This is a genomic window from Staphylococcus sp. SA22 (genome assembly GCF_054165785.1).
In genome coordinates, this window is sequence record NZ_JBSZQY010000003.1 from 57672 (window position 1) to 115342 (window position 57671).

56 protein-coding genes and 1 pseudogene (2 of these 57 cut by a window edge) are annotated in these 57671 nt (G+C 32.1%); 14 read left to right on the top strand and 43 right to left on the bottom strand.

Going from position 1 to position 57671, the window contains the following annotated elements; all coding sequences use genetic code 11:
* Positions 1 to 1007 carry the 5' portion of an ABC transporter permease gene (locus ACXQH5_RS04130; protein WP_000477937.1) on the bottom strand. Its footprint begins 43 nt before the window's first position, so 1007 of the gene's 1050 nt are visible here — the first part of the coding sequence; its start codon is at positions 1005 to 1007; its stop codon lies beyond the left edge, outside the window.
* A 248-nt stretch (positions 1008 to 1255) separates the two neighbouring features.
* Positions 1256 to 2146 (bottom strand): 5'-nucleotidase, lipoprotein e(P4) family, encoded by an 891-nt coding sequence (locus tag ACXQH5_RS04135; protein WP_001033891.1) that lies wholly within the window; start codon positions 2144 to 2146, stop codon positions 1256 to 1258.
* Between the two features lie 583 nt (positions 2147 to 2729).
* On the opposite strand from ACXQH5_RS04135, the gene brnQ2 reads away from it, so the two are divergent.
* Positions 2730 to 4040, top strand: a complete 1311-nt coding sequence (gene brnQ2, locus ACXQH5_RS04140; protein WP_000745093.1) for a branched-chain amino acid transport system II carrier protein BrnQ2 — start codon at positions 2730 to 2732, stop codon at positions 4038 to 4040.
* A gap of 234 nt (positions 4041 to 4274) precedes the next feature.
* Positions 4275 to 5099 carry a formate/nitrite transporter family protein gene (locus ACXQH5_RS04145; RefSeq protein WP_000659770.1) on the top strand — a complete coding sequence of 275 codons (825 nt, stop codon included), beginning with the start codon at positions 4275 to 4277 and terminating at the stop codon, positions 5097 to 5099.
* 249 nt (positions 5100 to 5348) lie between these two features.
* On the opposite strand, the gene ACXQH5_RS04150 is transcribed toward ACXQH5_RS04145, so the two are convergent.
* The 23 genes from ACXQH5_RS04150 to esxA all read right to left on the bottom strand — a co-directional run bounded on the left by ACXQH5_RS04150 (position 5349) and on the right by esxA (position 25557).
* Positions 5349 to 5747: a DUF4064 domain-containing protein gene (locus ACXQH5_RS04150; protein ID WP_000415674.1), complete on the bottom strand. Its 399-nt coding sequence runs from the start codon at positions 5745 to 5747 to the stop codon at positions 5349 to 5351.
* A gap of 149 nt (positions 5748 to 5896) precedes the next feature.
* Complete coding sequence (locus ACXQH5_RS04155) at positions 5897 to 6271, bottom strand: DUF4467 domain-containing protein (protein ID WP_000822167.1); 375 nt, start codon at positions 6269 to 6271, stop codon at positions 5897 to 5899.
* 624 nt (positions 6272 to 6895) lie between these two features.
* The gene (locus tag ACXQH5_RS04160; RefSeq protein WP_000142101.1) at positions 6896 to 7384 is read right to left on the bottom strand and encodes an antitoxin YezG family protein; all 489 of its coding nucleotides are present in this window, start codon (positions 7382 to 7384) and stop codon (positions 6896 to 6898) included.
* Between the two features lie 10 nt (positions 7385 to 7394).
* A complete protein-coding gene (locus ACXQH5_RS04165) occupies positions 7395 to 7895 on the bottom strand; it encodes a TIGR01741 family protein (protein WP_031922262.1) in 501 nt (166 codons plus the stop codon).
* Positions 7896 to 8410: 515 nt separating this feature from the next.
* Positions 8411 to 8803, bottom strand: a complete 393-nt coding sequence (locus ACXQH5_RS04170; RefSeq protein ID WP_000878112.1) for a DUF5084 family protein — start codon at positions 8801 to 8803, stop codon at positions 8411 to 8413.
* 1 nt (position 8804) lies between these two features.
* Entirely contained in the window at positions 8805 to 9194 is a 390-nt protein-coding gene (locus ACXQH5_RS04175; protein WP_057504542.1) for a DUF4064 domain-containing protein, read from the bottom strand.
* Positions 9195 to 9211: 17 nt separating this feature from the next.
* Positions 9212 to 9586, bottom strand: a complete 375-nt coding sequence (locus ACXQH5_RS04180) for a DUF4467 domain-containing protein (RefSeq protein WP_000824868.1) — start codon at positions 9584 to 9586, stop codon at positions 9212 to 9214.
* A gap of 14 nt (positions 9587 to 9600) precedes the next feature.
* The gene (locus ACXQH5_RS04185; RefSeq protein WP_000411308.1) at positions 9601 to 10074 is read right to left on the bottom strand and encodes a DUF5083 family protein; all 474 of its coding nucleotides are present in this window, start codon (positions 10072 to 10074) and stop codon (positions 9601 to 9603) included.
* A gap of 36 nt (positions 10075 to 10110) precedes the next feature.
* Entirely contained in the window at positions 10111 to 10602 is a 492-nt protein-coding gene (locus ACXQH5_RS04190; RefSeq protein WP_000141985.1) for a TIGR01741 family protein, read from the bottom strand.
* 107 nt (positions 10603 to 10709) lie between these two features.
* A complete protein-coding gene (locus tag ACXQH5_RS04195; RefSeq protein WP_000431306.1) occupies positions 10710 to 10928 on the bottom strand; it encodes a hypothetical protein in 219 nt (72 codons plus the stop codon).
* A 178-nt stretch (positions 10929 to 11106) separates the two neighbouring features.
* The gene (locus ACXQH5_RS04200) at positions 11107 to 11694 is read right to left on the bottom strand and encodes a DUF5080 family protein (protein ID WP_000583209.1); all 588 of its coding nucleotides are present in this window, start codon (positions 11692 to 11694) and stop codon (positions 11107 to 11109) included.
* Between the two features lie 23 nt (positions 11695 to 11717).
* A complete protein-coding gene (locus ACXQH5_RS04205) occupies positions 11718 to 12176 on the bottom strand; it encodes a DUF5085 family protein (protein WP_000360004.1) in 459 nt (152 codons plus the stop codon).
* On the bottom strand, positions 12169 to 12624 hold the full coding sequence (locus ACXQH5_RS04210) for a DUF5085 family protein (RefSeq protein ID WP_458066607.1): 456 nt from the start codon (positions 12622 to 12624) through the stop codon (positions 12169 to 12171). Before ACXQH5_RS04210 ends, ACXQH5_RS04205 begins: the two co-directional genes overlap by 8 nt.
* Positions 12624 to 13268 (bottom strand): DUF5079 family protein, encoded by a 645-nt coding sequence (locus ACXQH5_RS04215; protein ID WP_000701499.1) that lies wholly within the window; start codon positions 13266 to 13268, stop codon positions 12624 to 12626. Before ACXQH5_RS04215 ends, ACXQH5_RS04210 begins: the two co-directional genes overlap by 1 nt.
* A 15-nt stretch (positions 13269 to 13283) precedes the next feature.
* Positions 13284 to 14954, bottom strand: a complete 1671-nt coding sequence (locus tag ACXQH5_RS04220; protein ID WP_000540848.1) for a T7SS effector LXG polymorphic toxin — start codon at positions 14952 to 14954, stop codon at positions 13284 to 13286.
* A gap of 21 nt (positions 14955 to 14975) precedes the next feature.
* Entirely contained in the window at positions 14976 to 15371 is a 396-nt protein-coding gene (locus ACXQH5_RS04225) for a YwqH-like family protein (RefSeq protein ID WP_000336131.1), read from the bottom strand.
* 22 nt (positions 15372 to 15393) lie between these two features.
* Positions 15394 to 15660: a TIGR04197 family type VII secretion effector gene (locus tag ACXQH5_RS04230; RefSeq protein ID WP_000593835.1), complete on the bottom strand. Its 267-nt coding sequence runs from the start codon at positions 15658 to 15660 to the stop codon at positions 15394 to 15396.
* Between the two features lie 2 nt (positions 15661 to 15662).
* A complete protein-coding gene (gene essC / locus ACXQH5_RS04235) occupies positions 15663 to 20111 on the bottom strand; it encodes a type VII secretion protein EssC (RefSeq protein ID WP_000549292.1) in 4449 nt (1482 codons plus the stop codon).
* 21 nt (positions 20112 to 20132) lie between these two features.
* Positions 20133 to 21467, bottom strand: a complete 1335-nt coding sequence (essB, locus tag ACXQH5_RS04240; RefSeq protein ID WP_000240338.1) for a type VII secretion protein EssB — start codon at positions 21465 to 21467, stop codon at positions 20133 to 20135.
* A gap of 12 nt (positions 21468 to 21479) precedes the next feature.
* Positions 21480 to 21722, bottom strand: coding sequence for a type VII secretion protein EsaB (gene esaB / locus ACXQH5_RS04245; RefSeq protein ID WP_001071606.1), 243 nt, complete (start codon positions 21720 to 21722; stop codon positions 21480 to 21482).
* Positions 21694 to 22152 carry a type VII secretion protein EssA gene (gene essA / locus ACXQH5_RS04250; RefSeq protein ID WP_000928935.1) on the bottom strand — a complete coding sequence of 153 codons (459 nt, stop codon included), beginning with the start codon at positions 22150 to 22152 and terminating at the stop codon, positions 21694 to 21696. Before essA ends, esaB begins: the two co-directional genes overlap by 29 nt.
* Positions 22152 to 25181: a type VII secretion protein EsaA gene (esaA, locus tag ACXQH5_RS04255; RefSeq protein WP_000728936.1), complete on the bottom strand. Its 3030-nt coding sequence runs from the start codon at positions 25179 to 25181 to the stop codon at positions 22152 to 22154. Before esaA ends, essA begins: the two co-directional genes overlap by 1 nt.
* An 82-nt stretch (positions 25182 to 25263) precedes the next feature.
* Positions 25264 to 25557, bottom strand: coding sequence for a WXG100 family type VII secretion effector EsxA (gene esxA, locus ACXQH5_RS04260; RefSeq protein WP_001240826.1), 294 nt, complete (start codon positions 25555 to 25557; stop codon positions 25264 to 25266).
* Positions 25558 to 25804: 247 nt separating this feature from the next.
* Between esxA and ACXQH5_RS04265 the strand changes: the two genes are divergently transcribed.
* From ACXQH5_RS04265 to ACXQH5_RS04285, 5 genes are all read left to right on the top strand, one after another.
* On the top strand, positions 25805 to 26698 hold the full coding sequence (locus ACXQH5_RS04265; protein ID WP_000751196.1) for a CHAP domain-containing protein: 894 nt from the start codon (positions 25805 to 25807) through the stop codon (positions 26696 to 26698).
* A 330-nt stretch (positions 26699 to 27028) separates the two neighbouring features.
* A complete protein-coding gene (locus tag ACXQH5_RS04270; RefSeq protein WP_000038520.1) occupies positions 27029 to 28552 on the top strand; it encodes a DUF6583 family protein in 1524 nt (507 codons plus the stop codon).
* A gap of 67 nt (positions 28553 to 28619) precedes the next feature.
* The gene (locus ACXQH5_RS04275) at positions 28620 to 29786 is read left to right on the top strand and encodes an ABC transporter permease (RefSeq protein WP_000848770.1); all 1167 of its coding nucleotides are present in this window, start codon (positions 28620 to 28622) and stop codon (positions 29784 to 29786) included.
* Entirely contained in the window at positions 29783 to 30703 is a 921-nt protein-coding gene (locus ACXQH5_RS04280; RefSeq protein WP_000806121.1) for an ABC transporter permease, read from the top strand. The genes ACXQH5_RS04275 and ACXQH5_RS04280 overlap by 4 nt, the downstream gene beginning before the upstream one ends.
* 13 nt (positions 30704 to 30716) lie before the next feature.
* Positions 30717 to 31376 (top strand): ABC transporter ATP-binding protein, encoded by a 660-nt coding sequence (locus ACXQH5_RS04285; protein WP_000570070.1) that lies wholly within the window; start codon positions 30717 to 30719, stop codon positions 31374 to 31376.
* 52 nt (positions 31377 to 31428) lie between these two features.
* Here ACXQH5_RS04285 and lytM read toward each other — a convergent pair whose 3' ends face one another.
* Positions 31429 to 32379 (bottom strand): glycine-glycine endopeptidase LytM, encoded by a 951-nt coding sequence (gene lytM, locus ACXQH5_RS04290; protein ID WP_000736789.1) that lies wholly within the window; start codon positions 32377 to 32379, stop codon positions 31429 to 31431.
* Positions 32380 to 32710: 331 nt separating this feature from the next.
* Positions 32711 to 33703: a choloylglycine hydrolase family protein gene (locus ACXQH5_RS04295; RefSeq protein WP_000337376.1), complete on the bottom strand. Its 993-nt coding sequence runs from the start codon at positions 33701 to 33703 to the stop codon at positions 32711 to 32713.
* A 233-nt stretch (positions 33704 to 33936) separates the two neighbouring features.
* Between ACXQH5_RS04295 and ACXQH5_RS04300 the strand changes: the two genes are divergently transcribed.
* Positions 33937 to 35313, top strand: coding sequence for an MFS transporter (locus ACXQH5_RS04300; protein ID WP_001066540.1), 1377 nt, complete (start codon positions 33937 to 33939; stop codon positions 35311 to 35313).
* A 128-nt stretch (positions 35314 to 35441) separates the two neighbouring features.
* On the opposite strand, the gene ACXQH5_RS04305 is transcribed toward ACXQH5_RS04300, so the two are convergent.
* Together ACXQH5_RS04305 and ACXQH5_RS04310 are read right to left on the bottom strand one after the other, a co-directional pair.
* Complete coding sequence (locus ACXQH5_RS04305) at positions 35442 to 35834, bottom strand: hypothetical protein (protein ID WP_001159764.1); 393 nt, start codon at positions 35832 to 35834, stop codon at positions 35442 to 35444.
* A 49-nt stretch (positions 35835 to 35883) separates the two neighbouring features.
* Positions 35884 to 36064: pseudogene (locus ACXQH5_RS04310) on the bottom strand (NADH-quinone oxidoreductase subunit L).
* Between the two features lie 150 nt (positions 36065 to 36214).
* On the opposite strand from ACXQH5_RS04310, the gene rbsR reads away from it, so the two are divergent.
* The 4 genes from rbsR (at position 36215) to rbsK (ending at position 39687) form a co-directional block, all read left to right on the top strand.
* Positions 36215 to 37213 carry a ribose utilization transcriptional repressor RbsR gene (gene rbsR, locus ACXQH5_RS04315; protein ID WP_000757892.1) on the top strand — a complete coding sequence of 333 codons (999 nt, stop codon included), beginning with the start codon at positions 36215 to 36217 and terminating at the stop codon, positions 37211 to 37213.
* Positions 37214 to 37444: 231 nt separating this feature from the next.
* Positions 37445 to 38326 (top strand): ribose/proton symporter RbsU, encoded by an 882-nt coding sequence (rbsU, locus tag ACXQH5_RS04320; protein WP_057504544.1) that lies wholly within the window; start codon positions 37445 to 37447, stop codon positions 38324 to 38326.
* A 14-nt stretch (positions 38327 to 38340) separates the two neighbouring features.
* Complete coding sequence (rbsD, locus tag ACXQH5_RS04325) at positions 38341 to 38745, top strand: D-ribose pyranase (RefSeq protein ID WP_000747873.1); 405 nt, start codon at positions 38341 to 38343, stop codon at positions 38743 to 38745.
* A gap of 27 nt (positions 38746 to 38772) precedes the next feature.
* Positions 38773 to 39687: a ribokinase gene (gene rbsK, locus ACXQH5_RS04330; protein WP_000182749.1), complete on the top strand. Its 915-nt coding sequence runs from the start codon at positions 38773 to 38775 to the stop codon at positions 39685 to 39687.
* A 97-nt stretch (positions 39688 to 39784) separates the two neighbouring features.
* Here the strand turns inward: rbsK and ACXQH5_RS04335 are convergent, their stop codons facing one another.
* Positions 39785 to 39919, bottom strand: coding sequence for a hypothetical protein (locus ACXQH5_RS04335; protein WP_031844981.1), 135 nt, complete (start codon positions 39917 to 39919; stop codon positions 39785 to 39787).
* 18 nt (positions 39920 to 39937) lie between these two features.
* On the opposite strand from ACXQH5_RS04335, the gene ACXQH5_RS04340 reads away from it, so the two are divergent.
* Positions 39938 to 40699 (top strand): class I SAM-dependent methyltransferase, encoded by a 762-nt coding sequence (locus ACXQH5_RS04340; RefSeq protein WP_000031261.1) that lies wholly within the window; start codon positions 39938 to 39940, stop codon positions 40697 to 40699.
* 456 nt (positions 40700 to 41155) lie between these two features.
* Here ACXQH5_RS04340 and ACXQH5_RS04345 read toward each other — a convergent pair whose 3' ends face one another.
* Entirely contained in the window at positions 41156 to 42592 is a 1437-nt protein-coding gene (locus ACXQH5_RS04345) for a 6-phospho-beta-glucosidase (protein ID WP_057504545.1), read from the bottom strand.
* A gap of 15 nt (positions 42593 to 42607) precedes the next feature.
* Positions 42608 to 43399: a glucose PTS transporter subunit IIA gene (locus ACXQH5_RS04350; RefSeq protein ID WP_000066925.1), complete on the bottom strand. Its 792-nt coding sequence runs from the start codon at positions 43397 to 43399 to the stop codon at positions 42608 to 42610.
* Between the two features lie 148 nt (positions 43400 to 43547).
* Here ACXQH5_RS04350 and ACXQH5_RS04355 point away from each other — a divergent pair, with 148 nt between their 5' ends.
* Positions 43548 to 44252, top strand: a complete 705-nt coding sequence (locus ACXQH5_RS04355; RefSeq protein ID WP_000922326.1) for a GntR family transcriptional regulator — start codon at positions 43548 to 43550, stop codon at positions 44250 to 44252.
* Positions 44253 to 44359: 107 nt separating this feature from the next.
* Here ACXQH5_RS04355 and lrgB read toward each other — a convergent pair whose 3' ends face one another.
* The 11 genes from lrgB to tarK all read right to left on the bottom strand — a co-directional run.
* Positions 44360 to 45061 carry an antiholin-like protein LrgB gene (gene lrgB / locus ACXQH5_RS04360; protein ID WP_000607067.1) on the bottom strand — a complete coding sequence of 234 codons (702 nt, stop codon included), beginning with the start codon at positions 45059 to 45061 and terminating at the stop codon, positions 44360 to 44362.
* Positions 45054 to 45497, bottom strand: coding sequence for an antiholin-like murein hydrolase modulator LrgA (lrgA, locus tag ACXQH5_RS04365; protein WP_001792906.1), 444 nt, complete (start codon positions 45495 to 45497; stop codon positions 45054 to 45056). The genes lrgB and lrgA overlap by 8 nt, the downstream gene beginning before the upstream one ends.
* Positions 45498 to 45609: 112 nt before the next feature.
* Positions 45610 to 46350: a response regulator transcription factor LytR gene (locus ACXQH5_RS04370; RefSeq protein ID WP_000645453.1), complete on the bottom strand. Its 741-nt coding sequence runs from the start codon at positions 46348 to 46350 to the stop codon at positions 45610 to 45612.
* Positions 46351 to 46352: 2 nt separating this feature from the next.
* Positions 46353 to 48107 (bottom strand): sensor histidine kinase, encoded by a 1755-nt coding sequence (locus ACXQH5_RS04375; protein ID WP_000950281.1) that lies wholly within the window; start codon positions 48105 to 48107, stop codon positions 46353 to 46355.
* Positions 48108 to 48352: 245 nt separating this feature from the next.
* Positions 48353 to 49027 (bottom strand): iron-sulfur cluster repair di-iron protein ScdA, encoded by a 675-nt coding sequence (scdA, locus tag ACXQH5_RS04380; protein WP_000608828.1) that lies wholly within the window; start codon positions 49025 to 49027, stop codon positions 48353 to 48355.
* Between the two features lie 143 nt (positions 49028 to 49170).
* Positions 49171 to 50892 carry a poly(ribitol-phosphate) beta-N-acetylglucosaminyltransferase gene (gene tarS, locus ACXQH5_RS04385; protein ID WP_000975351.1) on the bottom strand — a complete coding sequence of 574 codons (1722 nt, stop codon included), beginning with the start codon at positions 50890 to 50892 and terminating at the stop codon, positions 49171 to 49173.
* Positions 50893 to 50924: 32 nt separating this feature from the next.
* Positions 50925 to 52613, bottom strand: coding sequence for a teichoic acid ribitol-phosphate polymerase TarL (tarL, locus tag ACXQH5_RS04390; protein ID WP_000240926.1), 1689 nt, complete (start codon positions 52611 to 52613; stop codon positions 50925 to 50927).
* A gap of 21 nt (positions 52614 to 52634) precedes the next feature.
* A complete protein-coding gene (locus tag ACXQH5_RS04395; RefSeq protein ID WP_000610203.1) occupies positions 52635 to 53660 on the bottom strand; it encodes a ribitol-5-phosphate dehydrogenase in 1026 nt (341 codons plus the stop codon).
* Positions 53653 to 54369, bottom strand: coding sequence for a D-ribitol-5-phosphate cytidylyltransferase (locus tag ACXQH5_RS04400; RefSeq protein ID WP_000872486.1), 717 nt, complete (start codon positions 54367 to 54369; stop codon positions 53653 to 53655). Before ACXQH5_RS04400 ends, ACXQH5_RS04395 begins: the two co-directional genes overlap by 8 nt.
* 275 nt (positions 54370 to 54644) lie before the next feature.
* Complete coding sequence (gene tarF / locus ACXQH5_RS04405; RefSeq protein ID WP_000598261.1) at positions 54645 to 55814, bottom strand: teichoic acid glycerol-phosphate transferase TarF; 1170 nt, start codon at positions 55812 to 55814, stop codon at positions 54645 to 54647.
* A gap of 427 nt (positions 55815 to 56241) precedes the next feature.
* Positions 56242 to 57671: the 3' portion of a teichoic acid ribitol-phosphate polymerase TarK gene (tarK, locus tag ACXQH5_RS04410; protein WP_000167968.1), read on the bottom strand. The gene runs 265 nt beyond the window's last position; 1430 of the gene's 1695 nt are visible here — the last part of the coding sequence; its start codon lies beyond the right edge, outside the window — the gene reads right to left on this strand; the stop codon is at positions 56242 to 56244.

Sequence of the window (57671 nt, forward strand, 5' to 3'; positions counted from 1 at the left end):
ATGGAGAATAAACTTCCTAATACAGAGACAATCATTAACACAATTGCAAATACGAGTAATGTTAGTACATCGAATTTGACAGGTACTGCATCAGGTAAAAATGCACCTGTAACGCCTGTTAACAGTAAGCCAAATGCCGTACCGAATAATGCTAATATGAGCGTCTGCGAAATAACTACGTTCGCTAAATAGCCATTCGTAAATCCTTGAGCCTTTAATATGCCAAATAAACTTGTTTTTTGTAATGTCATGACATATAAGAAAATGCCTATAACTGTAGCTGAAATGACAAATAAGAATGAAATCATAAAGTTTAATGTTAAGTTCTGTGGTTTATAACCTGGTAAATTTTCAATAAAGTCATTAATACTTACCGCTTCAAGCTCTTGGTTTAATTTTTTGTCTTTCCAATTTGTATCACGTACAACAACTGCATTAATTTTATCTCCAGTCAATCTAGGATTGATCTTGGCAATGGTAGCGTCATTCGTGAAAATGACTGGTGACGCATTATATTTTGCACTTTCTGTAAAACCTACGATATGCAATTTTTCATCTGATTGAGATAGTGATAATGTGTCGCCAATTTTAAATCCTTTATTTTTAAGCGTTTCATCAGCTAACACTTCATTATCTTTAGTCGCTTTATGCCCTTCTATTAAACTCGGAACTAAAAATGATGACTTTTCAACACCGAACACTAAAACATTGTCTTTTTGATGGCCATTAGACACAATTTCCCCTGTTTGCTTCAAAGTAGCTTGCTTATTGTATTTATTTTCAATATCTTTCTTGTTAAAAACAGATTGTTGCACAGTTTGATTGGCATCTTTATTTAGAACAATGGCATCTGCTTGCCACTTATCAATACCTTCTTTATTCATATTGATAAGACCATTCGCCAATCCAGATAATAAAAATAGCAAGTAACTAATCATCGTTAACACACCAATAATTAGTCCAAACTTCAATTTGTTGCGCCGTATTTCATTCCAAGCTAAAAACATGCATTTCTCTCCCTACTACTATGATTTAAACATTGTTTATATTCTTAGATGCACGTACGTCGTGTTGCGCTCTGTAATGCTATACATACACTTATCCTTCATTATACCCGAACTTTTTATATTAAAAGCAAATTTATAGAAAATGCAATTAATTGCCTATTATTTTTGTACGGTACATTTAAAATTACGGATCAATTTAAAAACGCCTACATATACCTTTAAGTACATGTAGACGTCCAATTCATATATTATTTAATTTCGCCTGTTTTAGGATCGAATTGCTTAATAGCATTTTTACGTAATTTATCTTTTGCTTTGTCACTTGCTTTATAGTTATTGTTGTAAATTGTAGCTTCCCAACTACCATACATTGGGTTAGGGAAAATGATATATTTCTTACCGAAATCGTCTTTATGTTTTTCAATTAATGCTTCACGAGATTCAGCTGTAGCTTCTTTTGGATCTGTAAAGTCTAATAAATTATCTCCAAATAGCATGACAAGTTTATGATCCTTTTGAACTATTTGTCTACGTGATTCTTTACTCTTATCATCTTTACCTTTTAGTAAAATATGACTCTTCTTAGCTTGAGGGATACCTTGTTGTTTTAAGTTCTTTTGTGTTGCCTTTAAATCTTTTTCTTTATCTCTATCAGAAATATAGTAGATATCGACGCCTTTTTTGTCAGCATATTTCAAGAATTCTTTTGCGCCATAGACAGGTTTAGCTTTAGCAGCTTGTACCCATTCATGCCAACCTTCCGGGAAAGGTTTATTATGTATTGATGCATAGCCTTGATATGGAGAATTATCTAAAACTGTTTCATCTAAATCCAAAGCAATAGCTAACTTATGTTTACCTTTATTCTTTTTAATCTCTTTATCTAACTGAGTCTTTGCACTGTTATAACCTTGTAAATATAATGCTTTTGCTTCAGCTGAATTTTGATACCAAGCCACTGCCATAATATTTTGATTACCAAGATTCACCTTTTGTGATGCTGGTATAGAAGCTTGTTGCGTTTGTTGAACTTCAGCAGAACTTTTGGCAATCGCTGTAGAATTTGTCGTTTGTGGTGCAGAAACTGTAACCGCTACCGATAATGATGCTATTGCAATATACTTTGAAATTTTATTCATCTTATCACCTCATGATTAATATTTAAAATACAGTTAAAATTATAAATGCATTTATTTAATATTGCTATACTATGAAAAGATATTTAATATTATTTCTTGAAAAGCTAACAAATATGTGAACATTTCATATAAGCATGATTTAATGGGAGACCTATCACATGAGAGAGATTTGTGATTTATCACGTAATAAACTTAAATTCATTTGAGTGACTAGGCCTTTCTATCAGACATATTCACTCATCCATGTATCATTATGTGTACAGTGTGCTATCTCTTATTTACCTATTGGAACAACCATAAACTCATCCATAGTTTACCTTTTATAAATAGCAGTCCTCACTCACACAATTTCTCATAAAAATCACAACGCTCCAACGTATTTCCAACTTACTTTCACCTATTTTAATTCATAAAAACGACACTTTAATTGTCATTATCCAATAATAGCAAGACGTTATTATTGCAATCTTTTTTATAAAATAATAGAATCATAGTATTGTCATTTAAAGATAAAGTAAGTACGTTTTTATTTTTCAGATTTTTTAAATTATTATGAATATCTAGTTTTAGGAAGGAAATTACATTGAAAAAACAAGTTATTATTTCGGGCCTCATGTTATTTTCACTATTTTTTGGAGCCGGAAATTTAATATTCCCGCCCATGCTCGGCCATACAGCGGGTCAAAATATGTGGATTGGCATGTTTGGCTTTGCCCTTACTGGCATTTTACTACCCTTTATTACTGTTATCGTTGTCGCATTTTATGATGAAGGTGTTGAAAGTGTAGGCAATCGTATACATCCATGGTTCGGGTTTATTTTCGCTGTCGTCATTTACATGTCTATCGGAGCATTTTACGGTATTCCACGTGCTGCAAATGTCGCGTACGAAATTGGTACAAGACACATTTTACCTGTGCACAACCAATGGACTTTAATTATATTCGCAGCAATCTTTTTTGCCATCGTTTACTGGATTAGTTTAAATCCATCGAAAATCGTTGATAATTTAGGTAAATTATTAACACCATTATTACTATTGATGGTCGCTCTATTAAGTATTGCTGTCATTTTCAACCCTGAATCTGCACTAAGTGCACCTAAGGATAAATATATAACACATCCTTTCATTTCAGGAAGTTTGGAAGGCTATTTTACAATGGATCTTGTTGCTGCGTTAGCTTTTTCGGTAGTCATTGTCAATGGCTATAAGTTTAAAGGGCTCACAGATCGCATGAAAATTTTAAAATATGTCTGCTTTTCAGGTCTTATTGCAGCCATATTACTTGGAATGATTTACTTTGCACTTGCATACGTTGGGGCATCAACGGCTCCAGGAAACTTTAAAGATGGTACAGATATATTGACGTACAACTCATTACGCGTATTTGGTTCGTTCGGTAACCTCGTATTTGGAATGACGGTTATTCTTGCATGCCTAACAACATGTATAGGACTCGTCAACGCTTGTGCAACATTTACTAAGAAACACGTGCCTAAGTTTTCTTATAAAATATTCGCACTTGTTTTCTCTATCATAGGATTTTTATTTACAACACTTGGTTTAGAAATGATTTTAAAAATTGCTGTACCATTGTTGACATTAATATATCCCGTGTCTATTGCACTTGTACTGATATCATTTGCTAACATGTTTAGCACATTCAGATTCAGTTGGGCCTATCGACTCGCAACTGTTATTACATTGATTATTTCAATTTTACAAATACTAAACAGTTTCGACTTATTACACGGTGTTATTTTGAAATGGTTTATGATGTTACCTTTAGCAGATATCGATTTAGCTTGGCTTGTACCATTCATTCTTTTGGCAATCATAGGTTTCATCATCGATGTAGTTATACGCCGTCCGAAACAAGCGACAACTAAATAGAAGCATAATCTCCTAGTAATGATCGTCGCATCATTACTAGGTTTTTTGTATGAAAATCTGTATTTATTCATTGATACTAACTGGCGATTAATTATTTTAAAATAAATGATTTGTTAAAAAATCCTAGCTGTTATTCAAAAATATTAGTTTTTAAAATTAATTTTGTGAAATTATTCACAAATAAGGCGATTCATAGTATACTCTGATTAACAAATGAAAAGTGAGGATGTCATTGTGAAGGAGAAACATATTAAATGGGATAAAATATTTTATGGGGACGACTGGGTAAATAACGTAGTCGAAACGATAAGAACGAAAGATATATTACAAAGCGTTTATTTAAAACGTTATCTATTACGCGCTATGATGGCAGGATTTATTATCGGGATTATTACGGTCTTCGTATTATCAGTTAAAGCAACACACGAACCAGATTTACCGCCAGGCATTGTGAATATGGCCAGCGCCATTACATTCAGTTTTGCGTTAGTACTCATTTTATTTACAAACTCCGAACTACTAACTAGTAACTTCATGTACTTTACTGTAGGCCTGTATTATAAAGTAATTAAACCAACTAGAGTATTGAAAATATTTTTATTATGCTTTGCAGGAAATATTTTAGGTGCTGCTATTTTATTTAGTTTCATGCGTTTTTCAAATGTAATGACGCCAGATATGTTAAATCAATTATCAGCAGTTATAGAACATAAAACGTTGTCTACTGGGTTTGTAAGTATATTAATGAAAGCGATATTCGCCAACTTTTTTATTAATATTTCATTAGTTATCGCCATGCAAATTGACGATGTACTTGCAAAAATGTTTGTCATGATGTTCGGTGTTACCATATTCGCCTTTATGGGTTATGAACATGTCGTTTACAACAGTTGCTTGTTTATGGGCGGCTTAATTTATCAAGTTGATACATTGCACTTCATTCCTGCTATTTCAAATATTGCTGCCGCTTTTATCGGTAACTATATCGGAGGCGGTCTCATTATAGGTTTATTCTATGCTTACTTGAATGATCATCATCAATTTTATAAAAATAATTAACTCTATTTAAACAATGCGTTAGTCGATGCCTTTAATATTTAGAAGTGCATTGTCTAACGTATTTTTTTAAAGTTCGTCAATGCTTTTTGTCCGATGGCATGCTTATTATCAAATACAAAATACTCTCTTAAAAGCAGTTATTGACTGAAAATCTACTTCTAAGAGAGCACTTTATTTAATCGGTTAATTTGTTAAAACCTAACAGAAATATAATTACTTAAGAAATCTTGAAATTTCAATATACGATGTTTATGATAAGTCGCTTATTTGATCTTTAGGCTTGTTATTAGTAAGTAGTTTAATACCACTGACTAACCATAAAGCAAATGTAATTATGTTACCACTTATTACAGCTCCAATAATCAACAATATACCACTCATTTTTTTGTTTTTAGATGCTTTAAACATACCGATTGCACCTAAAATAATTGAAATGATTCCAAATATAAATAGGAATAAGAATAATACAGTGAAAATTGCTGCTGCTGTTTCTGCATCAACTGGGTCAACCTCACCATTAACTGTTGTTGACACATCTGTAGTCATTACACCTGATGCTGCTAAAACCATCAATAGTAAACTAAATACCGTTGCTAAACCTTGAACAACAATTCCTATTATTGTCATTATTTTGATCGATTTTTCCATTGACTTACTCCTTTATTATTATTTACAAACTTACGTTTGTGTTCTTATATATAAATGTTTAAATTTATATCGTGTTTATTTTAAAAATTATTGTCGCTAAAGCTCATTTACTTTTTGAAACTGGTTAAAAGTTTTAAAGAAAGCATACGTTAATCTTTTTCCACTTCTACATTTTCATCTTCATAATCTGCTTTATGGTCTTTCATATACTTAATTGGATCTATTTCTCTATTGATTTCTGCCTTACCATCTTTTATTTCATATGCGAAATAATACATTTTTTCACGATCTTTATACAATTGAATACCAATAACAATGACTTTACCATCTTTATAAACATGTGTATTACTGTCTTCTTGTTTAATGTCTGTTTTAATAGTGTTTTGTACTTTCGAGGCAATTTTATTCATTTGATTCTGTTCTTTGTACACTTTATCAATATCTTTTTGATACTTTTCACCTTTATTAGAACAACCTGCCAATACAATTGCTAACATTAAAAATACTACCAATATTCTTTTCATCATTTTTCTCCTCAGATGGCTGCCATTTTCCACACACTACAATACTGATAATATACTTTATCATTGTAATGTTTGAACAATGTTTAACCAATTGTTATAAACTTAAAATTCGTTTAAATGTTTGACGCAAGATTTTGATTAATTATGATATTAAAGTCTTCTTAATATAAACATCTATTTCAGTGTTAATTTACAACTATCTACTGAAAATTATGTCATCATAATAAATTATGCAATAACTATTTGATACCTTTACATTGCTATGTATCTCTAAAAATTGCCTCCTATATATTTATTTAATCTCCAAATATTTAACTATTTATAATTATAGTAAAAAACATTTTAATAGTATATACTTTTCTCATATTTTTTTGATATAAGTTTTAAAAAATAAGTCGATGTGCATCAACTTTATAAAATACACTACAATAACCTTTTCAATTAATGACAATTTTAAATTTATATCGTGATTTGTTAATTAGTTAAACTCATTTATACATATGATGTATGGATACCGATAAGCTAATAGACTTTTTAAGTTGCAAATAATCTTATCGTTTACCTTCTTCTTTGAGTCAAATGTAAAACGAGGTTGGTTTTGCACAGCCTTCTATAACATGTCTGCTACTCTTGCTCTTTAACATACTTCTCTACTTCTCGAATTTCTTCCATTTCATATTCCATTTCTGGTAAAACACCAAACTTTTTATACATATAGTAGTTTTCTTTTCCAGATGGACCAAAACCTAATTTAATCCAATCTATATAATCAAATGATACTTTCAAATTTCCCTCTCTTGTAAAGTCAAATTCACATGATGTCCACGGTTCTAAATCTTCTTTTTTAAAAACTTCTCTTAACTCATCAAACATTCGATAAACTTTAAACCATGAATTCTTAAATAAATCTTTTGAGACATTGCAATCTTTAGGAATATCTGAATAATAATTCAATTCTTCACTTCCTGGTTTAGTATAATTAAAAACGACCTCTCCACCTTCATCATCTACATAGGCAATTACATATACCTTTTCCCACTCTACTGGTATCATCCCACTGATCTCATTTGCAATTTCATTGTACATTTGACTTAGTTTTTCTTCGAAAGTCATATTATCGCCCCTATATTTCAGCTTCATCTTGCTCTTTAACATATTGCACGATTTCTTTAATTTCTTCCATTTCATATTCCATTTCTGGTATAACCCCAAATTTTTTATACATATAGTAATTTTCTCTAGCTAACGGACCTAAACTTAATTTAATCCAATCGACATAATCAAAAGATACGTTTAATTTACCTTCGCTTGTAAAGTCAAATTCGCATGATGTCCATGGTTCATGTCCTTCTGTTTTAAATAAATTCCTTAAATTCTTAAACAAGTAATACAGGTTCATCCATAAATCATCAAATATTTCTTCCGAAACATTATAATCTCTAGATATATTCGTGTAATAATTCAATTCATCGCTACCTGGTTTAGTATAATTAAAAACGACCTCTCCACCTCTATCATTTATATAGGCGATCGTATATACTTTTTCCCACTCTACTGGTATCATCCCACTAATCTCATTCGCAATCTTGTTGTATATTTCACTTAGTTTTTCTTCGAAAGTCATGTTATCTCCCCTAATCTCTACTTTAATAATAACGATATATTTATAAATACATTCAAATAACTTATTATTCTATTTTTACAATTCAGTAAAATCTAAATATATCCATCCATTTAAATTTTCATCCTAAATTGGTTCATCATCTTGAAACTATATAATCGCCTTGTATCCATGAGAGTTTTTATTTACGATACTCGTTTCTATTTTTCGAAAATGGAAACAGAATCGTGATTTTCAACGCAAATAAATGAAGGTACAAATTTATCAAACTGGTTTAAGTTACTCATGTTTATCTATCCTTCATTTACCGTTATTAAAATTTAGATTTCCTTTCTAAATCATTACATTTTCAGTTGGATTTTTTATATTTTAATATTATAAAAATCACATTTTACATTCATTGTCATTATCTTTTTATCTTCAAAGTATTTGAGTCATATAGATTCAACTACATCTATTATGTATAAATCATTAGGACGGATTTCTTTTAAACCCGTCCCATTTTAAATTAATATATTCTACTGCTTTAATCTTGATTGCTGTATTTTATAAACGAATACTGTGCCGATTGTAAATAAAATGGTAGCAATAATGAATAATGGTATTCCAAACATATTAAAAGATTCACCGTAAAGTTTTATTCCAATTTCCATAAACCTAGCTTTCATTACGAAGTAAAATAAGCTAGACATAAATATAAATACTGCATATGTCCCAATGATCGATAAAATTATCGTTGGTTTTGATATAGATTCAAGTGCTTTAGAATTTTTATGCGGTGTATAAACAAATAGCCACATGACATTCATTGCCAACATTCCAAAGCTACCTAAACATAAAATAAATCCATAAACACTTGTTAAACTTAAAATCCCTGCAATTGTTAAAAGTATCCACCAAGTATATTTCATGCTATGACACTTCTTTTCCTATTTTGTTATATCTTAAAACAGAAATCCCACTTATTAACCAAGCAATAAATGTTAATAAATTGGCACTGATCACTGCACCAATAATATACAAAATGCCACTCGCTCTATTATTCACAAACAACTTTTTCATAGCTATAATGCCTAATAAATCTGAAGCTAAAGAAACAACAAATAATATTGCAAATATTGTCACGAATGTTGCTTGAGCAGTTTCTGGGCTTTGTATAGTTTGTTCACCATTAACAGTTGTGATCAATTCTGGCTGTATAATGCCTGTTGCTGATAAAATTAAAAATAATAAAAATAACAATGTTAAAAAACTTTGAATAATAATTCCAATTAAAGACGTCACTTTGATTAATTTTTCCATTTTCCTACTCCTTTAAATTATTTTACTTTAATATCTTTATAATCTGATTGGTGTTCTTTCACGTATGTTTTAGGATTAATATCTCTCTTATAATAAATTTTGTCGTTTTTAAACTCGTAAGTCGCGTAAAACATTTGATCTTTATCTTTAAATAACTTATAGCTGATGATAATTAATTTGCCATCATTAAACACATAAGTATTTACTTTATCCTTATTAAATTCAGGATTAACTTCATTACTCTTTTTAACCATCTCTTTATGAGTTTCTTGTTGAATTTTCATTACTTTATTAATTTGACTTTGATATTTATTTTCATTTTGCTCATTACCACAACCATAATTTATTATACTCATCATTATAATTAACAATCCTATGCATAATCTTTTCATTGGTTACTCCTTAATTATCTATTTTTAATAAAAAAGTCTTTCAACTCTATGGGTTTGCGATTAGGTTTTATAAAAAATTCCCAAAAGTGATAGGCCGGCTGTCCAGATTTTTTATTTTCTCTAAATGAGCGAATATGTAAAAATCTAAAATAGAATGGAATCGCATATAATCCTGGAATGATATACAAAATCGACAGTACTTTTGTAACTTTCACTCTATTAGCTAATTCAATATTACTTCGATCATATTGATAGTTTTTCAATAAAATAAAGTAAAAAATAATTTCTAACAATATGGTAATTGCATATGCAACCATAATTGAAATATAACAATAAAAGCTTACTCTATCGTAGAGATCTCTACCATACTGCAAACGATTATTAATTAGACTTGCAATAATTGGTGGAAATGCTAGCAAAATCATCATTGCAAATGGAATAACTTCAAATGATAAAAATATTTTGTTTATTTTCTTTATTTTTTCCATTATTGCTCCTTTAATTAGTTAACCTCTTTCCTATAATTAACTTTCTTGTCTTTTAATATATTGCTCGATTTCTTTAATTTCTTCCATTTCATATTCCATTTCTGGTATAACCCCAAATTTTTTATACATATAGTAGTTTTCTCTAGCTAACGGACCTAAACTTAATTTAATCCAATCGACATAATCAAAAGATACGTTTAATTTACCATCTCTTGTAAAGTCAAATTCGCATGATGTCCATGGTTCATGTTCTTCTGTTTTAAATAAATTCCTTAAATTCTTAAACAAGTAATAAAGATTCATCCATAAATCATCAAATATTTCTTCCGAAACATTATAATCTCTAGATATATTCGTGTAATAATTCAATTCATCGCTACCTGGTTTAGTATAATTAAAAACGACCTCTCCACCTCTATCATTTATATAGGCGATCGTATATACTTTTTCCCACTCTACTGGTATCATCCCACTAATCTCATTCGCAATCTTGTTGTATATTTCACTTAGTTTTTCTTCGAAAGTCATGTTATCGCCCCTATATTTTCAAAATAGATATTGGTTTCATTTCCGTTAAATAAAAAGCACTAAACAACAAACAAATGTCGCTTAATGCTTTTTCAAATTCATTTTACTTATCTTAAACCTAAATATGCTAATAAATTTAAAACAAAAACAATTATTGTTACGATAATTGCAATTTTCAATAACTTCGAACCTTTTTCAGCATCGTATTTTTTGTAATTAATACTACAAACAATACTTCCAATACCAAATAGCGGTGTAACTACTGTTAATACAATAAATACCCATGTTGCAATTTTTAAGCCATTGCCTTGTTTTTGGTTTTCCATCTCATTAACTCCTACTCATTATTTTGTCTTTCAATTTATTTAACTATTTATAATTATAGTAAAAAAGATATTAATAGTATATACTTTTTACATATTTTTCAAAAATCATTAAGATTTTTCTATCGATTAATTAATATCCATCAACAATTATAACCAAAACAAAATTATTGAAAATTTCTTATGAAAGTACAATAGTAGCTATAATAATCCAAGTCGTAACAACTAATGGCACTATCGTCTTGAATAAGAATATACCGTATTTTTTCTTACGATATATATCCAGTACTAGCCAAATTAAAATGATAATAACTCCTATAAAAATAAAAACTGGATTCATCGATATAGCATCTGCCTGTAACTCAGGTTGCATTCTTAATTTAGTAATTATTAGCATGGCAATTGCAATAATGAAAAAGTAGATACCTCTTATCTTTGATGTCTGTAAATCTAATTCCTGTTCTTCAATGACATCTTTTGATTCGCCTATTTCTTTTGCAATTATATAATTTACTAACTTAGGCTTCACCCACAAGCTCTTAATTGCATAGTACATATACACAAATGACCCAAAATTCATGAATGCTAAAAAATTACTTAAATCATTATCAACAAAACTCGCACCTACAAAATAATAAAATATTAATGTTGTCAAAATAACTATATCCAATATTAAGCCTATTATTGAAAAACCTTCACTTTTAAATAAACTAGCAATCATCGCTATATAAAAGAGTGAAAAAACTGTTAATAAAATAAAAATTATCATATATTACCTCTACTGATTATTAATTAATCATTTTCATACACTTTGGCCTTTACATCAATCCAACCTTGTTCACCGCTAAAACTTTTTCTCATTGTGTGATAATAAGGCGAAGTAAACGTTAAATTGTTGTCAGAAGCAAATTCGTTCATATCCTCAAGTAACGCTATTTCATCTGTTATAAAATTGTTGGAAGTGATACGACCATGTAACATGTTATCTAGACAAAAATATGTTCTATATGATAGTTCTTCATTTGATTTAAAACATTTTCCAACTGAAATAAACAAATCAATATTCATCCTTTTTTGCAAGTCTATTTGCGTGACTGCAAAAGTTAATGGCCCTGTAATTGTTTTACCTTTAGAAATTGCAAGGTTTGTAAAGTCTTTTAATATATCTTCGTAGTCATCCATAGTCACATCAAAATAAGTTTTGTAAGCTACATTTTTCATCATAATATATGAGTATCCATTTTTATCCATATACTTCACTCTCATCCAAATCTACTTGAGCATAAATTTCAAAAGCCGTACCACCAAAATAATCTACCATTACATGATAATATGGTTGATTTAGGATCTTAATATTATTTTCGTTAGCTACATATTCAATTTCTTTATAAGCTCTTTCAAATTCCTCTTCTTCAAAATACTTAGTTGATAACGTAGGTCCTACCTCTAAACAATCAATATATTTGATGTTCAATTCAGGTATATCTTGAAGTTCATCATTAAGAGCTATATATGCTGTATATTTATATTCACCCAAACCTGCTAATTCTCTTTGGAAAATTATAGGACCAGTTGGATATATATCTTTATCCATGAAAAATTCATTTACTGTATCTAATGCATTTAACCAATTATCATTTTTATCAATTTCAAATGTAATCTTCACACAAAACGGCATAATTAACATTCCTACTTCCATTAATCATCCACTCCGTTTTCGATATCTTTTTTTACACTCTTATATAATGCATAGTTAAAATATGATCTAACCAGCAATAAATCAACAGCTATATTAATTAAGATACTTAGAGTTATAAATTTCTCTTCATCTGCAGTATTAGGAACGACTGTTCTGATATAGAAAAGTCCTCCAAAAGCAGATAACTTTATAATAATTGCTATAACATTAACTGCTTTATTTGGATTTTCACTATCAAATTCATTTTTATAGAACAAAAATAGAGCAAACCACGATACAAATAGCATTAATATAATACCTAACCAGTAATTAAATACATCAAAACCATAGCCTGCTACCCCAAAAACATAAATAGAGGCAACAAGTAGTACCATTGAATACCCAGCTACAACATTTAATGTTAAATAACGAATAACGTTTGATTTTTCAACCTTAACTTCTCCACTTTTCTCTTGGAAGTACATTAAAATAAATACAACTGCTGCAAATATTAGAAATACATCTAAATATATTGGCAATTTCCCTTGAAGGTTTCCATAAAAATACATTATCAAATCAAAAAATAATGAAAACAAAATCACAAAAATTATTAATGGTGTCAGATAAGCTCTCTTTATATTTCCTACAATCTCTTGTATTTTCATTTGACTGCCCCTTTCTTATCCGAAAACTGTTTTAAATCCTGAAGTTACTTTTCCAAATCCACTTTTAACTTTGTTAATACCCGAGTTAATACCATCTTTAGCTAATTCTGTTGCAGACTTATCAAGATACGGTATTTTATAATCTAAAGCTATACCCACTGCTGCTCCAGCTAATGCACCTGCAACTGTTCCTACTACAGGTAATGGTATTGCCGTTCCAACAGCTGCACCTGCAGCTGCACTTGCACCAATAGCACTTAAATCTACCCCCATACCAACTAATTTTTCTTGCCAAGATTTCTTTCCTATGTTGTCAGTAATTGCAGTAATAAATCCTAATGGTTTTAAAGCCTTGCCTCCTAGTTTCAACAATTTGCCGAGTTTACCAATGATATTTTTGTTAGCAAAGTCTAATTTAAACTCTTTGATTCCACCCTTAATATCTTCATTCCAGAATTTACTCATATTTTTCTTTAATGCTGTCTTAGATGTTAAATTTTCTTTCTTAAAGAAGGTTTCTCTTATATTTTGTGGTACAAAGGTATTTTTAAATTCTGTGACTGCTGCTTTTTTCATATCAGCTGTATCAAAAAATTTCTTTGCATCTCCAAATGTATATTTAAAGTTCTTATCTTGCAACCCCTTTTTTAATATTTGAGCACTTACACTTTGATACCCTTGGACTTTGCTCATCCAATTTACTAAATTTCCTTTTTTAAAAGGATTATTACGGGCAAATTCACTTGCCATTTTTACTGCATTTTTTATTTTAATATTACCTCTATCTGTATTTAATACCAATGACATTCTTTTTAATTGGTTTTTATTCATTTTGTTAATTAATTTATTAATATCTCGTGTTTTCAGATATTCTTTATATCCTCTTAAAGCACTGCCATTCCCTACAGCTTTGATAGCATAGTACTCGCGTCCAGCTTGGGTAATTATGTCAGAAGCTGCTTTACTTAGACCTGGTGTTTTATAAAGATTTTCACTTAACGTTTCCATGTAAGTTTGCCATCTTACTAACTCTTCACTTGTTTTATGCCTTGCAATTGCACCTTCAATTTTTCCACTTGTAGAACTAATTCTTGCACGGTTTGGCTTCATGTTTTTGACATATGAATTTACACCACTTAATTCAGTTATTAAGTTATCTGTCTTATCACCATCTATAGAATTGTTGGCGTCGAAGGTCGTTAATCTTTCCACCGTTTGATCAATATCTTTATTAAAATCTCCCATTTTATTGGCCAGGTTTTCTGTCTTTATTTTTTTGGCTGTTGTTAAATCTGAAACATCTGAAATAGCTCCGTTTGCATCTTTAGAAGATTTGAAAACATCTTTTAATGCATCATCAATATCTTTTTTGTATTTTTTTATTTCGTCTTCATCCAATATAGCTGAAGCATTATTATCAACTTCACTTTGGAATTTACGTATAGATTTCGCAATATCTGATTTAAAATCTTTGTTTATTGTTTCAATCTTTTTTATTGATTGTAAATGAAATGTCTTACTATAGTTTTTGACACTACTTGCTGTCTGACCTTCGAATCCTTCAGTATTTATAAGATTGTTTATGCTACTGCTAAGCGTGCTAACCTTTGTATTTATTGCACTTAAGCTTGAATCAATAGACTTTTGCATATTGTGCACTTCAGACATATCAACTTTGTACCCCATAATAAATTTCCCTCTCTATTATTATAATTTTGATTTAAGTGCATCTATAGCTGCATTTATTGTACTGATTTCTCCTTCGACTCCCTTGATTTCTTCTTCTTTATCCTGAATATCTTTTTTAATAGCCTTCTTCGCATCATCAAAGTCTTGTTCAACTTTTTTTAATTCAGAATCGACATCTTTCTTTTTGCTGTCACTTTTAGTCCTTCTTTCTCCTTTCCAATCTGAAGTACTAATTTCTACTTTGTTATAACTACTCTGTCCTTTGTTAAAATCTTCTCCTGCTGTATCCAATTTTTTCGAAGCATCTTTCAATCTTCTTAAATCCTCTTTTAAATCTGTTAGTTGTGCTTCTTTACTTGCTTTTTCTCTTTCTTTATTAGCAATTTGCCTTCTTATTTCTCCCTTATTACACATTTTTCTCACCCGTCTTGTTTAATTATTTATTAATTTGTCCTGCTATTTCTCTATCGTTTTCAACAATTTCTGTTACCGTTGTATCCATAGCCGTCGTATCTTGTTCAATTATGTTTTCATAATTAGATAGAGCTGATTGATAATCTTCAAACATATTTACATATTCTTTAAAAGTAACGAGATTCGTTTTACTTAAATTTACATTCCCATTTGATTGTTTTAAGCCTTGTCCATTTGTTCGAATGCTTGAAATTTCTTTGCTCACAGAGGCTTGGTTTAACTTTATCAACTCTATCCCTCCATTAGTTTTATTTTTTGATATTCTTGATTATTAATGTAATACATTTCTCCCACTTTTAATTCTGGTTCACCAAATCGATCTTTAACTCTTATAAATTCTTGTTCCGATATCTTATGACTAATCAAAGCTTGATTTATAGTTCTTACCATCATTTTACTTTCTCTATCAAATGCACCAATTGTATCTGAGTATAGTCCACTTGCAATAATGATAATATTAACTTTTTGACCTTCATTAAATAACACACGAATTTCATCTTCTGTCATTCCAGTTAATTGATTGAATCGTTTAATATTATTTATAAATACAATCTTGCATTCCTCTATACTTTTCTCGCCATTTTTCCTTGCTTCTATTTCTTGCTTAAATCCTAATCTAATGTTGCTCAAATCTGATGGTGCTGAATAATAAGAGGTTACATCTTCTGCATACTGGCTCATATTATCTTCTGCATCAACCAAGATAACAAATTGGTTTTTACTATATACTGATAAACTAGACATTATAACATCATTCATTTTTTCCATCTCAGTTGGTTTAATTGCTGTTACAATCGAAGAACTTGTCAGATCTAAACTAACTAGTTCCACATCCTCAAAGTCTAATCCTAATGGTAATTTGTGTTCTTCATGAATGATTTTTTCCAAATCATATGCTTCTCGAATATCCTCCATAAATACCTTATCTGGCATCATTGGAATATGCTTTGGATAATCTCCTACATAGAATTCTTTCATTTGTGCTACTTCATTTTTAATGTGCTCGTTATATGTTTGTCCTTCTGCTAATTCAAATGGTTGCGCAATTTGGAACTGTGTGAAGTTATCATCATTTATTGCAGCTCTACCTTTAACATCTTTCACACCTTTTTTATAAGAACCAATAATATTTGTTAATTCATTGTTTTCAAAGAGGTACAGCGCAACTCTTGTTTTAATGTTAGTAAATATAGCTGATTTTATTGCACTTGATCTTGATCCTGAAAGAATGATGTATACCCCTAACGCTAAACCTTCACGTGTTACCTTAGACATCATTTCTTCATATTCTTCCATAAATGGTGATTCTTTCACCGTGTCGTAGTTATCGATAATTAAGAAAACATTTGGAATTGAATTTCCAGTTTCTTTATTATATTGCTCTATATTAACTACTCTCTCTTGACTTAATAGTCTTTTTCGCTCAGAAATAATATCATGTATCTTCCGTATCGCCTTCGCAATCTTGTCTTCTTGATCTACTGTAAAGTAATCAGCAACATGCGGTATGTCTGTGACTGGCATCAAACCATTGGTACCGAAATCGAACAAGTACATGTGTGCTTGATCAGGACGATGGTGTCTTGCAACATCGAAAATAATGTTGTGTAAGAACGTTGTTCTACCATATCCTGGACTTCCGATTAACGCGATGTGACCAGCTTTTTTCAATTGTAATACCATCGGCCCTTGATATTGTTCTTCTGGTACGTCTTTAAGTCCTAATGTTAATTCCACTTCTTTTGCATCATCTGACCATAATTTTCTAAAATCTGTTTCTACTAAATCTTCTTGATATACATTTTCTGGCAATGGTGGTAACCATGGACGCTTAACTTCTTCAATTTCTAATCTCGTTGTAATAGATTCTATATGATCGATAACCGCTTCTAACTCAGTTTGATTTTCTTTCGTTTCTTCATCTTCAAGTCCACTCAAGTCTTTGTTAATCGCTTGAAGTTGACCATAGTCATTAATCATGTAAATCGTCTTATCTTCAACTTCTAATTTATCGCCTTCGATGTCATATGTTGCACCACTCCATGCAGATTGGAATAATTCATAAATTTCATTATTACCAACTTGTAAATACGCACGACCTGGTAATGTAATGTCTGCTGCATCTGGTGTTTTTAAAATTTCATTACTGTCTTGTCTATCTTGTACTTTTAATGCCAATTTAAATTTAGAGTTAGACCAAATTTGGTCATCAACAACACCCGATGGTTTTTGTGTCGCAAGTATTAAATGAATACCTAACGAACGTCCAATACGTGCCGTTGATACAAGTTCTTTCATAAAATCAGGTTGTTCTGATTTTAATTCGGCAAACTCATCGGAAATAATGAATAAATGTGGCATTGGTTCTGTCGCAATACCTTCTTTAAATAACTTATGGTATTGATTAATATGGTTAACATCATGCTCTCCGAATAAACGTTGACGTTTTCTCAATTCGGCTTTGATTGATGTTAAGGCACGCATCGCTTCATCGCCATCTAAGTTTGTAATCGTACCAACTAGATGGACTAAATCTTTAAATAAGTTCGCCATACCCCCACCTTTATAGTCAATCAATAGGAATGCAACTTCATGAGGGTGAAAATTAATAGCTAAAGATAAAATGTATGATTGGATAATCTCAGATTTCCCTGAACCAGTGGTACCAGCAACTAAACCATGTGGCCCATGTGCTTTTTCATGTAAGTTCAATGATAAAATATCATCTTTACCTCTTACACCTAAAGGTACTGCCATCGTTTTGTATGTTTCGTTTTGTCTCCATCGATTAACCACATCAAGCTGTTCTACTTCTTTCACGTTATACATCTCTAAAAATGTAATACTATCAGGAATTGCATTTTTCAAATGTTCGACGTGTATCAAATTCGCCAAACGTCGCGCGATATATTCTTTATCGACGTTATCAATATTTTCAGGTGTAAATTTCAATTGAACTAATTCTTTTTCTTTCGTAATCAGTTCGCCTTCAGTACGAGACTTGATATCAATAATGGTATCTACATGCTCTGGCAAACTTTCAATCACATCTTCAACAAAGATTAATGAAATACCATATTCTGATAAATCTTGGTTTACATATTCTAAAATGACATGATCAATAATTAATGACATATCTGTAATGACAAACACTAATTGCGGTGTAAAAATAATTTGCTCATTACTTCTGCTGCGTTCACGCACAGCTTGGATACGTTCTTTAATCATGCTATAAATTGACGTTAAAATTTGGTCACGTGTTCGTTGATTGTAAACAAACCCTCTAATGTTTTGACCTCTCAATGTCATATGTGGCAACCAACGTGCCCATTTCAATGTTTCAACTTCATCTTCACGTGTCACAAATAGAAACTCTAAATCATGATAACTATGGAATGTTGACAATTGGATTAGCATTTTCTCCAATTCTTCTAAAATGAGATGTCGTGCACCAATATATGCAATTGGCCCATGATTTAAATCATTAATTAATGGTGCTTGTTCTACATCTGTGTAAAATTCATACAATTCTTTAGCATCGTCGAATAGTTCATCACGACGTTGATTAAATTCTTCTTCTTGGTAATCTAATTTGAATGACTTTTCTACATTCGCAATACCTAACTTATAATGTAAGAAATCGTGATGATGCGATGTTTTTTCATATATTCTTGGTGCTTTCGTTTCAACGATATCTTTAATTTCAGCAACCGTTGGATAATGGTAATTCAAACTAAAACGTTGTGCTTTAATCGCTTTATTAATTTCTTTAGATTTATTATCCAAATAAGCTTTGTAATCTTTCTCTCGTTTTTCAACATCTTTGTTATACTTTTTCTTTTCAGAGAAATACGTTGTAATACCAAATACTATCGTTACTGTACTCATACCAATCATCATTAAAATATAAATACCAATTGGTCTCACTAAAAAGATGACAACAGTTAAAGCAATCATTACTAATGGCGGTATAATGGAACGCCATATCACTGTATTGTTCTTCTGTATTGGCTGTGGTGGTCTTTCAATCTTAATATCATCGGTCGGTTCACGGTGAATAATCCTTGGCGAACGATGGTACGTATTGTAATCATCTGCCTGTGCATGTGGCATCTCTTGTGTTAAGCGAATTAATGACGATGCCACTGTATTCTGACTCAATACATTTAAACCATCAGCTTGTACTTCGAGCCATATCCCTTCAACATAAATATGATCACCAATGTAAGCTTTGTTCGTTAGTTGCTCTTGTAGTTCATAGTTAATATACACATCTGTATTTTTATCGTGCACAATGCGTACGTATTGTGATTCTTGTATTGATTGAAAATCTTTAATAATGATGGCATTCATCAAGCTTTGAATAACCATATCATCATACGCATTTGGTCCAATTGTCATCGTATCTTGAATTGAAGGATACGCAAATGATGCATAATCAGCTTCTGTATAAAGCTGTAATGTAATGTCATCAAGGTCACCTTTTCTAACAAGCACCTTATTAATAGAAGTATGATTCGCTTGCCAAGTACCTTGATTATTTTGTTCTAAATGAATGACTTCGCCTAACGATTTCAACGTAATATCTGCACGCTCGTCTTCGCTAATAGTATATGTCTTACCATCTCGCAAATTGAGCATCTTCAATTGTTTGTTATATTTTATAATCAATTTATGCATTGTCTTTGCCTCAGTCCTATACTATTTTTTTCTTTCAGCTTCTTGGCGTTTTTCTTTATCTTTTTGTGCTTGTTCTTTTTGTTTCTTTTCGTTCTCTTCTTGTTGCTTTAATTTCTCATCTTTCGCTTTTGCTTTCTCTTCTTCAGATTTCGCTTTTTCATCTTTAACTTGTTTTTCTTTGTCTAAAATATCTTGCAATTTATCGTTATACTTTTTCGTTTCTTCAGAACGTTTATCATTCGATAAATCTCCGTTATTTTTAATCTCATTTAATTTATTAATCAACGCTAACTTTGTAATATCGTTATCATCTAAATAAGTGGCTATATTAATCGCTTCATCAAGATGTCCTTGTCCTAATTCCATCCAATATAATAAGTAGTCTTTATTTGAATTTGGTGTCACGTTATTAAGTAAATTTTCTTTCTTATCTTTTTCTAAACCTTGTTTATTTGTTTGGATATAACTTTTGGCATAAATGTAAAGTGCCTCTTTATCTAATTTTTTACCATCTAAATCATCATACGTATTTAGTACTTGCGTATAATCATCCTTTACAAATGCTTGGTATCCTTTTTCAATGCGCTCATTATGCTTCATTACTGAAAAATATAAAAAGGCTAAGAATGCAATTAATAAAACACTTAACGTTGTCATACCGATAGCAACCCATTTAAAAACGGTATGTCCTACTTTACGTACATATGCATAATTTTGACTATAATCTTGTTCTTGTTTCTGATACTGTTCATCTAAAAATGCCGTTAGTAAATCTAAAGTTGCCGCTTCAATAACTTTAGTTTCAAATGGCGTTCCTTTATGTAGTTCTAAGTTTCCTTCAACTAAAGCATCAAATGATTGTTTCTCATTGAATGCACAGATAACCAGTGCTTTATATCTTGTTAAAAATTCAGCTTCTGACACCGGTAATGGATCAACAACATTTTGTAAACCTCTTGTTTTAGCAATTGGTAATCCATCTCTTGTGAAAAATAATTCATCTGGTGCCAACACAAATGTGTAGCGTGTACGATTTACTTCTTCTAAATTTTTGATATTGAGTAAGTAACGTAATTTTTCATTTTTAGTAAATGATTTAATATTATCAAAAGGTGTATGATTGTCATTAATGTCATAATGTATTTGGAAACTGTCACGTAGTTCAGTTAATTCAGCATCTATAAAATATGGAGAATGTTGTTCTAATAAGTACATTAAATGAAAATGTTCTGGTTTAATTGAAGACTTAGGAATCTCTCTCATATCTAAGCGTAATTTTGTTTTAGCTGCTTCTTCAGCATCTAAAGGCGTTAACATATCTTGCATTTCATTTTTAGGGTTATGATTTTTAACCATCTATTTTTCCTCCTATAGTAACTTCAAAATATCTCCATCAGCGATTTGATAATCAATGAGTCGATCATTTTCAACAAGTAATTGACCTTTCGTCATCACTTTAATTTGTGTATTGACATCAAATATTGAAATGTCCAAACTATCCAATACTAAAGCTATTAAGTTTTTTATCGGTAAATATGCTGGTACTGCTAAGTCATATGTGCCGTAATTATAATTAGTAAAATCAAATGTTACTTTTACGTGCTGATTCATTTTTCGTTCGTCTCCCTTTATGAATTGAAAAAATGACAAATCCTAAAGTCAAAAAAGCCCCTACAGACATCAAAATGTACGGGAATATTTTTTTCTCCTGCTTGTTTTGAATATAGGGGCTTTTATCACTCTCCGAAGTCTTTTCTAAGTTAGATTTGGAAAATAACACTTTTTTAGTTTCATTCAAGCGAGTCGAGTGACTCGCTTGATTTTGAAACATATCATTTTTTATTTGTTGTTGTCGTTCTTTTTTCTGCTTAGCAATCGCATCATTAACCGCTTTGCTGTCTTTATTAAATAGCGTTGTATCATATTGATTTAAATCATTATTGATTCGCTTTTCCTCTTCTTGTTGCACATCAATATTAAGTCCGCCATTATTGCTAGATGCTGTTAAAAAAGTTAAAGCAATCACGCTATTCATCAACATTAGATTAATCTCTCTTTCTTAAAGTGTTTTATAAACATGTTCAGTACAAAGCCAATAATCACAAGTACTGTTAATATTACTAGCGCCAAGCCTATAGGATGCTCTGCATTTAAATAATTGAAGAACATGTTATCGATATAAGACAATGGTGAAATTTTATTAGTCACACCTTGTCCAGCTGCTTTCAAATTATTCATAGCTACAAAGTATAGACCCAATGCAGCAATCATTAAGAACATACCGATAGATTTTACCTGTCTTAGTAAATACGTATTAATAAGTACGAAGACCATCATAGTTAAAATCACCATTAAGATGAATTTCGCTCTATAGCCAGCTAATACATGGAACTTATTCATTGCAATTAAACCGACAATTAATCCTTCTACCAAACCAGTTGTACCAATAACACCTGACGTAATGATATTATTCCAAAGATGATTTTTACTACTATAATCATCTTTAATGAAATTCATTTGTCCTTTGGCACGTTCATAACTATAGAAAATATATGCTGTAATCATTGAAAGTAAATACATCAATAATACGAATAATGTCGGTGAAATCACGTCTGTATTACCATTATTAGCTAAAACATTTTCTAAGTTTTTCTTTTGAACCGGATTACTCATAAATGCTTTTAATGCTTGGTTTTGTCTGTCGCCATCTTTAGAATTTTGTAATACTTTTTTAAACTCTTTAGCGAATAAATCATTTTCTTTATCGTTTTTAGCCATTTGACGATTCAAGTCGTTAGCTCTTACACCTAATGCACGACCTGTCGCATGTAGCTTATTAACATTATTGTCGACTTGATTTAATTGGCCACTAACAGAATCTGCAATTGATTTTGATTCTTGTGTATCTGATAGCAATTGTGTACTTTTCTCAGAAATTCTACTAATTTCTTTATCTAAATTTGAAGACATTGTGTTGAATTCATCATTTTTGCCTTTATCAATTTTTGGTTCTTGTGGCTCTTCAGCAAATGTCTTTTTAACGTTTTCTAACTGATCAATCAGCTTAGAAATATCTTCTTTATTTTTTGTTGTATTCTTTTTGTTATTTAAAATGTCATCAATCAGTTTGTCTGAGTTTTCTTCCATTGAATCAATTTGATGTAACACAGCTACTTTATCGTCTTTGAAACTTTCCATGTCATTGATAACTTGGTCAACCATCATATCAATTAAACGTTTGTTGTCGAATGGTTTACCTTCTCTGCCTTTTGTATCTGTGTATATTTTATAATGCGCATCAAACCTAGATAATGCACTTAATTGCTGGCTTAATGCATCTTTCGATAAGCGACCATCAAGGTTATGATTCAATGTTACATCCACAACACTCGTTGCTTTCTTATCATTTGGTTCATCTTGACGATTTGCTTGTCCAAATAACAATTGTAAATGCATTGTTTTATCTTTTAAGAAATCTTTCTCAGCATCCTTTTTCAATTTAGCAACGCCATTGACTTCAACTTTATATTCCTTGTTAGATGTATCGAGTTGAACACTTTGATCCTTAATGTCATATTTTTTACCATTAATTTTAATGTCGCCTTCAAAATTAAAATGAGGATCTGTTGCAACAGTTAATTGATTAATATCATTACTTTTAATCGTTTCAGTACGTTGCACTTTCACACCATCATTAATCAAACTACTTGTGTCTTGCGCAACTTGGTTATCGTAATCTGTTAAATTAATGTGTTCTGCTAACGGTTTTTTCAAATTATATTCGTTTTTATAACGTTTTGCTTCTTTGACAATTGCTTCGTATTTATTAGCTTCATCCTCATTTAAACCTGCAGCTATAAAGTCTTGTTTAGACATGTTATAGATAAATGTTGTATCTGTATCAGGTTCTTTGACAATATCATCATGAAGTTGTTTCTCTAAGTTTTCAGCGAATTGAGCATTGTTCATTTTAATGCTATTTAGCGCATCTTGTAAGTCTTTGTTATTTGCAAGTTCATCTTGTAGTGATTCTGTTAATTGCTTACGGTAGTCTTCAATCATACCTTTTGAAAATGGTGACTCTTGTGATTGAATGATTTCTCTTAATTTATCTAAGTTTTCTTTAACAGTTTGTTTATATTCTTCTTTACCTGTATCTTGCATACTTGATTGTTGATCAATTTGGCTGTCCATCTGTTTTAATGCATTGATATAGTTATCAAGTTCCACGCTATCTTTTTGCGATTTATAATCTTGTAACATTTTATCCATCGCTGCATTGTGCTCGTCAAATAATGAATTTTGTTTTTCAATTAAAGTCGAAACATTATAATCTGTGTTCACTCTGAACGTATCTGAATTCGCACTCAATAATGATTTATTGTATGTTTGGAACCATTTTGTAATATCTTTGTTTGCAGAAATTGAATTTACAAGCGTATCTGTAAATAATTCCGGGAAGTCGTTAATTGGATTTAATAAGTAATTCGAGAATTTACTATTCACACCATGTTCACGCGTCATAATAGCGCCAACATTTTTTTGTGCATTATGTAAATTATCAATGATGCTTGTTAAATAAATTTCGACTAAGTTTTTGTTAAAGTCGTTAAGTACATTACTTACAACTTTTTCTGTATTTTTAGCTACTTCTTCTTTTTGTCCTACAGCTGTTTTATACTGTAGTGATATTTTCGATGGTGTTTTAGCGTCTAATTGCATTGCCAATTTTGAAAAGTTTTCTGGGATAACAATCATGACTTGGTATCCGCCATTTTTCAAACCAGACTCAGCAACGTTTCTTGTTACTGTTTCAAATTTATAGTTTTTCTCATTTGCTAACCTTTTAATAAATGCTTGACCCAGCTCAACCTTTTTACCATTATATGTCGTTGGTTGATCCTCGTTAACAATTGCGATATGTATTTTATTATTTTTATTACTTACACTTTGGGATCCTTTTTCTGATTGATCTCCATATTTTGTTTGAACAAAAAATATCATACTAACTATGGCAATTATAATAATTAAAGTGACAATTAATGCATAAATCCAATTTTTCTTTTTCATGCTTATTTCCTTTCAGTTGTTTTCTTAAAAAATGATAAGCAAAGCCACATTAGAAAATGTGACTTTGCCAATTTCAGAATGCTTATTGCAAACCGAAATTATTAGAAAGTTGTTGGTCTTGCTCTTGAACGGCATCAGCAGTGCTATTCAATTGTTGTTTAATTTCTTCTAATAATTGTGCAAATTTTTCTACTTTAGGACTAAGTTGTTGGAATTGCTCTTCGAAACGGCTGAAAGCTTGACCTTCCCAGTTCGCTGCAATTTCACCTTGTGCACGTGTTAAATCAGATAAAATTTGACGGATTTGGTCTGAACCTTGCCCGTAAGATTGCGATTTTGCTCTGATTTCCTCTGGACTCATCTTAATCATTGCCATAACTAGAAACCTCCTGAATATTTTAAGTTTATCAAAACTTTTTAGGGACACTATTTTTTGAAAAAGTGCTCCTTACTCAAATAATATATAAATTATTAGTATATGTATATAGTTTTTTAAGTATTTTTAGCTTTTTTTAAATAAATATATTGAATATACCCATATATTTTTAATTAACCATTCATTTTTGTAATATAAATGTGTATACTAAAATTAAATTAAATACATAAAGGATTAAATGGTTATTATGAAGAAAACAATTTTACTGACGATGACAACTCTTACTTTATTTAGTATGTCGCCTAACTCGGCTCAAGCATACACGAATGATAGCAAAACATTAGAAGAAGCAAAGAAAGCACACCCAAACGCACAGTTCAAAGTGAATAAAGACACCGACGCGTATACTTATACTTATGACAAAAACAACGCGCCAAACAACAATCATCAAAATCAGTCACGTACAAACGACAATCATCAACACGCAAATCAACGTGATCTTAACAACAATCAGTACCATTCTTCATTAAGTGGTCAGTATACGCACATTAATGACGCAATTGATTCACACACACCGCCTCAAACGTCACCAAGCAATCCTTTGACACCAGCAATACCGAATGTCGAAGACAATGACGATGAATTAAATAACGCTTTTTCAAAAGATAACAAAGGGCTTATTACAGGCATCGATTTAGACGAATTGTATGACGAATTACAAATCGCCGAATTTAATGACAAAGCAAAGACTGCTGACGGTAAACCTTTAGCATTAGGTAACGGTAAAATCATTGATCAGCCTCTTATCACAAGTAAGAACAACTTATATACTGCTGGACAATGTACATGGTATGTCTTTGATAAACGCGCCAAAGATGGACACACGATTAGTACATTTTGGGGGGATGCTAAAAACTGGGCAGGCCAAGCTTCAAGCAATGGCTTCAAAGTAGATAGACACCCAACACGAGGATCAATTTTACAAACAGTAAACGGTCCATTTGGCCATGTAGCCTACGTTGAGAAAGTTAATATTGATGGAAGTATTCTAATTTCAGAAATGAATTGGATTGGTGAATATATCGTTTCATCAAGAACCATCTCTGCTTCAGAAGTTTCATCATATAATTACATCCATTAAATTAATCATGACATCAATAAAAAGCGACCAGTTCTCAGTTTACAATTCGTAACACTGCAAAATTGGTCGCTTTATTTTGTATGTTATCCGATTATAAAATATGATGTCTACCTTCAAAATTGCAATAACTTGTCACCTTAAACTTAACCAACATTTTTCAAGAATCATTATGTAATCAAACTATTTTTTGTAGTTTATTAGATTTTCAATAACTTATTAAACATTATTATAACTAAAATTCTATTAATTTAAACAAAATTTAAAATAAACCATTTAATAAAATGTATTGTTCTGATATGATTAACTCATAAATAATTGGGAGGAAGCAAAATGTCTAAAAAGTTAAAAATTATAATTCCTATTATTATTGTCTTATTATTAATAGGTGGAATCGCATGGGGAGTTTATGCATTTTTTGCAAACACACCGAAAAATACATACTTAAAAAGTGAACAACAAACTGCAAAAATGTATAAAGATTATTTTAATGACCGTTTTGAGAACGAAGTGAAGTTCCAAGAAAAGATGAAAGATAATTCATTTTTATCTTCATTAGAATTAAGCGCAGATGCATCAGATGAAATTGTTAAGGGGCTTGGTATTCCTAAATCTGTTGTTAATGCTTCTAAAATTAAAATGTCATATGGACATGATCCTAAAAAAGAGAAATCAATGATTAATCTTGAACCAACAATAGCAGACTCTGCATTAGGGAAATTCCAGTTAGCTGCAGATAAAGATAAGCATTATTTCGAATCACCATTATTTAAAGGGAAATATAGTGTTAATAATTCTGATTTATTATCAACTTATTCAAAACTTACAGGTGAAGATGAAGAAACAGCAAAAGAAAATGGTATTACAAACCAACAACTAAATTTAAATACTCTTTTTAGTAATGCTCAAGCACAACAAAGTGACTACAGCAAAATTGCCGAAAAATATTCCGAACTTATTGTCGACAAATTAGATGACGATAATTTTGATAAAGGTAAAAAAGAAGAAATTAAGGTTAATGGTGAAAAGTACAAAGTTAGACCTGTCACGTTAACACTTAGCAGAGCTGACACTAAAAAAATCACATTAGCTGTATTAGAAGAAGCTAAAAAGGATAAAGACCTTAAAAAATTAATGGAAGAACAAGGTGCTACAAAAGACTTTGATAAGGACATCAAAAAAGCAATTGACGATGTCAAAGAAACTAAAAAGGATGAATTTGCTAAAATTCAATCTAAAATTTATACCGAAAAACATACGATTGTAAAACGAGAAATTACTATTACAGACAAAGAAAATAATAAAACTAAAATCAAAGGTACTAATACTTTAGAAGACGATAAGTTAAAACTAGATTACGCACTTGATTTCGATCAAGATAAATACACGTATGCTGAAGCGAAATATACAATTAAAGGCGTATCTTCTAAGGAAAAAGACAATAAATACAATGATAAATACGAATTTGGTAAAAAGACAGAATATGATGAATCAAAAATCAAATTAGATAACCAAGAAAAAGTAGATGGCACAAAACGTCAAGATAAAGGTAAAATCACTGTCGCATTAGATAAATATGGCGACGAAAATGAATTCACTTTTGAAAATAATATAGATTCTGACGTAAAAAATAACACTCAGAAATCTACGTTAAATATTGGCATCAAATATGCTGAAGAACCAATTAATTTCATTTTAAAATCCAGCACAAAATTGAAAGCAGATATTGATTTTGATGATAGTGGTGCGAAAGATTTCAATAGTCTATCTTCAAAAGACCGTGAAAAACTTGAAAAAGAAATCGAAAAAAATGGCGGCAAAATGTTTGAATCAATTTTAAAAAAGGCATCTAAATAACTAAAATATAAAAATAAGATTGGAAGGTCATCTTGCCTTTCAATCTTATCATTGGAGGAGTGGTTAAATGAAAACAATACATTTGTTTCGCATCTACCACTCTTTTTTATTGAAAAAGTGGTATTTGATTATCTATTTACTATTTATATTAGCGGCACTCCTTATTACATTAACGACGATCCAACATGTAACAGAAGATGACAATCATTTTAATATAGGTGTCGTAGATAAAGATCAATCAAGTGAAACGAAATTAATCTTAAACTCTATTGGTAAAGGGAGTAACCTAGGTAAAAATGTGAGCATTAAAGCATATGATGATAAGCAAGCACATACTTTGCTAAAACAGCAGAAACTTCAAGGCTACTTTGTCTTTGATAAAGGTATGACCAAGGCATTTTATAAACAAGGCGAACTACCAATTTCAGTATATACATATGATCAACAATCCATGAAAAGTGTCGTGCTATCTCAGCTAACAGATTCTGTTTACCAACGTCTTATGCGATCAATGGGTGGCATCTTAGCTTTTCAAGACTTAGCACCGAAAGCATCACATTCTGACAGTATCAATGTTATGACTGATTTGCTGATTACAGGATTAAACCGTTCAGGTGCATTTAACTTAGAACCGATTCATTTATACGATACGGGCAGTTATTATGCAATTACAGGATTTTTAACAACGGTATTCATCTTTGCACTATCTTTATTTACAGTTTTGAAAATGAATCAAGATACTGTATTGAAAGCGCGATTGAAAATGTTTCATTTTTCTAAAGAGCGTTTGTTAATCATTCGTGCGTTGATTACATGGTTTTATACTATGTTATGGAGTATCGTTGGTGTAGTTTGGATTATATTCAGTATTCCGAATACCTTTGAATTATATAATTGGCCAACGTTAGCCATTCATTTAAGCTATTATGTTACCTTTTTAATACTGTGGTTATTAATCATCGAACTTTTAACAACAGGCTTGTTGAATAGTATTAGTAAAGTCATATTAACTATTGTCATCCTGGTGTTATCTGGTTTAACAATACCTACGATTTTTTTACAACATATAGCAAATGGCGTTTTCAATATTCAACCATTCGCAGTTGTAACAAATCAATTGTTAGAAATTATTTTAAACAACTACATTTTAGAACTGCACCCTAGTTTCTACCTTATCTTCATCGCACTTTTGATAATTAATTTAGCTGTATTGGTTTGGAGGTATCGTCAATGAAGCCTTATATACAACTTGTTGTGTTCAAGCAATGGTTACAATACATCTTGCTCGTAACAACCATTGTCATCGCACTCGTACTTATTGGTATGGGTTACCGTGTAGCACATGACAACTTCAAAATACCGATTACCATTCAAGATTTAGACCAAACCACTGCATCAAAATCATTCGTCAATAAAATTAAACAATCTGACTATGTAACTATTAAAAAAGTCGATGAAGATGAAAGCTATATTGAGGATGATGTTACTAAAAAGGAAGCTATTTTAAATATGCAAATTCCTAAAGGTTTCTCTCAAAAATTAAAAGAGAACCGTTTAAAAGAAACGATACAGTTATATGGTAGAGATGACTTTATAGGTGGTATTGCTGTAGAAATTGTTAGTAGTTCATTATATGAACAGCAAATTCCTAACATTATTTATGAACACCTTGAGGATATGAAACAGCATCAATCCATCGATGCTATCAACAAGTCCTATCATAAACATACACCTGAATCTAAAATCAAATTTGTGTCGCTTACTAAACAAGCACAACACTCTATTTCAATTAGCTTAATCTTTGCGGTGATTTTATTTGTTAGCGCTGTTCAAGTAGTACTTCATTATCGTTTAAACCAACAAGCAGCATTGCAACGATTATCACAATATCATTTAAGCCGTTTCAAACTATATAGTACTTATGTAATGACACATACGATCTTGTTATTGTTGGTACTATTGGCAGTTAGTCTATATTTGTCTCAACCACTCAGCTTAATATTTTACTTAAAATCACTGTTACTTATATTGATTTATGAGATAGGTATCGTCTTTATCTTATTCCATATTCAAACAATAAGTCATCGATTATTCATGACATTTATATATGCACTTGCTATGGGTATCGTATACTTGACCATTTTCATGTAAAGGAGCGTAACTGATGATAGAAATTAATAACCTTTCAAAGCGTTACCGTAACAAACAGATTTTCAATCATTTAACCATGTCCTTTGATAGTAATCGATTAACCGTATTACTTGGTGATAATGGCGCTGGAAAATCAACATTACTTCGTATGATTGCTGGTATTGAAAAAGCTAATGATGGAACTATCAACTATTTCGGCGAAAAATGGAATCAAAGACAAATACAAAATCACATCGGTTATGTGCCACAAGACATTGCGTTATTTGAACACATGACAGTGGCTGAAAACATTAAATTTTTTAAATCACTTTGTAAAAATCCAATTAACGATACAACTATCAACGAATATTTACAGCAATTAAACTTTGATGATACGTCTGCCAAAGTATCTACATTGTCTGGTGGGAATAAACGTAAAATTAATATATTAGTAGGTTTACTAGGTCAACCTCGAATTCTCATTTTAGATGAACCAACAGTTGGTATTGATTTAAAATCTAGACATGACATCCACCAACTACTTAACATTATGAAATCTAAATGTTTAATTATATTAACTACCCATCATTTAGATGAAGTTGAAGCACTTGCAGATGATATCAAGTTAATTGGCCAAGATCCTTTTTATCAACATGTTTTAGAGGACAAGCAATGGGCTTATACCTATTATTAAAACGAAAAAAATCCCAAGTTGCGTATGATATCGTAACTTGGGATTTACTGTATTATCTACTTTGTAAGTATGACGTTGGATCTACTGCATATTGATTACCGATGCCACCAGACATACGTTGGAAGTGTACGTGTGGTGCTGTTGAATTACCCGTACTACCTGAATATGCAATTTGGTCACCAGCTTTGACTTTATCACCAGCTGAAACAGTTAAACGATTATTATGCATATACCATTGGTAGTTATTACTGTTCGCTTCTTTAATCGTTACTTGATTACCGCCACCATAGTTACTCCAACCTGCTTGTACTACTGTACCATCAGTTAATGAGTAAACTGGTGAATTTTCAGGCATTGCATAGTCGACACCGTAATGCGCACCACCACCGTGATATTGTCCATATGGTTGTAGTTGTTTACGACTTGTTAACCAGCTTGCATCTTTCGCATGACCACTAGCTGTCGCTTTACTTGCTGATCCGCCATTTTGATTAGATGTGCCATTAGGGTAATTGACCTTTCCATTACCATTATGACTGTTATACGCTTGGTTGTTGTTACTATGTGAATAATAGCTCGCGTCTGGGCCTACATTTGATTGATAACCATATTGATTAATGTGTTGTTGGCTTTGACTCGCTGTGTAGTCATTGTTATCTCCTGCTGTTGCTGGATTCACATATGTTTGACCGCTTCCATTAGCATTTGCATTTTGGGGATAACAGTTATAAAAATAATGCGTATGTCCTTGTGCATCTACGAATGTATAGTTATATTCTTTATTATCAAACATTGCTTGATTCCAGTTACCATCAGGTGTGTGATGATAATCCCCATTAGAATCAATTGTATAATAAGTACCATAAGATACGTCTTGTGATTGTGTTGACATTTGTGTATGTGCTTGTTGGGTGTTTGTCGTTTCTGCTGCATCTGCTTGATGCGCCATTGTAAATGTAGCGAAGCCCATCGTTGCAATCGCTGCTGCTGTTAATTTTTTCATGTATAAAACATCCTCCATTAAAGTTAAAGTTAAAGTTAGTTTTCAATTAAACTGTACTGCACATACTAAAAGAATTAGACAACTGAGTAAAGGATTTAATTCTCATTTTCCAACTATTTAATATTCCCGAAATGTTTTACTAAACTCATTACATTGTCATTACAAAATAGCCATACATTGATATTAAAATGACATCTCTCACTGCATTCGTTTAACCTTTTATAAATTTTCAAAATTAACAACTAATCATTCGTCCATGTTCGCGGTTCAACGTTAATGTATGATAGTAATCATCCATCAAATCATATCAACCAAATTCCACTATCAATCGCTATTGATTGTCATTCAACTTTCTAATAGTGATATGCTTCTCAGGCTTAAAAATCGTCATATCTTTTCTATTAATTAAATCATCTGTGAGCTTTAATGCTACTATTTCATTGCTGCCATAATACTTAATATATAACGTTCTTGTAGTTAAATTTATTACGGTCTGATACATCGTATAGTGATTGTCAGCATCATGCGGACGTACAATTCCAATCGGTATATTTACCGCATCTAATAAATAAAATGCATTCATTAAATCCATTTCTTTATCATTGTTTTGAGCAATGTTTGCTTTCATAAATGCCATTCTCACAAAGCGCTCAGTTGAAGTAAATCCACCTGGCAATCCAAATGTACCTGCTTCATTGCCTAAAGGTTCAATCGTTACACCTTCCAATAAATTTGCTGTTGCTGGATAAGGAGAAATATTGATATATTGTCTTAAATTACTATAATGCCAATCTAAGTCTGGATGATTTGTTAAGACACCGATAGGGTTATCTTTTATAACCACTTCACCCTCTTTAAATGAAACTTCGACTGATTGTCCAGTTGCATCGGAAACATGATAATGCAATGGCGGAACTTCACCGATATCATTTAAATATACAGCTACAACATGTATTTGGGATGCTTGTTGTTTCATATCTTCTATGCTTGTTGTATATCCCAAAATCCATGTCACAATTTCATTTTGCGTAATATTCATCGCGTCCGCTTTGTGTGTTGAGCCATATGAACTATAACCTCGGAAATATTGTGTTGAAATGGCAACGCCATGTTCATTAACACCATCACCATAAATAAAACCTTCCATATCTGTTCCTGTACCAATAAAGCCATATTGCGTTTGGCCTGTCGTGCCAGTGCGAGATGTCCAACGATAATTTCTAGGCGTCACTGCTGGCGAACCATCTAATGGATAATCATAATCCATCGTGCGTCCAAGAAGTACTTGATTATTTAAAGTTTGTATTGTGAATCCTGTGCACATTGTTCTCACTCCTCTGTACCTTCATTTACTTTAATCACTTTCAAATAAAGCTGTTTCACTTAAACATACTATAAAAAATCAATCATACAAGCAATTAATTGATATTCATTCTCAATAACTGTGGTATGATATGTAAGGAAATCATGACTTATGTGTGAGTGAACGATCATCTATACATCCGTTCACTTCATCTCATGACTTTCTATATTTAATTTTTACAAGGAGTGACATCTGTGAATAACACACAATCTTCACCACGCAGTAATATTATTATTGCGATTATGTTGTCTGCATTAACATATTGGTTGTTTGCACAATCATTTATTAATATAGGACCTCTCGTTGGTCAAACGTATCAAACCTCTCCTGCCGTGTTAAATTTATCTATTAGTTTAACTTCCTTCGCCACAGGTATCTTCATGGTGGCTGCAGGTGATATTGCTGATAAAATAGGACAACTGAGAATGACATACATGGGTCTCATAATCAGTATGTTTGCATCTCTTCTATTAATTATATCGGACATCACTGCACTGCTCATCATCGGTAGAATTTTACAAGGTCTATCAGCAGCTATCTTGTTACCTTCAACAGTGGGCGTTTTAAATAATCAATTTAAAGGAGATCATTTAAGACGAGCGATTAGTTATCTAATGATTAGTACTGTTGGTGGCATCGGCCTAGCTGGTGTTATCGGCGGTTTAATTGCCACAAATTTCGGATGGCAAACTAATTTCATCATTAGTATAGTCATTGCTTTCATTGCCATATTGCTTCTAAAAGGCACACCTGAAAAAGTAAGTCAACATAGCCATCGTCATCCATTCGATTACAAAGGTATGTCTATTTTCGCTGTTATGATTGGTAGCTTTACATTATTGTTAACACAAGGATTCGAACAAGGTTGGTTTAGTACTTTTTCATTCATTTGTCTGAGCATTTTTATCATCACTACGTTGATATTCATCATCATCGAACGTCGACATGAAGTACCTTTTATTGATTTCTCAGTATTACGCAACCGTCCGTTCATTGGTGCATTTTTAAATAACTTTGTTTTAAATAGTGGTCTGGGCGTAACAGTGGTCTTTTTCATATATGCTCAAACACACCTTGGTTTATCAGCTGCACAATCTGGACTTGTTACATTGCCATATGCCATTGTGGCAGTTGCGATGATTCGTTTAGGTGAAAAAGCAACATTACGTTTCGGTGGCAAATTGATGCTCATCATTGGTCCGTTGTTCCCTGTCATCGGCATCACTATTATTAGCATGACATCACTTCAACCATCACAATATATCATTGCTGTTGTTATTGGGTTTGTCATTTGCGCAATCGGAAATGGTTTAGTCGCAACACCCGGTCTTACAATTGCAATTTTCAGTATGCCTAATGAAAAAGTTGGTTTAGCTACAGGATTATATAAAATGAGTGGCACACTAGGTGGCGCCTTTGGTATAGCACTAAGTACTACAGTTTTCAGTATGTTACAACTAAACTATGCACCAAGTGTAGCTGCAACTGTAACATTTATCGTCAGCATTGTATTAATGATACTCGGCTCATTGTCTGCATACATGATCATTCCAAAAACAGTTAAATCTTAAATATAATAGAAGAATCATGTTTCGAAATATCTGTATCACTTTAAAATGATATGCATCAATTTCTATAAAAATAAGCGAAGAACATTTTTTATTGTTCTTCGCATACTCTAATTATTATTCACTATCAATTAGACAAAATGGCCATTTTCAAATATCACGCGTTGTTTCTGACCTTGAATATATTTATTATAATTGTCCTTTTGAAAATCAGTTAACATTAATTTAGATGTACCGTATTTTAACACTTTTTGCATTGTTTCTATTCTCATTTTTCTAAATAACCATCCATCTTTTAACACAATACGATTAACAGCATCATATGATAATTCTACTGTTTCTTTAATTTCAAATGTCTTGAATGAAATAATCGTGCACATTAAAAACGTATCACCAAAGTAATAAACATCTAAATCATCACGTTTATGTTGTCCAACTAACAAACGACCATATTCGAACTCTTTTTCTGGATATTTCAATTCTAAAAAACTAATAATCTCTTCTTCTTTTAATTTGAATTGCATTTAAAAACATCCTCTCTTAAGTTTTAACAAGCCTTAATTAAAAATTTTTTCAATCACATAGTTCAATATACATCATTTTGTTATGTTTTTTAATACTTTTTTCAAAAACAAATATTTTATTCTTTAAAATAATGACTTTTGTATTTTTCATCACAATAAACATTTTAAAATTCTTGTTATCATAATCATTAAAAGTTATTTAACCTTAATAATATATTCTCTCGCCTCAACCTTAATCGCATACTATAGGCGTCTGTTTGTAGACAATAAAAGTCATGCACCTCTTCATATGTCATCAAATGCTTATCATGATATGATGAATATAATAATCGGGTATATAACTGTATGATTAATTACACAATAAAGAGAAGGAATATAATATGAAAAAAGTGTCAATTAAAGATGTTGCTAGAGAAGCTGGTGTATCAGTTACTACGGTGTCACATATTTTAAATCATAATGATAGTCGTTTTTCCGCAACAACGATAAAAAACGTACATGCTGTTTCAGAACGTTTAGGCTATGCCCCTAACAAACATGCAAAACAATTGCGCGGCAGTAAAATTCAAACTATTGGCGTCATTTTGCCTAGCTTAACAAATCCGTTTTTCTCAGCACTGATGCAAAGTATTCATGACCATAAACCATCTGATGTTGATTTATGTTTTTTAACATCTACAGCAACTGATTTGTATGACAATATTAAACATTTAATTGAGCGAGGTATTGACGGATTAATTATCGCACAATACATTTCATCCCCGGACGTCCTAAATAATTATCTAAAGAAACATCATGTACCTTATGTCGTACTGGATCAAAATGACCATCAAGGTTATACAGATTTTGTTCGGACAAATGAATATCAAGGCGGACAACTTGCAGCACAACATTTAATAGAACTCGGTCACAACAATATGATGATTGTTGCACCATATGACATGATGGCGAATATGTCGACTCGTGTCGCTGGATTTGTTGATACTTTGCGCACGAATCAATTGCCCGAACCACAAATCGTCCATACTGAATTATCTAAGCGCGGTGGGCTAACCATTGTTGATGACATCATGGTTCAATCTGCCACTGCAATCTTCGCTATTAACGATGAACTCGCTATTGGCATTTTACGAGGACTAATTGAACATGGCATCAGTATCCCGAAAGATATCTCATTAATAGGTTATGACGATATTGATTATGCCGCGTATGTCACGCCACCTTTGACTACTGTGGCACAACCTATAACTGATATTGGCAAAACATCTTTAACCTTATTACTTCAACGATTACAGCACTTAGATAAAACCATTGATATGATTGAATTACCAACGACTTTAAAAATTCGTGCAACAACTGGCTATCATCTTTCAAACTAACTACGTATCTTCCGAAATATACTCATCATTGTTATGCCCTTAGCGTTGCTTTAATGCTGAGGGTTTTTAATCATAATTATTTCACTAAGAAATTAAAATAATAATGTATGAATTTTTAAATATGATTTAAACGTTTTCAGTTTTTATGAAAACGCATGCATTTTACAAATAAAAATGGTACGATGGCACTGGTAAAACGTTTTACTAAAAACAAATCGTGAGGTGTATAACATGAGCATTGTTGCATTACTTATCGGGTTAGGCCCCTTAATTGGCTGGGGATTCTTCCCAACAGTCGCTTCAAAGTTTGGTGGTAAACCTGTACATCAAATTATCGGTGCTACTGTAGGTACGTTAATCTTCGCTATTATATTAGCCGTAGTCACATCAAGTGGCTTCCCTACTGGAACAAATTTACTATTCGCCTTATTATCAGGTGCGGGATGGGGATTCGGACAAATCATTACATTTAAAGCGTTCGAATTAGTCGGTTCATCTCGTGCCATGCCTGTCACAACAGCATTCCAATTATTAGGCGCATCTTTATGGGGTGTCTTTGCATTAGGAAATTGGCCGGGCATTGGTCATAAAATCATTGGCTTTACAGCTTTAGTCGTTATTTTAATTGGTGCGCGTATGACAGTTTGGAGTGAACGCAAAGAAGCAAGTAACGCCAAAAATTTACGTCGTGCAGTGATTCTTCTGTTAATTGGTGAATTTGGATACTGGTTATATTCAGCCGCACCACAAGCAACTTCTATTGATGGCCTAACTGCCTTTTTACCTCAAGCAATGGGTATGGTAATTGTTGCAGTCATTTATGGCTTTATGAATATGAAAGCAGAGAACCCATTTCGTAATAAAATTACGTGGTTACAAATTATTTCAGGTTTCTTCTTTGCATTTGGTGCCTTAACATATCTTATTTCAGCACAACCTAATATGAATGGTTTAGCAACTGGATTTATTCTTTCTCAAACATCCGTTGTGCTTGCTACATTAACTGGTATTTATTTCTTAAAACAACATAAAACGTCAAAAGAAATGATTATTACAATTATCGGCTTAGCACTCATTTTAGTAGCCGCTTCTGTTACAGTATTTATAAAATAAGGAGTGTAGATGTCATGAAAAAATCAGCTGTTTTAAATGAACATATTTCAAAAGCAATCGCGACAATTGGTCATTTTGACCTATTAACAATTAATGACGCTGGCATGCCAATTCCAAATGATCATCGCCGTATCGACCTAGCTGTCACTAAAAACTTACCACGCTTTATTGATGTCTTAGCTACAGTGTTAGAAGAAATGGAAATCCAAAAAATATACTTAGCAGAAGAAATAAAAGAACATAACCCTACACAATTGCAACAAATTAAACAATTGATTTCATCGGAAATCGAAATCATTTTCATTCCTCACGAAGAAATGAAAAGTAACTTAGCTCACCCATTAAATAAAGGTAATATTCGTACTGGTGAAACAACGCCTTACTCTAATATTGCATTAGAATCGAATGTTACTTTTTAAAAATTATAACTTGAAAGGAGCATACACATGACCAACAAAGTTGTTATTTTAGGTTCAACGAATGTCGATCAATTTTTAACAGTTGAAAGATATGCACAACCAGGCGAAACATTACATGTTGAAGAAGCACAAAAAGCATTCGGCGGAGGTAAAGGTGCCAACCAGGCTATTGCCACTGCACGCATGCAAGCAGACACAACATTTATTACTAAAATTGGCACTGATGGCGTTGCTGATTTCATCTTAGAAGATTTTAAAGCGGCTCATATTGATACATCATATATTATCAAAACAACTGAAGCAAAAACGGGCCAAGCCTTTATCACTGTGAATGCAGAAGGACAAAACACCATCTATGTTTATGGTGGTGCGAATATGACGATGACACCTGAAGATGTTATTAACGCAAAAGACTCTATAATCAATGCAGACTTTGTCGTTGCACAATTAGAAGTACCCATCCCGGCTATTATATCTGCATTTGAAATTGCCAAGGCACATGGTGTGACGACAGTATTAAATCCTGCACCAGCGAAAGCATTACCTAATGAATTATTGTCACTAATCGATATTATTGTGCCAAACGAAACAGAAGCCGAATTGTTATCTGGGATTAAAGTAACTAATGAACAATCTATGAAAGACAATGCTAATTACTTTTTATCTTTAGGCATTAAGACTGTTTTGATTACGTTAGGTAAGCAAGGTACATATTTTGCTACTAAAAATCAAAGCCAACACATCGAAGCTTATAAAGTAAATGCGATTGATACAACCGCTGCAGGCGACACATTTATTGGTGCATTTGTCAGTCGCTTAAACAAGTCGCAAGATAACTTAGCAGATGCTATTGATTTTGGTAATAAAGCGAGCTCCCTCACTGTACAAAAACACGGCGCGCAAGCATCTATTCCTCTACTAGAAGAAGTAAATCAAGTTTAAATGAACCAAACACAGCTATGATATGAAGGTTTAGCATATAACATGCAACATTCGTATATCATGGCTGTGCTTTTTTATCTTTATAAAACATCATCTATTAGAAATAATTTTCCACTAAACCTATGCTTGATGACTCATGTTTAGTTATAAATGAAGTGACAATTTTTTGTAATCTTTTTAACTTCCAAATTATCGTATATAAATATGCTATATTAATGATAATAATTATCAATTAACAGGAGGTTATGCTATGTCCAAAGAAGCTGGTCATACATTTTTAGCTAAATTAGGAAAAACTCGTCTACGCCCCGGTGGTAAAGAAGCAACAGATTGGTTAATACAACAAGGGGCATTTTCACAAGATAAACAAGTGTTAGAAGTGGCATGTAATATGTGCACAACATCTATTTATCTAGCTCATACATACGGCTGTCACATTCAAGGCGTTGATATAAATAAGAAAGCATTAGAAAAAGCACAGGAAAATATTTCAGCAGCAGGCCTTGAATCATATATTCAAGTTCAACAAGCGAATGCTGCTAAATTGCCCTTTGATGACAATCAATTCGATATCGTTTTAAATGAAGCAATGTTAACAATGTTACCCATCGCCATAAAGGAAAAAGCATTACGCGAGTACTACCGAGTCTTAAAGCCTGGGGGTATCTTGTTAACACATGATATTGTCATCGTTAATGAATCACATGCCACACATGTAGTTAAATCATTATCTGCAGCAATTAATGTCAATGTCTCACCGCAGACGAAACTTGGCTGGTTAGATTTATATCATCAAGCTGGTTTTAATCATGTGCATTATCATACTGGTCCAATGAGTTTAATGACACCAAAAGGTTTAATTTATGACGAAGGTATTGTTGGAACTATAAAGATTATCAACAATGCTTTTAAAAAAGAAAATCGACCAATGTTTTGCAAAATGTTTAAAACGATGACTAAATTGCGTAAAGATATGAATTATATTACTTTTGTCGCTAAAAAAGAGCACTAAATATAATGCCACTAACTGTACTTTGTATCTATGTTTGACTGTTACTTTAATTTCTTTGTGACACTAATCATCTACTTAACAATATCGTTATCGTTGATTAGTAGGTCATCAATTTTGGTTAAAGACTTTTATAAACACTCAAACATTAACACTATACATAGTTAGTGGCATTATTTTTTCTTAAAATTTTAACATCACGGGATTGGGACAAAAATGATAAAGGGAGTAAGACAGAAATGATATTTTCGCAAAATTTATTTATGTCTCTCCCCAACCTGCATTGCCTGTAGAATTTCTTTTCGAAATTCTCTATGTTGGGGCCCCGCCAACTTGCATTGCCTGTTGAAATTGCTGTTCCAATTTCTCTATGTTGGGAGCCCGCCAATATAACACTGTAGGGCCTGAGACATTAATTTATGTCTCGGGATCTAACCCTAAAATACTTATAATATACCTTTATAATTTATCTCCATTTGATGCTATCACTTGTTGATACCAATAGAACGAATCTTTTTTCAAGCGTTCCATCGTGCCATGACCATCATTATCTCGATCAACATATATTAAACCATAGCGTTTCTTCATTTCACCAGTTGTAAATGAAACAATATCAATGATTCCCCATGGCGTATAACCGATTAAATCTACACCATCTTGATCAACTGCTTCTATCGCTGCTGTAATATGTGCTTTTAAATATTCAATGCGATAATCATCATGAATATGTCCATCTACCACTTCATCAACTGCACCAAAACCATTTTCCACAATAAAAAGTGGCAACTGATAACGATCATATAACACATTCAATGTATATCTTAAGCCATCTGGATCAATCGCCCAACCCCAATCACTCGTTGCGATATGCGGATTCTCCACAGAATGATTCAAACCACCGTTGACGATGTTGTTTTCAACTGTAGTATTAACATCATGTTTTACAGCCGTAGACATGTAATAACTAAAGCCAATATAATCAACCGTGCCCTGCTGTAAAATACTGTCGTCCCCTTCTTGCCATCCAACATCATATCCTTTTCGTGCCAGCATTTTTTTAGCATAGCTTGGATAATAACCTCTCACTTGAACATCCGGGAAAAAGAAACGTAAACGATTCGCAATTTGTGCTTCCATCATATCTTTCGGATGACACGAATATGGATAAATGGGTACATGTGAAATCATTGTTCCAATCTTAAACTTCGGATTAATCTCTTTACCAAGACGAACTGCTAAAGCACTGGCTAAAAGTTCATGATGTGCTACTTGATACAAGACTTCTTCAGGATTATCATTTTCTGTCAATGCTACCCCAGAATTCGTCCATAAAAAGATAGGATTTGATGTGTCCATCTGATTATTAATTTCATTAAACGTCATCCAATATGTCACTTTATCTTTATATCTTTCAAATACAACACGCGCAAAATGGGCAAAATAATCGACAACTTCTCTATTTCTAAATCCACCATAATGTTTCGCTAAATGAAGTGGCATCTCAAAATGTGATAACGTCACAACAGGTTCAATACCTTGTGCAATTAATTCATCAAAGATACGATCATAAAAGGCGAGTCCTTCTTCATTTGGCACATCTTCATCCCCATTCGGAAAGATACGTGTCCACGCAATCGACGTACGTAAACATTTCAATCCCATTTCTTTAAACAAGGCAATATCTTCCTTATAACGATGATAAAAATCAATACCTTCATGATTTGGATAATAGTGATTTGGATCTATAGATTCTGTAATCTGACGTGCTTTGCCATGTGCACCACTCGTCATAACATCAATTACACTTAATCCTTTGCCACCTTTATCATATCCACCTTCAAATTGATTTGCGGCAAGTGCGCCACCCCACATGAAATTTTGCGGTAATTTTGTCATTATTACAACACACTCCTAGTTTTTAAATATTTTAAAAATAACATCTTCAGTCGTAATGATTTCATTCATTGTCAGTTCTACTTTTCCTAAATCGGCAGAGTTGCTAATAACGACAATAACGTCAGCATTGTAGCCTTGTTGTTGTATATATTGCTGGTCGAATTGTAACAACGTTTGCCCTGCTTCAACACGATCATTTTGCTTTACAAAGCACTTGAATCCTTTACCTTCCAAGTCAACTGTATTCACGCCAATATGAATGACTATGTCCACACCGTCTTCTGATTGAATACCAACTGCATGCTTAGTTGGTACAATCATAGATATTAAACCATTGACCGGTGCGATTACTTTGGATTCTTCATGAGCTTTGATTGCCAAGCCTTCACCTACCATTTTCTCTCTAAAAATTGAATCTCTTACTTCTTTAAGTAAAATACGACGACCAGCGATTGGTGCTTTCACTAAAATTGGTGTTGTTACTTTTACTTGAGGTGTATAACTTGTATCTTGGCTATTAATATTGTCAGTATTCGCATCCTTTTCAACAATAGCATTCTTAATTAATCGCTGTAATTGCTGATACACTTCATCGACATTTTCGTTTAATTTTATGACTAACTGCGCATCGTTTTCTGCTACAGATGTCACATCAACTATTTGTTTCACTTCATTTGCTGTAGAAGGAATTGTATGTTGCATATGAATTGTAATGCACTTCGTGTCATACGTTACATCAACAATATTTTCGACACCACCCACAGCTGTAAGAATGTCTTGGGCTTGGTCTTTATATTTATTACTCATAAATATTACCCCCTCAACTTGATAGTAGAATGAAAATGTATTTACTTACCTCCAATTATAATTGTACCGGTTCAATTTGTAAACGCCGATACAATTATAATATTTTGTGCTATAATAATTACAGACAAAGTGAAACGAGGACAGAATATTGTTAAAGTATGAACATATTGCTAAGCAACTTAATGCGTTTATACATCAATCTAATTTCAAACCCGGTGATAAATTGCCAAGCGTGACGCAATTAAAAGAACGTTATCAAGTAAGTAAGAGTACTATCATTAAAGCATTAGGCTTATTGGAACAAGATGGTTTGATCTATCAAGCACAAGGCAGTGGTATTTATGTGAGAAATATTGCAGATGCCAATCGTATCAACGTCTTTAAGACTAATGGTTTTTCTAAAAGTTTAGGTGAACATCGAATGACAAGTAAGGTACTTGTTTTTAAGGAGATTGCAACGCCACCTAAATCTGTACAAGATGAGCTCCAATTAAATGCAGATGATACCGTCTACTATTTAGAGCGATTAAGATTCGTGGACGATGATGTTTTATGTATCGAATATTCTTATTATCATAAAGAAATCGTGAAATATTTAAATGATGATATTGCTAAGGGCTCTATCTTCGATTATTTAGAATCAAACATGAAACTTCGTATTGGTTTTTCAGATATTTTCTTTAATGTAGATAAACTCACTTCAAGTGAAGCTTCATTACTACAATTGTCTACAGGTGAACCATGTTTACGTTACCACCAGACTTTTTATACAATGACTGGCAAACCCTTTGATTCGTCTGACATTGTATTTCATTATCGTCATGCACAGTTTTATATTCCTAGTAAAAAGTAATAAATACATAAAAACGTCTATATCCCAGTTTTAAACCGGAATATAGACGTTTTTTTACGATAATAACAATGACTCAAATTGCTATTATCTTGCTTAGGTTTTTCGTTTTAGAAGAATATTGCTACAAAGACAGGCACAACTGCTACAACAACTACACCAACTAACACTAAAGCTATACTTGCCATTGATTCTTCTACAGGTCCTAATTCTTTGGCTGGTGCTACACCTAATGTGTGACCACTTGTTCCAAGTGCTAATCCTCGGGCAATAGGGTTAGTAATTCGGAAAAGCTTCAAGAATTTATTACCTAGGGCATAAATAATGACACCATTTAAAATAACTGCTAATGATGTTAATTCTTTTATACCACCGATACCAGCTGATACTGGTAACGCAATCGCTGTAGTTGCTGCTTGAGGTAACATTGATAAAATAACATCATTGGCAAATTGAGCTAACTTCGCAAAAGTTAAAATAATTAATAACGCTACAACTGTACCGATACCAATACCTCCGATGATACGATGCCAATGTTTAACAAGCACTTCACGCTTTTTATATAACGGAATCGCAAAACAGATTGTTGCTGGTTCTAAGAAGAAGTAAATAATGTCTCCACCTATTTTGTAAGTCTTATACGGAATGCCTGTTAAATAGAGGAAGGCCACACCAAATACCATACTGACAAATAGCGGTGCGAATAAGAAGAAACGATTTGTTTTTTCAAATAATATGGTCGCTAAGAAAAATGGTATAACGGATAACAGTATTCCGAAGTAAGGTGTGTTTAGTGCTAAGTGGTTAATCATGAGCTTGTGCCTCCTCTATTTTGATCTTTTTTGTGACTTTGTCACCTTTAGATCTCGAAGTAACTTTCATAATAATTTGTGTGACATAGCCAGTACAAATAAGTAATAGTATTGTTGAGACGATTATTAGTCCAATGATTAAAAATGGCGCTTGGCTAATGACACCTAAAGAGTTAACAACTGAGATACCGGCTGGTACGAAGAGTAAGCCAATGTTATTTGTTAGTGTCGTTCCTACTTTTTCGACTTCGCCTAACTTAACAGCACCAGTGCATAATAATACAAATAATAATACTAAACCGATTACTGATGCAGGCATAGGAATTGGCATAAATGATTCAATTATTTTCGATACAAAGAGTACTAAAGCAATTACAATGACTTGGTGAAAAAAGTGTGCTGGTTTTGATGCGTCTTTTTGTTGTTTCACGACCATTGCCTCCTACGTTTGATTTAACTAAAGTATAGATGGCTCACTTCGATTTGCGTGAATTTTAGTCCGAAATACAAAATATCATAGGTAAAATGCATAAAAAAAAGGATTACTGTTAAAGTAATCCTATCGACGCTTTAAAATCTTTCATAAATGAACGTCCAACTTGCATCTTGACACCATTTGTCAATATTACCATATAAGTATAATTAAACCATTGTTGTACTTCTTTAATGTGTTTCGTGTTAATAATATATGAACGATGAATACGTATGAAATAAGCGGGATTCAATCGTTTTTCATAACGATTCAATGGCTCTGTTGTTTCGTATTTATGATTCGTTGTATGTATGGTTGTAATACCATTATGTGTGCCAATCCCAATAATATTTTGTTGCTTTAACATGTGAATTTTATCGTCAATTTCAACAGGTAAACTTTGATCAAAATTCGCCGACATATCATTCGCAATTGCATTTGCGCTATTATCATCTTTGGCTTTAGTCGCACGAACTTTATTGACTGCTTGTTCAATACGTTTTTGACCAAACGGTTTCAAAATATAGTCTGTCGCATTTAATTCAAATGCCTGTACTGCGTATTGGTCATGTGCAGTTGCAAAAATAATCGCAGGTGGCTCTTTCATCTTTTGAATTTTAGCTCCTAATTCGATTCCATTTTCATCCATTAAATTGACATCTAAAAATATAATGTCATATTGATTTATCAGTAATGCTTCCAATGTTTCTTTTACATTTTCTGCCTCATTAATTTCTTCAAAACCACCAATTTCATTTAATAAATATGTTAATTCATTACGTGCTAATGGCTCATCATCTATGATTAATGCTTTCATATTTATTCCTCCTCTTGTCTTTCATAAGGAAGTACACACCAAAAAGTGGTACCGCTCGATGTCGATTCAAATTGTAATGCTGCGGATTTTCCAAATAATCCTTTTAGGCGTAAGTTTAAATTTTCTAAAGCACTACCAGTTCCAGATTCTGATTCTACAGATGTTTCTCCCAACAAATGCATTTTATCTTTAGAAATACCCTGACCATTATCTTGTACAATAATACGTACATGTGTTGCAGTTTCTTTAATCACTGACACGTCAATATCGTTACCTTGCTTTCGATTCGTAAACGCATGTTTGATGGCATTTTCAACTAAAATTTGAATTAAAAATGGTGGTACAAGCACATCGCGATATTTGTCTTCAACATTAATATTGATATTAAATCTTCCTGGATAACGTGCTTGTTCGAGTGATAAGTATGCACGCACTTGACTTAACTCTTTATCTAAAGTAATCGTATGTTGCTTTGAGCCTTGTAAATTCGCTCTGAAAAAATAACTCAATTCTAATAGTAACTCTCGTGCCTTTTCACTATTTATTCTAACTAAAGCTGAAATCGTGTTAATTGAATTGAAGAAAAAATGTGGACTCACTTGTGCCTGTAATGACTTAATCTCAGCATCTTTCAATAACTTACTTTGCGTTTCGGCTTCACCAAGTTCAATTTGGCTACTAAAAATATTTGCCAATCCTTCTGCAAGTTGACGTTCCACAAAAGTTAAATCATTAGGGTTTGTAAAATACATCTTCAATGTACCGACGATAGAACCATGCATCTCAAGTGGTATCACGATAGCTGCTCTAAGCGGGCAATTCGGATGACTACAACCAATCTCTTCTTTAGTATGAACTTCTTTCAACTTCCCTGATTTCAATACATCTTTAGACAGACTTGTTAATATTTCATTTGTTGGTATGTGATGATCACTACCTGCACCTACATGCGATAAGATTTCATTTTTGCTTGTAATTGCTACGGCAGATACTTTCATTAAATTTTTAATAATCATCGCAATTTGCTGTGCCGATTCTCTATTCAATCCTTCTTTAAAATACGGCAATGTCTGGTTCATCAATTGCAGTACATCATGTGTTTGAACAGCCTTCATTTGCTCCTCTTGCTTTAATGTTGAAATGATAATAGACATAAAAATCGCCGTACCAACGCTATTAACAATAATCATTGGTAGTGCAATTAATGATATGAGGTCAACCGCATATGCTTTGTCGTGGGAAAATGTTAAAATGCTCAACATTTGAATCATTTCCATAACAATTCCAATCATGGCACTTTTCGCAATACTCGGGTAACGCTTGCGTCTTTGAGCTTGTAAGCCAAAATAACCAGCAATTATACCGATAAATATAGATGAGATAAGATAAACTTGTGCATCCGCCCCACCCATATACACTCTGAAAATACCTGAAATAACGCCAACAAATAGACCTACAAAAGGTCCACCAACTAATCCTGCGACACCTATCGTTAATACACGTGTGTTAGCTAAAGATACATCATCATCTAAACGGAAGTACACACTTCCTGACAAACTATGTTGATGATCGATGACGATACCAGTTAAATTAGACATTAAGGCAAACAAACTGAAAATAATACATAATTGCCAACGTGCTTTCCATGTACGTCGACGATTCATTAAGTTTTTAAAATATGGAATATTCATCAACACATAGGCCAAAATAATAATTAAACCTACACGCTCAAGTAATAACATTGTTAGCGATAGCACGATAGCACCTCAGTGAATTATAATTATGTTTATTTTATCATAATAGTGTATGTAAAATTCATGAATAAATTATTAAAAAAACACGCTACTATTTAATTACCTATACCATTAAAATTTCATATCAATTCTTATGCTAAGTTGACAATTTTCCTTTTCAAAATAATGACTATCATGTCACTAAATTTCTGTTAAGTATAGCGAAAAACTGCTGACATTAATTTGCCAACAGTTTCTAATCGCGCTATTTATGATACTTTTTTAAATAAAACATGATTCTCTAAATGAACATGCTCATGTGTTAACACTTCAAGTGCTTTTAATCTCTGATAAACGAGTCGCCAAGTACCACATGCCTCTATCGGTGGTTCATAGCTTGATGTTAAATCGCTCATTTTCACTAACAATTGTCCCGTTGCAATGTGATCAGATACTAAATCATCAATCACTGTATTAATATCGTCTACTACTTCACCTTGTTCATATTTAATTAGTTTTGGAAAATCAACATCATCTTCTTTTTGCATATGCTCTAACATGCCATTTTTAAATGTATCATATGTTTCTTTTAACTCGACTAAATATGGATGATTAGGTCCATGTACTTTCGATAATTTCGTCACATAAGGTGTTAAATTTTTAAATTCTTCTCTAAGAGGTTCATGATATGCTGCTTGAATATATTGAATAAGTGACGAAATATTTAAAAATTTAGGGTTAAGCGAACCTGGTGTATTCGTTTGTTCAACGTCGTTGAGACGCTGTAATAATTCGTTCAAATCTACATTTTTCTTTTCTAAGGATGCTGCTTCTATACTTACTTGTCCACCACAGCAAAAGTCTATACCTACGCTTCTAAAAATATCTGCTGCTTTCGGATAATCTGTTACTACATCTGCTACTATGTCATTTTTATTTATCATTATAGACGACCTCCTCATTTTCAGTGTATACAATTTAATGTATTTGAAAATGAAAATCAGGGAAATGTCATAATCATGTCATAAACAGCAAAATAAAGCCCTCAAATTATGTTAGTTCACATAGATTTGAGGGCATTTGTTATTTATTTTAGCGAGTAAGTCATATGTGCAGTGTTTAACTTAACAATATTTTTGAAGTCTCGCTTCTTAATATCTTTACTAAGTAAGATTTCCACTTCGTTTTCTGACGTTTGGCTTAACATTCCCATAATCATGTCGTCTTTTAGCACGACACTAGCCATACCTTCTTCAAATACATATCCACGATCCAGACCAGTTAAAATGATTTTGTTTTTACCTTTTAACTTCATTGAGATTGAATCCGTTAATGTAATAGCTGTAAAGTATAACGAAATGTTATTAAAGTCTTTTGTGAAATACGGTGTTAATCTATAAAAATCATTATTCAAATGAATTAATGCACTTGTTTCTGCAGTATAAGCATATTTATTACGTTGATTACCAACACGCACTTCAAATACTTCCGTACCTATTTGGACTTCTAAGAAAACATCCCAAATTTTTTCTTTAGGTAAATACGCTTTAATATCTTCTAACATAATGTTAAAACGATATTGTTTGTTCGCATTGACACTTAAAGGTACATACATTGTGTGCTTCTTGTTTCGTGAATGTAATTTAAGTCTGACATCATAATGTCCTTCGCCAATCATAAATTCATTTAGCGTTAGCTCTGTAACAATTTTATGATTATCAAATTTAAATGCTGTCATTTTCACTTTTGGCTTAGCGATATCAATGCCTTCAAAGTATGGTTCGCCTTCATTGAATTGAATGTTTAATTTACCATCTACAATATCAAAACGGTAGTATTGACCTTGACGGTAACTTTCTTCTACAGTTCTATAGTTGTCTATGTCTTTCGCTCTCGCGTAGTGTAACAATGGTCGTAATTTACTCATCACCAATGCATCTACACGTTCTGGAACTGCTTGTATAAAGTCTCCTAGAGCATTAATCCATTGTGGTTGCTCTTCTAGTTTAACTTTAAGTGAGAAGCCATTCGTACGAGAAAAACTAAAATGACGATTTAAAAATTCTGCTAAGATTTGATCTTTATGGGCTTCTTCTAAATCTGCATTTAATATTTCTACAGCAATCAATCTCATGACTTCGTAAAAGTCTTCAGGTGAAACATACGCACTACTCATATGTTCCCCTTCACGCTTTGTAGCATAATAATACGCTTTATCACTTAACACACTGATTCGATTTGCATTCAAATATGCTTTCATTGTAAATAATTGATCTTCTGCACTCTTTAATTCTTCTGGAAAATAAATGTCATTATCTTTTAGTAATGCTGTTCTATAGATTTTAGTCGGGCTTAAAGTATAGATAATTCTTGAATTTAACAAAGTAACTTCAGGTGCTGTTTCTTTAAACATAGATTGTGGTACACCACGACCATTAACACCTTTCATTTTAATCAATAAAACATCTGAGTGATGTTCATCAATAAATGCTGCTGCATCCTTTAAAGTCTCTTTGTTTATATAGTCATCGGAGTCCACAAATAATACAAATTCACCTTCTGCTTGTTTTAACGCCACATTTCTAGGTTTACCTGGACCACCAGAATTTGTTTCGAGTTGACTTACTTTCAAGTTCAATTTATTACGATACTTTTCAACTATTTGTAACGTTTGATCTGTTGAACAGTCATCAACTACAACCACTTCAAATTCAGTTTTCGGAAAATCTTGTTTCGCAAGGCTATTAAGTAATTCTGTTATATACTTTTCTGAATTGTATGTTGGAACTATTACTGAAAATTTCATCATTATACCTCTCCCACTTTGACTACTATATAAACTTAGCTACCAAATAAATTTCTGACTAAACGCTCACTTGATCGACCATCTTGATATTTAAAATGTTTATCTAAGAATGGAATGACTTTTTCTCCTTCATAATCTTCATTGTCCAAGGCGTCCATTAATGAGTCAAATGATTGCACAATTTTACCTGGAACAAATGATTCATATGGCTCATAAAAATCACGCGTCGTAATATAATCTTCTAAATCAAATGCATAGAAAATCATTGGCTTTTTAAATACTGCATATTCATATATTAAAGATGAATAGTCACTAATTAATAAATCTGTTATGAACAGTATATCATTAACTTCTCTAAAGTCAGAAACGTCAACAAAATATTGTTTATGTTTGTCTGCAATATTAAGTCTATTTTTCACAAATGGATGCATTTTAAATAATACAACCGCGTTATTTTTTTCGCAATATCTTGCTAAACGTTCGAAATCAATTTTGAAAAATGGGTAATGTGCTGTACCATGACCACTACCTCTAAATGTTGGTGCGAAAAGAATGACTTTCTTACCTTTAATAATTGGTAATTCATCTTCCATCTCTTGTTTGATCTGTGTCGCATAAGCTTCATCAAATAGTACATCAGTACGTGGAACACCTGTAGGCACTACATTTTTCTCTTTAATACCAAATGCTTCAGCGTAGAATGGAATATCGGTTTCAGATGATACATAAGCTTTTGTATAGCTACGATGATTTAATGAATCAATAAATGGTCCACCCTTTTTACCAGTACGACTAAAGCCAACTGTTTTAAAGGCACCAACGGCATGCCATACTTGAATAACTTCTTGAGAACGTCTAAAACGCACTGTATAAATCAATGGGTGAAAGTCATCAACAAAGATGTAGTCTGCCTTCCCAAGTAAATATGGCAATCTAAACTTGTCGATGATGCCACGTCTATCTGTAATATTCGCTTTAAAAACAGTGTGAATATCATACTTTTTATCTAAATTTTGACGTAACATTTCGTTATAGATGTATTCAAAGTTTCCAGACATCGTTGGTCTAGAGTCTGATGTGAACAACACCGTATTCCCTTTTTTCAAGTGGAAAAATTTCGTCGTATTAAATATCGCTTTAAAAATAAATTGTCTTGTATTAAATGATTGTTTGCGGAAATACTTACGCAATTCTTTATATTTACGAACGATATAATTACTTTTAACTTCTGGAGTCGTTACAACAACATCAAGGACAAATTCATTAACATCGCTAGAAATTTCAGGTGTAACAGTATAAACCGTTTTCTTTGAAATGCCGCCTTTTCTAAATTCTTTTAGGTAAGTCTGCAATAAGAAATTGATTTTACCATTTTGTGTTTCTAATTCGTTGTATTCTTCTTCTTGTTCTGGCTTTAGATTTTGATATGCATCATTAATCACATCTGGGTTTAACTGTGCAATATAATCAAGTTCTTGCTCATTCACTAATAAGTACTTATCTTCAGGTAAGTAATAACCATTATCTAAGATAGCTACATTGAAACGACAAACGAATTGATTCCCATCTATTTTGACATCATTCGCCTTCATTGTACGTGTCTCAGTTAAATTTCTTAATACAAAATTACTATCTTCTAAATCTAGGTTTTCACTATGTCCTTCAACGAATAACTGAACACGTTCCCAATAGATTTTATCTATATATATCTTACTTTTAACCAACGTTAATTCATCCTTTTCTATTTACATAATCCATTTTAATACTGTTTTACCCCAAGATGTAGACAGGTCTGCTTCAAAAGCTTCTGTAAGATCATTAATTGTTGCAATTTCAAATTCTTGACCTTTTAACAACGCTAATTTATCTACAATATCTGGGTATTGAATGTATAAGTCTACAACATCTTGGAAATCTTTTGAACCACTTCGACTACTACCAATCAACGTTAGTCCTTTTTCCAATACTAGACGTGTATTAACTTCTACTGGGAACTCACTTACACCTAACAGTGCAATGCTTCCTTCTGGTGAAATATAATCAATCATTTGATTTATTGCTGATTGGCTACCACGCCCACCAACGCACTCAAATGCATGATCAAATGTTAAGCCTTCAGGTATTTTATTAATAAAGAAGACATCATCAACAAATGAGAAGTGACTCAATTTATAATCTGTTTTACCAAAGACATATATTTTAGACTCTGGATATAATTTACGTAATAAAATGGCTGTAATGTAACCTAAGTTACCATCACCCCAAATACCAAATGTATTTTTATTTGAAATAGATTTCTTTTCAAAACGACGAATAGCATGCAAACTTACTGTTACAAGCTCTGTATATGAAATAATACTTAAATCAATATCATCAGGTAGTGGTACAGCTCTATCATGATTTAGCAACACAAAATCTTGCATAAACCCATCATGTCCACTTGATCTGAAGTAGCTCGATTTTAAATAGTTTTCAGCAATGACATCGTCTTTTTCTGTCGGCGTATTCGGTACCATAACTACTTTTGTACCTTTATTAAACACACCTTTACTGTCAAATACGACTTCACCAACACCTTCATGAATTAAAGACATTGGCAATTTCTGAGATAAGACATTCTCATCACGGCTACCAGTATAATATCTTTGATCGGCAGCACAAATTGACATATATAAAGGACGTACAATGACATAGTCACTGTAAATATCTACGTTGTTATACGTAACTTCAAATTGTCTAGGTGCAACTAATTGATATACTTGATTAATCATCGGCAATACCACCTCGAATAATAGCATTCGCTACTTTTAAATCGTAAGGTGTTGTTACTTTAATGTTATATAACTCACCTTTTACAAGTCGAACCGGTTTGTTTGTTTCTACAATAATCTTACAAGCATCAGATAAAATACTCTTTTGCTCATCACTCAACTGTGCATAGCTTTCTTTTAATAAATTAATATTAAACGATTGAGGTGTTTGACCTTGGTACATTTCATTACGCACTGGAATTGCATCAATCGTTTGATTATCTTTAGATGTAACAATCGTATCTATAGCATCAATCACTGTATCTACTGCACCGTACTCTAAAGCAGCTTGAATATTTTCTTTAATAATACGATGCGTTAAAAATGGTCTAACTGCATCATGTGTCACAATGACATCGTCATCGTTAATACCATTTGTTGATTCAATATGTTTAACGATATTCATAATTGTATCGTTACGATCGCTACCACCTTGAATGACTTCAATTCTTTCATCAGAAATTTTGAATTTTCTAAGTGTATCTTTCGTATGCGTCATCCATTGTTGTGGCGTCGCGATAATAATTTTTTCAAAATCATTAATTAAAATAAATTTTTCTAATGTATGGATTAAAATCGGTTTGTTGTCTAAATCTAAAAATTGTTTAGGTAAAGGTACGTTACCCATTCTTGAGCCTATACCTCCAGCTAGAATACCAGCGTATTTCATAAAATACTTCCTCCATTCAACTATATCTATATTTAATTATTTAAATTTCGTTGCATTTTTCAATTGAAAACTCATTTTAAAATCAAAACTCTAAATGTCTATGTATTACTTAAAATTATACATATTTTGCTTATATTTTAGCATATTTTGTTTAAACCTATATTACATTATATCAGACGTTTTCATACACAAATAATAACATACAAGCAAACATTTCGTTTATTATTTATATCACTTAACTAATTAATTTATAATTTTTTATTGTTTTTAAGTTATCACTTAAAAATCGTTTGGCAAATTCGTTGTGACGCGTATCCATCTTCTAATGAACAGAATTTCTGATAAAATACCGTTCGTGCTTCAATATACTCATTTGCAGTCTCATCGATTTGTTTTAATGCATCAATGAGTGCTGTTTGATTTTCAACAATTGGACCTGGCAACTCTTTTTTATAATCCATGTAAAAACCTCTAAGCTCATCGCCATATTTATCTAAGTCATACGCATAGAAAATTTGCGGACGCTTTAATACACCGAAGTCGAACATGACAGATGAGTAGTCGGTAACTAACGCATCGCTGATTAAGTATAAATCCGAAATGTCTTCATAATCTGAAACGTCTTTCACAAAATCATCATGTTCATCAATACGTGTCACAACTAAATAATGCATGCGTAATAAAATGACATAATCATCATCCAGCGCTTGACGCAAAGCTTCTATATCAAAGTTAACATTAAATTGATATGAACCTTCTCGAATCGCTTCATCGTCACGCCAAGTTGGCGCATACATAATCACTTTTTTATCTAATGGAATATTTAATCTTGTCTTAATACCGTTAATATATTCAGTATCATTGCGTTTATGTGATAATTTATCATTTCTTGGATAACCTGTTTCCAAAATCTTATCTCGACTAACATGAAATGCATGTTGAAATATCGATGTCGAATATGGATTAGGTGACACTAGATAATCCCAACGTTGGCTTTCTTTTTTAAAGCCATCTTGGTAATTTTGAGTATTTGTTCCTAGCATTTTAACGTTACTAATATCCAAACCAATCTTTTTCAATGGCGTGCCATGCCATGTTTGTAAGTACGTCGTTCGCGGTGATTTATATAACCAATCTGGTGTACGTGTGTTAATCATCCACGCTTTCGCTCTTGGCATCGCTAAAAACCATTTCATTGAAAACTTTGTAACATATGGTACATTGTGCTGTTGGAATATGTGTTCATATCCTTTTTTCACACCCCATATTAATTGGGCATCGCTATGTTCAGTTAAGTATTCATATAATGCTTTGGGATTGTCGCTGTATTGTTTACCATGAAAGCTTTCAAAATAAATTAGATTCTTATTTGGCAATTTTGATAGTAATTTAAAAGTCGTATATATACTGTGTTCTATCAATTTTTTAATTGTAGTTTTAATCATGTCGTACCTCCGACGTGTTTTTGTAATTATATTAATATGTATGAGCAAGCTCATTGTAATCATGCCTATTATAGCATTTCAGCATAAAATACATTTAACCATTACACTTGTCGTTAATTATCATACGAAATACATGATTAATGTACCACTTTAACATAACAAAAAATCGTTATCCATTCATAACGTGTGTGTTTACACATTTATGAATTAGATAACGATTGGATTGATTATTTTATTTTACAAAATGACAATTCAGTTGGAAGGTGATTGCTTTTGATTGAATCGCCATATGCATGAAAAATCAAAAGGTTATTCTCATTGTATAGTCCTGCTTCTCATCATGACATGTTGCTCACTTCATTGTCAGAACCCTTCTTGAAAACTATGCCTTATGACTCATTTGCATGGCATGTAATATATGCCAACATTAGCGTCTAAACAAATCTTTGACTAAACGTTCACTTGAGCGACCATCTTGATATTTAAAATGTTTATCTAAGAATGGCACAACTTTTTCAACCTCATAATCTTCATTGTCCAAAGCATCCATTAATGCATCAAAGGACTGTACAATTTTACCTGGAACAAATGATTCATATGGTTCATAGAAATCACGCGTCGTAATGTAATCTTCTAAGTCAAATGCATAGAAAATCATCGGCTTTTTAAATACTGCATATTCATATATTAAAGATGAATAATCACTAATCAACAAGTCTGTAACAAAGAGAATATCGTTAACTTCACGATGATCTGACACATCGATAAAGTATTGTCTATGTTCACGTGAAATATTAAGTCTATTTTTTACGAACGGATGCATTTTGAATAACACAACTGCATTATGCTTCTCGCAGTATCTTGCTAAACGTTCAAAATCAATTTTAAAAAATGGATAATGTGCCGTACCGTGACCATTACCTCTAAATGTCGGTGCGAATAGAATAACTTTCTTACCTTTTATAATTGGCAATTCATCTTCCATCTCTTGTTTAATTTGTGTTGCATAAGCTTCATCAAATAGTACATCAGTACGTGGTACACCTGTTGGTACAACATTTTCTTCTCTAATTCCAAATGCTTCAGCATAAAATGGAATATCGGTTTCTGATGAAACATATGCTTTCGTGTAACTACGATGGTTTAATGAATCGATAAACGGACCACCTTTTTTACCTGTACGACTAAAGCCAACTGTTTTAAAAGCACCAACGGCATGCCACACTTGAATAATTTCTTGTGATGGTCTAAAGCGAACCGTATAAATTAATGGATGAAAATCATCGACAAAAATATAATCAGCCTTACCAAGTAAATATGGCAATCTAAACTTGTCTCTCCATTTACGTCTATCCGTAATATTCGCCTTAAATACTGTTTGAATATCGTAATCAAAATCTACTTTTTGGCGTAGCAACTCATCATATACATACTTGAAATTCCCTGATAAATTCGGACGCGAATCTGATGTGAATAATATTGTTTTGCTTCTTTTAATATGTAGTAACTTTGTAATATTAAAAATAGCTTTAAATAAGAAACTTCTACTTTCAAATGAAGCTTTATGTCCTTGTTTATGAAGCCAGTGTGCGCTTGTCGCAATGACCCCTGATTTCTCTTGAGGTAAGGTGATTTCAATATCAAATACAAATTCGTTAACGTCACTTGCTATTTCTGGAGTAATGGTATAAACCGTATGTTGTGATACGCCACCTTTGCGGAAAACTTTAGCTTCGTTGGCTAACACATAGTTTGCTTTTCCATTTTGTGTAGTCAGCTCATTGTATTCTTCAATTTGCTCTTCATTTAATGCCGCATAAGCTTGATCAATAATATTTGGATTAAGTTGTCCAATAT

Bases quoted from the DNA above. Each gene is read 5' to 3' on its own strand.
- ACXQH5_RS04135 (WP_001033891.1), bottom strand. From the start codon at position 2,146: ATGAATAAAATTTCAAAGTATATTGCAATAGCATCATTATCGGTAGCG.
- ACXQH5_RS04150 (WP_000415674.1), bottom strand. From the start codon at position 5,747: ATGGAAAAATCGATCAAAATAATGACAATAATAGGAATTGTTGTTCAA.
- ACXQH5_RS04155 (WP_000822167.1), bottom strand. From the start codon at position 6,271: ATGAAAAGAATATTGGTAGTATTTTTAATGTTAGCAATTGTATTGGCA.
- ACXQH5_RS04160 (WP_000142101.1), bottom strand. From the start codon at position 7,384: ATGACTTTCGAAGAAAAACTAAGTCAAATGTACAATGAAATTGCAAAT.
- ACXQH5_RS04165 (WP_031922262.1), bottom strand. From the start codon at position 7,895: ATGACTTTCGAAGAAAAACTAAGTGAAATATACAACAAGATTGCGAAT.
- ACXQH5_RS04170 (WP_000878112.1), bottom strand. From the start codon at position 8,803: ATGAAATATACTTGGTGGATACTTTTAACAATTGCAGGGATTTTAAGT.
- ACXQH5_RS04175 (WP_057504542.1), bottom strand. From the start codon at position 9,194: ATGGAAAAATTAATCAAAGTGACGTCTTTAATTGGAATTATTATTCAA.
- ACXQH5_RS04180 (WP_000824868.1), bottom strand. From the start codon at position 9,586: ATGAAAAGATTATGCATAGGATTGTTAATTATAATGATGAGTATAATA.
- ACXQH5_RS04185 (WP_000411308.1), bottom strand. From the start codon at position 10,074: ATGGAAAAAATAAAGAAAATAAACAAAATATTTTTATCATTTGAAGTT.
- ACXQH5_RS04190 (WP_000141985.1), bottom strand. From the start codon at position 10,602: ATGACTTTCGAAGAAAAACTAAGTGAAATATACAACAAGATTGCGAAT.
- ACXQH5_RS04195 (WP_000431306.1), bottom strand. From the start codon at position 10,928: ATGGAAAACCAAAAACAAGGCAATGGCTTAAAAATTGCAACATGGGTA.
- ACXQH5_RS04200 (WP_000583209.1), bottom strand. From the start codon at position 11,694: ATGATAATTTTTATTTTATTAACAGTTTTTTCACTCTTTTATATAGCG.
- ACXQH5_RS04205 (WP_000360004.1), bottom strand. From the start codon at position 12,176: ATGGATAAAAATGGATACTCATATATTATGATGAAAAATGTAGCTTAC.
- ACXQH5_RS04210 (WP_458066607.1), bottom strand. From the start codon at position 12,624: ATGGAAGTAGGAATGTTAATTATGCCGTTTTGTGTGAAGATTACATTT.
- ACXQH5_RS04215 (WP_000701499.1), bottom strand. From the start codon at position 13,268: ATGAAAATACAAGAGATTGTAGGAAATATAAAGAGAGCTTATCTGACA.
- ACXQH5_RS04220 (WP_000540848.1), bottom strand. From the start codon at position 14,954: ATGGGGTACAAAGTTGATATGTCTGAAGTGCACAATATGCAAAAGTCT.
- ACXQH5_RS04225 (WP_000336131.1), bottom strand. From the start codon at position 15,371: ATGTGTAATAAGGGAGAAATAAGAAGGCAAATTGCTAATAAAGAAAGA.
- essC (WP_000549292.1), bottom strand. From the start codon at position 20,111: ATGCATAAATTGATTATAAAATATAACAAACAATTGAAGATGCTCAAT.
- essB (WP_000240338.1), bottom strand. From the start codon at position 21,467: ATGGTTAAAAATCATAACCCTAAAAATGAAATGCAAGATATGTTAACG.
- esaB (WP_001071606.1), bottom strand. From the start codon at position 21,722: ATGAATCAGCACGTAAAAGTAACATTTGATTTTACTAATTATAATTAC.
- essA (WP_000928935.1), bottom strand. From the start codon at position 22,152: ATGTTGATGAATAGCGTGATTGCTTTAACTTTTTTAACAGCATCTAGC.
- esaA (WP_000728936.1), bottom strand. From the start codon at position 25,181: ATGAAAAAGAAAAATTGGATTTATGCATTAATTGTCACTTTAATTATT.
- esxA (WP_001240826.1), bottom strand. From the start codon at position 25,557: ATGGCAATGATTAAGATGAGTCCAGAGGAAATCAGAGCAAAATCGCAA.
- ACXQH5_RS04265 (WP_000751196.1), top strand. From the start codon at position 25,805: ATGAAGAAAACAATTTTACTGACGATGACAACTCTTACTTTATTTAGT.
- ACXQH5_RS04270 (WP_000038520.1), top strand. From the start codon at position 27,029: ATGTCTAAAAAGTTAAAAATTATAATTCCTATTATTATTGTCTTATTA.
- ACXQH5_RS04275 (WP_000848770.1), top strand. From the start codon at position 28,620: ATGAAAACAATACATTTGTTTCGCATCTACCACTCTTTTTTATTGAAA.
- ACXQH5_RS04280 (WP_000806121.1), top strand. From the start codon at position 29,783: ATGAAGCCTTATATACAACTTGTTGTGTTCAAGCAATGGTTACAATAC.
- ACXQH5_RS04285 (WP_000570070.1), top strand. From the start codon at position 30,717: ATGATAGAAATTAATAACCTTTCAAAGCGTTACCGTAACAAACAGATT.
- lytM (WP_000736789.1), bottom strand. From the start codon at position 32,379: ATGAAAAAATTAACAGCAGCAGCGATTGCAACGATGGGCTTCGCTACA.
- ACXQH5_RS04295 (WP_000337376.1), bottom strand. From the start codon at position 33,703: ATGTGCACAGGATTCACAATACAAACTTTAAATAATCAAGTACTTCTT.
- ACXQH5_RS04305 (WP_001159764.1), bottom strand. From the start codon at position 35,834: ATGCAATTCAAATTAAAAGAAGAAGAGATTATTAGTTTTTTAGAATTG.
- rbsR (WP_000757892.1), top strand. From the start codon at position 36,215: ATGAAAAAAGTGTCAATTAAAGATGTTGCTAGAGAAGCTGGTGTATCA.
- rbsU (WP_057504544.1), top strand. From the start codon at position 37,445: ATGAGCATTGTTGCATTACTTATCGGGTTAGGCCCCTTAATTGGCTGG.
- rbsD (WP_000747873.1), top strand. From the start codon at position 38,341: ATGAAAAAATCAGCTGTTTTAAATGAACATATTTCAAAAGCAATCGCG.
- rbsK (WP_000182749.1), top strand. From the start codon at position 38,773: ATGACCAACAAAGTTGTTATTTTAGGTTCAACGAATGTCGATCAATTT.
- ACXQH5_RS04340 (WP_000031261.1), top strand. From the start codon at position 39,938: ATGTCCAAAGAAGCTGGTCATACATTTTTAGCTAAATTAGGAAAAACT.
- ACXQH5_RS04345 (WP_057504545.1), bottom strand. From the start codon at position 42,592: ATGACAAAATTACCGCAAAATTTCATGTGGGGTGGCGCACTTGCCGCA.
- ACXQH5_RS04350 (WP_000066925.1), bottom strand. From the start codon at position 43,399: ATGAGTAATAAATATAAAGACCAAGCCCAAGACATTCTTACAGCTGTG.
- lrgB (WP_000607067.1), bottom strand. From the start codon at position 45,061: ATGATTAACCACTTAGCACTAAACACACCTTACTTCGGAATACTGTTA.
- lrgA (WP_001792906.1), bottom strand. From the start codon at position 45,497: ATGGTCGTGAAACAACAAAAAGACGCATCAAAACCAGCACACTTTTTT.
- ACXQH5_RS04370 (WP_000645453.1), bottom strand. From the start codon at position 46,350: ATGAAAGCATTAATCATAGATGATGAGCCATTAGCACGTAATGAATTA.
- scdA (WP_000608828.1), bottom strand. From the start codon at position 49,027: ATGATAAATAAAAATGACATAGTAGCAGATGTAGTAACAGATTATCCG.
- tarS (WP_000975351.1), bottom strand. From the start codon at position 50,892: ATGATGAAATTTTCAGTAATAGTTCCAACATACAATTCAGAAAAGTAT.
- ACXQH5_RS04395 (WP_000610203.1), bottom strand. From the start codon at position 53,660: ATGATTAATCAAGTATATCAATTAGTTGCACCTAGACAATTTGAAGTT.
- ACXQH5_RS04400 (WP_000872486.1), bottom strand. From the start codon at position 54,369: ATGAAATACGCTGGTATTCTAGCTGGAGGTATAGGCTCAAGAATGGGT.
- tarF (WP_000598261.1), bottom strand. From the start codon at position 55,814: ATGATTAAAACTACAATTAAAAAATTGATAGAACACAGTATATATACG.